47 protein-coding genes and 1 pseudogene (1 of these 48 cut by a window edge) are annotated in these 50,733 nt (G+C 40.8%); 21 read left to right on the top strand and 27 right to left on the bottom strand.

Translation table 11 applies throughout. The annotated features are described in order from the left end of the window. Window positions 1–673: 673 nt before the first annotated feature. Window positions 674–1,606: a 23S rRNA pseudouridine(2605) synthase RluB gene (gene rluB / locus EAE91_RS07840; RefSeq protein ID WP_214087989.1), complete on the top strand. Its 933-nt coding sequence runs from the start codon at window positions 674–676 to the stop codon at window positions 1,604–1,606. Between the two features lie 35 nt (window positions 1,607–1,641). On the opposite strand, the gene cobO is transcribed toward rluB, so the two are convergent. Beyond that, window positions 1,642–2,238 carry a cob(I)yrinic acid a,c-diamide adenosyltransferase gene (cobO, locus tag EAE91_RS07835; RefSeq protein WP_244868725.1) on the bottom strand — a complete coding sequence of 199 codons (597 nt, stop codon included), beginning with the start codon at window positions 2,236–2,238 and terminating at the stop codon, window positions 1,642–1,644. Then, entirely contained in the window at window positions 2,238–3,002 is a 765-nt protein-coding gene (locus EAE91_RS07830) for a YciK family oxidoreductase (protein ID WP_214087988.1), read from the bottom strand. Before EAE91_RS07830 ends, cobO begins: the two co-directional genes overlap by 1 nt. Window positions 3,003–3,368: 366 nt before the next feature. Between EAE91_RS07830 and catA the strand changes: the two genes are divergently transcribed. The 4 genes from catA to sohB all read left to right on the top strand — a co-directional run bounded on the left by catA (window position 3,369) and on the right by sohB (window position 6,960). Next, window positions 3,369–4,007 (top strand): type A chloramphenicol O-acetyltransferase, encoded by a 639-nt coding sequence (catA, locus tag EAE91_RS07825; protein ID WP_214087987.1) that lies wholly within the window; start codon window positions 3,369–3,371, stop codon window positions 4,005–4,007. 355 nt (window positions 4,008–4,362) lie between these two features. Continuing rightward, entirely contained in the window at window positions 4,363–4,713 is a 351-nt protein-coding gene (locus EAE91_RS07820) for a hypothetical protein (protein ID WP_214087986.1), read from the top strand. Window positions 4,714–4,724: 11 nt separating this feature from the next. After that, window positions 4,725–5,450, top strand: a complete 726-nt coding sequence (locus tag EAE91_RS07815) for a hypothetical protein (protein WP_214087985.1) — start codon at window positions 4,725–4,727, stop codon at window positions 5,448–5,450. A gap of 463 nt (window positions 5,451–5,913) precedes the next feature. Beyond that, the gene (gene sohB, locus EAE91_RS07810) at window positions 5,914–6,960 is read left to right on the top strand and encodes a protease SohB (RefSeq protein WP_214087984.1); all 1,047 of its coding nucleotides are present in this window, start codon (window positions 5,914–5,916) and stop codon (window positions 6,958–6,960) included. 165 nt (window positions 6,961–7,125) lie between these two features. Here sohB and EAE91_RS07805 read toward each other — a convergent pair whose 3' ends face one another. Continuing rightward, window positions 7,126–7,305: a hypothetical protein gene (locus tag EAE91_RS07805; RefSeq protein WP_214087983.1), complete on the bottom strand. Its 180-nt coding sequence runs from the start codon at window positions 7,303–7,305 to the stop codon at window positions 7,126–7,128. Between the two features lie 58 nt (window positions 7,306–7,363). Here EAE91_RS07805 and EAE91_RS07800 point away from each other — a divergent pair, with 58 nt between their 5' ends. Beyond that, the gene (locus tag EAE91_RS07800; RefSeq protein ID WP_214087982.1) at window positions 7,364–8,194 is read left to right on the top strand and encodes an alpha/beta fold hydrolase; all 831 of its coding nucleotides are present in this window, start codon (window positions 7,364–7,366) and stop codon (window positions 8,192–8,194) included. Between the two features lie 105 nt (window positions 8,195–8,299). On the opposite strand, the gene EAE91_RS24730 is transcribed toward EAE91_RS07800, so the two are convergent. Continuing rightward, window positions 8,300–8,419, bottom strand: a complete 120-nt coding sequence (locus EAE91_RS24730; RefSeq protein WP_339918525.1) for a DUF2498 family protein — start codon at window positions 8,417–8,419, stop codon at window positions 8,300–8,302. A gap of 432 nt (window positions 8,420–8,851) precedes the next feature. On the opposite strand from EAE91_RS24730, the gene topA reads away from it, so the two are divergent. Further along, window positions 8,852–11,452: a type I DNA topoisomerase gene (topA, locus tag EAE91_RS07790; RefSeq protein WP_214087981.1), complete on the top strand. Its 2,601-nt coding sequence runs from the start codon at window positions 8,852–8,854 to the stop codon at window positions 11,450–11,452. A 304-nt stretch (window positions 11,453–11,756) separates the two neighbouring features. After that, the gene (cysB, locus tag EAE91_RS07785) at window positions 11,757–12,731 is read left to right on the top strand and encodes an HTH-type transcriptional regulator CysB (protein WP_214087980.1); all 975 of its coding nucleotides are present in this window, start codon (window positions 11,757–11,759) and stop codon (window positions 12,729–12,731) included. Window positions 12,732–12,780: 49 nt separating this feature from the next. Here the strand turns inward: cysB and EAE91_RS07780 are convergent, their stop codons facing one another. Then, the gene (locus tag EAE91_RS07780; protein WP_214087979.1) at window positions 12,781–13,608 is read right to left on the bottom strand and encodes a hypothetical protein; all 828 of its coding nucleotides are present in this window, start codon (window positions 13,606–13,608) and stop codon (window positions 12,781–12,783) included. A 253-nt stretch (window positions 13,609–13,861) separates the two neighbouring features. On the opposite strand from EAE91_RS07780, the gene acnA reads away from it, so the two are divergent. Next, entirely contained in the window at window positions 13,862–16,537 is a 2,676-nt protein-coding gene (acnA, locus tag EAE91_RS07775; protein ID WP_214087978.1) for an aconitate hydratase AcnA, read from the top strand. Window positions 16,538–16,606: 69 nt separating this feature from the next. Here the strand turns inward: acnA and ribA are convergent, their stop codons facing one another. Beyond that, on the bottom strand, window positions 16,607–17,203 hold the full coding sequence (gene ribA / locus EAE91_RS07770; protein WP_214088000.1) for a GTP cyclohydrolase II: 597 nt from the start codon (window positions 17,201–17,203) through the stop codon (window positions 16,607–16,609). A 379-nt stretch (window positions 17,204–17,582) separates the two neighbouring features. On the opposite strand from ribA, the gene pgpB reads away from it, so the two are divergent. The 7 genes from pgpB (at window position 17,583) to EAE91_RS07735 (ending at window position 22,565) form a co-directional block, all read left to right on the top strand. Continuing rightward, window positions 17,583–18,317, top strand: a complete 735-nt coding sequence (gene pgpB / locus EAE91_RS07765; RefSeq protein WP_214087977.1) for a phosphatidylglycerophosphatase B — start codon at window positions 17,583–17,585, stop codon at window positions 18,315–18,317. A gap of 160 nt (window positions 18,318–18,477) precedes the next feature. After that, on the top strand, window positions 18,478–18,789 hold the full coding sequence (locus EAE91_RS07760; RefSeq protein ID WP_214087976.1) for a LapA family protein: 312 nt from the start codon (window positions 18,478–18,480) through the stop codon (window positions 18,787–18,789). 6 nt (window positions 18,790–18,795) lie between these two features. Then, window positions 18,796–19,965: a lipopolysaccharide assembly protein LapB gene (lapB, locus tag EAE91_RS07755; RefSeq protein WP_214087975.1), complete on the top strand. Its 1,170-nt coding sequence runs from the start codon at window positions 18,796–18,798 to the stop codon at window positions 19,963–19,965. Window positions 19,966–20,012: 47 nt separating this feature from the next. Then, window positions 20,013–20,759 carry an orotidine-5'-phosphate decarboxylase gene (pyrF, locus tag EAE91_RS07750; RefSeq protein ID WP_214087974.1) on the top strand — a complete coding sequence of 249 codons (747 nt, stop codon included), beginning with the start codon at window positions 20,013–20,015 and terminating at the stop codon, window positions 20,757–20,759. Then, the gene (yciH, locus tag EAE91_RS07745) at window positions 20,749–21,075 is read left to right on the top strand and encodes a stress response translation initiation inhibitor YciH (RefSeq protein WP_214087973.1); all 327 of its coding nucleotides are present in this window, start codon (window positions 20,749–20,751) and stop codon (window positions 21,073–21,075) included. Before pyrF ends, yciH begins: the two co-directional genes overlap by 11 nt. Window positions 21,076–21,455: 380 nt before the next feature. After that, complete coding sequence (locus tag EAE91_RS07740) at window positions 21,456–22,061, top strand: TetR/AcrR family transcriptional regulator (protein ID WP_214087972.1); 606 nt, start codon at window positions 21,456–21,458, stop codon at window positions 22,059–22,061. Window positions 22,062–22,085: 24 nt separating this feature from the next. Continuing rightward, window positions 22,086–22,565 (top strand): nuclear transport factor 2 family protein, encoded by a 480-nt coding sequence (locus EAE91_RS07735; RefSeq protein ID WP_214087971.1) that lies wholly within the window; start codon window positions 22,086–22,088, stop codon window positions 22,563–22,565. A gap of 98 nt (window positions 22,566–22,663) precedes the next feature. Here EAE91_RS07735 and EAE91_RS07730 read toward each other — a convergent pair whose 3' ends face one another. Both EAE91_RS07730 and EAE91_RS24135 read right to left on the bottom strand, forming a co-directional pair. Continuing rightward, window positions 22,664–23,944 carry a type II toxin-antitoxin system HipA family toxin gene (locus tag EAE91_RS07730; RefSeq protein ID WP_214087970.1) on the bottom strand — a complete coding sequence of 427 codons (1,281 nt, stop codon included), beginning with the start codon at window positions 23,942–23,944 and terminating at the stop codon, window positions 22,664–22,666. Continuing rightward, window positions 23,941–24,129 carry a hypothetical protein gene (locus EAE91_RS24135; protein ID WP_244868724.1) on the bottom strand — a complete coding sequence of 63 codons (189 nt, stop codon included), beginning with the start codon at window positions 24,127–24,129 and terminating at the stop codon, window positions 23,941–23,943. The genes EAE91_RS07730 and EAE91_RS24135 overlap by 4 nt, the downstream gene beginning before the upstream one ends. Before the next feature lie 441 nt (window positions 24,130–24,570). On the opposite strand from EAE91_RS24135, the gene EAE91_RS07720 reads away from it, so the two are divergent. Then, window positions 24,571–25,920: a Fic family protein gene (locus tag EAE91_RS07720; RefSeq protein ID WP_214087968.1), complete on the top strand. Its 1,350-nt coding sequence runs from the start codon at window positions 24,571–24,573 to the stop codon at window positions 25,918–25,920. Between the two features lie 136 nt (window positions 25,921–26,056). Here EAE91_RS07720 and EAE91_RS07715 read toward each other — a convergent pair whose 3' ends face one another. The 13 genes and pseudogenes from EAE91_RS07715 to EAE91_RS07655 form a co-directional block, all read right to left on the bottom strand. After that, window positions 26,057–30,973 carry a putative adhesin gene (locus EAE91_RS07715; protein ID WP_214087967.1) on the bottom strand — a complete coding sequence of 1,639 codons (4,917 nt, stop codon included), beginning with the start codon at window positions 30,971–30,973 and terminating at the stop codon, window positions 26,057–26,059. Between the two features lie 383 nt (window positions 30,974–31,356). Beyond that, window positions 31,357–31,518 (bottom strand): hypothetical protein, encoded by a 162-nt coding sequence (locus EAE91_RS07710; RefSeq protein ID WP_214087966.1) that lies wholly within the window; start codon window positions 31,516–31,518, stop codon window positions 31,357–31,359. A 172-nt stretch (window positions 31,519–31,690) separates the two neighbouring features. After that, window positions 31,691–32,716, bottom strand: a complete 1,026-nt coding sequence (locus EAE91_RS07705; RefSeq protein WP_214087965.1) for a PI-PLC domain-containing protein — start codon at window positions 32,714–32,716, stop codon at window positions 31,691–31,693. 138 nt (window positions 32,717–32,854) lie between these two features. Continuing rightward, window positions 32,855–33,007: pseudogene (locus EAE91_RS07700) on the bottom strand (IS1595 family transposase); the annotation flags it as partial. A gap of 482 nt (window positions 33,008–33,489) precedes the next feature. Continuing rightward, window positions 33,490–35,433, bottom strand: a complete 1,944-nt coding sequence (locus tag EAE91_RS07695) for an exoribonuclease II (protein ID WP_214087964.1) — start codon at window positions 35,431–35,433, stop codon at window positions 33,490–33,492. Window positions 35,434–35,573: 140 nt separating this feature from the next. Continuing rightward, on the bottom strand, window positions 35,574–36,212 hold the full coding sequence (gene nth, locus EAE91_RS07690; RefSeq protein ID WP_214087963.1) for an endonuclease III: 639 nt from the start codon (window positions 36,210–36,212) through the stop codon (window positions 35,574–35,576). Window position 36,213: 1 nt separating this feature from the next. Next, entirely contained in the window at window positions 36,214–36,912 is a 699-nt protein-coding gene (locus EAE91_RS07685; RefSeq protein ID WP_214087962.1) for an electron transport complex subunit E, read from the bottom strand. Continuing rightward, the gene (gene rsxG / locus EAE91_RS07680) at window positions 36,909–37,538 is read right to left on the bottom strand and encodes an electron transport complex subunit RsxG (RefSeq protein WP_214087961.1); all 630 of its coding nucleotides are present in this window, start codon (window positions 37,536–37,538) and stop codon (window positions 36,909–36,911) included. The genes EAE91_RS07685 and rsxG overlap by 4 nt, the downstream gene beginning before the upstream one ends. Window positions 37,539–37,547: 9 nt before the next feature. After that, complete coding sequence (gene rsxD / locus EAE91_RS07675) at window positions 37,548–38,627, bottom strand: electron transport complex subunit RsxD (protein WP_214087960.1); 1,080 nt, start codon at window positions 38,625–38,627, stop codon at window positions 37,548–37,550. Between the two features lie 12 nt (window positions 38,628–38,639). Continuing rightward, window positions 38,640–41,087: an electron transport complex subunit RsxC gene (gene rsxC / locus EAE91_RS07670; protein WP_214087959.1), complete on the bottom strand. Its 2,448-nt coding sequence runs from the start codon at window positions 41,085–41,087 to the stop codon at window positions 38,640–38,642. Continuing rightward, on the bottom strand, window positions 41,080–41,712 hold the full coding sequence (gene rsxB / locus EAE91_RS07665) for an electron transport complex subunit RsxB (protein ID WP_214087958.1): 633 nt from the start codon (window positions 41,710–41,712) through the stop codon (window positions 41,080–41,082). Before rsxB ends, rsxC begins: the two co-directional genes overlap by 8 nt. After that, window positions 41,712–42,293 carry an electron transport complex subunit RsxA gene (rsxA, locus tag EAE91_RS07660; protein WP_214087957.1) on the bottom strand — a complete coding sequence of 194 codons (582 nt, stop codon included), beginning with the start codon at window positions 42,291–42,293 and terminating at the stop codon, window positions 41,712–41,714. Before rsxA ends, rsxB begins: the two co-directional genes overlap by 1 nt. A gap of 126 nt (window positions 42,294–42,419) precedes the next feature. Further along, window positions 42,420–42,860, bottom strand: coding sequence for a DUF2569 domain-containing protein (locus EAE91_RS07655; RefSeq protein ID WP_214087956.1), 441 nt, complete (start codon window positions 42,858–42,860; stop codon window positions 42,420–42,422). Between the two features lie 197 nt (window positions 42,861–43,057). On the opposite strand from EAE91_RS07655, the gene EAE91_RS07650 reads away from it, so the two are divergent. Next, window positions 43,058–44,095, top strand: a complete 1,038-nt coding sequence (locus EAE91_RS07650) for an oxidoreductase (RefSeq protein WP_214087955.1) — start codon at window positions 43,058–43,060, stop codon at window positions 44,093–44,095. A gap of 82 nt (window positions 44,096–44,177) precedes the next feature. Beyond that, window positions 44,178–45,155: a bile acid:sodium symporter family protein gene (locus EAE91_RS07645; RefSeq protein ID WP_214087954.1), complete on the top strand. Its 978-nt coding sequence runs from the start codon at window positions 44,178–44,180 to the stop codon at window positions 45,153–45,155. Between the two features lie 97 nt (window positions 45,156–45,252). Here the strand turns inward: EAE91_RS07645 and EAE91_RS07640 are convergent, their stop codons facing one another. Both EAE91_RS07640 and EAE91_RS07635 read right to left on the bottom strand, forming a co-directional pair. Then, window positions 45,253–45,654: a hypothetical protein gene (locus EAE91_RS07640; RefSeq protein ID WP_036776159.1), complete on the bottom strand. Its 402-nt coding sequence runs from the start codon at window positions 45,652–45,654 to the stop codon at window positions 45,253–45,255. Window positions 45,655–45,732: 78 nt separating this feature from the next. After that, window positions 45,733–46,017, bottom strand: coding sequence for a colicin Z C-terminal domain-related protein (locus tag EAE91_RS07635; RefSeq protein ID WP_036776158.1), 285 nt, complete (start codon window positions 46,015–46,017; stop codon window positions 45,733–45,735). Between the two features lie 229 nt (window positions 46,018–46,246). On the opposite strand from EAE91_RS07635, the gene EAE91_RS07630 reads away from it, so the two are divergent. Beyond that, on the top strand, window positions 46,247–46,441 hold the full coding sequence (locus EAE91_RS07630) for a type II toxin-antitoxin system Phd/YefM family antitoxin (protein ID WP_051560642.1): 195 nt from the start codon (window positions 46,247–46,249) through the stop codon (window positions 46,439–46,441). A gap of 75 nt (window positions 46,442–46,516) precedes the next feature. After that, window positions 46,517–47,374: a glycosyltransferase gene (locus tag EAE91_RS07625; protein WP_214087953.1), complete on the top strand. Its 858-nt coding sequence runs from the start codon at window positions 46,517–46,519 to the stop codon at window positions 47,372–47,374. A 59-nt stretch (window positions 47,375–47,433) separates the two neighbouring features. On the opposite strand, the gene EAE91_RS07620 is transcribed toward EAE91_RS07625, so the two are convergent. The 4 genes from EAE91_RS07620 to manA all read right to left on the bottom strand — a co-directional run. Continuing rightward, window positions 47,434–47,667, bottom strand: coding sequence for a hypothetical protein (locus tag EAE91_RS07620; protein ID WP_214087952.1), 234 nt, complete (start codon window positions 47,665–47,667; stop codon window positions 47,434–47,436). A gap of 217 nt (window positions 47,668–47,884) precedes the next feature. Beyond that, window positions 47,885–48,886: an adenosine deaminase gene (gene add, locus EAE91_RS07615; protein WP_214087951.1), complete on the bottom strand. Its 1,002-nt coding sequence runs from the start codon at window positions 48,884–48,886 to the stop codon at window positions 47,885–47,887. A gap of 77 nt (window positions 48,887–48,963) precedes the next feature. Beyond that, a complete protein-coding gene (locus EAE91_RS07610; RefSeq protein WP_214087950.1) occupies window positions 48,964–50,517 on the bottom strand; it encodes a YdgA family protein in 1,554 nt (517 codons plus the stop codon). Between the two features lie 139 nt (window positions 50,518–50,656). Then, a protein-coding gene (manA, locus tag EAE91_RS07605; protein WP_214087949.1) for a mannose-6-phosphate isomerase crosses the window boundary here: on the bottom strand, window positions 50,657–50,733 show its final stretch. Its footprint extends 1,096 nt past the window's final position; 77 of the gene's 1,173 nt are visible here — the last part of the coding sequence; its start codon lies off the right edge, out of view — the gene reads right to left on this strand; the stop codon is at window positions 50,657–50,659.

The raw sequence follows: 50,733 nt of genomic DNA, 5'->3' as shown, positions 1-50,733 counted from the left end.
ATTGACAACCGGGACATTGCCCTGATTTTGTACCTGCGTATGGTTATTGTCCGGTGTGATCCCCGCAGCAATCGCCGGGTGTAGCGGCTGAATTGCCGTCAGGTAAATTAAAAGATAACTCGTGCCTCTCGCCACCGAGTTGTTGCGTTTACTCATCGTACTATCCCTTTTGTTTAATTTAAGTGTTAAAAAGTCAGTGATGCTAACCAATAAGTGACCTGAGCATCTGCGGTCAGGCTTCGGGTATAAAATGACCATTTACCACAGAGAATATTGATTATTTAATAGTTACATTATTGAACCATTTTAATGCGTAACTAATTGATCGTCAGAATGGGTAGTATGAAATGTGATCGGTGCTGGGTTTTTTAATTCTGATAATGGGGAATCCGTCATATTAAATGTCGGTAAATCGCGATAAGGATGGAGATGTTGTTCCCTTACGCCAGCCATGATGTTTTCAGTTTTAGCGTGATGGGAATTGCTGGATTAGAATCATTGTGTCTGAAATTAGTGTAGAATGCTCGGCCACGGATTAGAATGTATGAGCTATTTTCTAGCATTCTACGCTATAAAATGTATTAAAATCAGTTTGTTATGATTGAATTCCACTATTAACGTATTGATTGATATATAACACGACGCCTGTGAAGGCGACAACAGAGGTTGCTCAATGAGCGGTAAGACACAGAAATCTGAAAAGTTACAGAAAATTCTCGCGCGTTCCGGTCACGGTTCCCGCCGCGAAATAGAAGGTTATATTCAACAAGGGCGCGTCAGTGTTGACGGTAAGATTGCGACTTTAGGTGATCGCCTTGAAGTTCAGCCCGCCACGAAAATCCGTCTCGATGGTCGGATATTAAATATCAAAGAATCACAAAAAGCGGTTTGCCGTGTTCTGGCTTATTACAAACCAGAGGGTGAGCTTTGTACTCGTCATGATCCAGAAGGGCGGCCAACGGTTTTTGATCGTCTGCCTAAATTGTTAGGTTCCCGCTGGATAGCGGTTGGGCGTCTGGATGTAAATACCTGTGGTTTGTTGCTATTTACCACGGATGGTGAGCTAGCTAATCGCTTGATGCACCCAAGCCGTGAAGTTGAACGCGAATATGCTGTTCGTGTCTTTGGTGAAGTTGATGATGCTAAATTGAAACAACTGGCTAAGGGCATTCAACTGGAAGATGGTCCCGCCTCATTCCGCACTATCGCGTTTAAAGGCGGTGAGGGAATGAATCAGTGGTATAACGTCACACTGACAGAAGGACGTAACCGTGAAGTTCGTCGTCTTTGGGAAGCAGTTGGTGTACAGGTGAGCCGTCTTATTCGTGTGCGTTATGGTGATATTGGTTTGCCAAAAGGCTTACCACGCGGGGGATGGACAGAACTGGGTCTGGAGCAGACTAACTATTTACGCCAATTAGTGGATTTGAATGAAGAGACGGTTTCCAAAGTGGCAGTGGGACCTGATCAACGTCGCCTTAAAGCTAACCAAATCCGCCGAGCGGTTAAACGCCATGCTCAAGTCGCATCGCGTCCATCGGCAGGAAAACGTCCGGGCAGTTCACGCCAGAAAGCGGGGCGAACAACCGCACCAAAAGGCCGTTAAGTTTTCTGGGTCTCGTGTCATAACGGGACCTTTTTTTACCAATCGATCCCTTTTTGTGCCTTAATACCGGCGTCGAAGGCATGTTTTATCGGACGCATCTCTGTGACGGTATCTGCCATTTCCAATAATTCACGATGACAACCGCGACCGGTGATAATAACGGATTGGTGTTCCGGTCGGTGGTTGAGCGCAGTAATAACTTCTTCCAGAGGAAGATAGCCATAACTCACCATATAAGTCAGTTCATCCAGGACAACTAGATCTAAATCGGGATCAGATAACATCTCTAACGCATGACGCCATACTTGACGGCAGGCTACAGTATCGGTTTCCCGACTTTGAGTTTCCCAAGTAAAACCTGTCGCCATAACATGGAAATTCACTCCATGTTGTTCTAGTAGATTTTTTTCGCCATTCTCCCATGTACCTTTAATAAACTGGATCACACCGGCACGAAATCCATGACCTATCGCACGGGTCACGGTACCAAATGCAGCGGTGGTTTTGCCTTTACCATTGCCGGTAAAAACAATGAGAATACCTCGTTCTAATTGGGCGGCTTCAATACGGGAATCCACTCTTTCTTTTAGGCGTTGTTGCCTTTTTTGATGTTGGCTGTCATTGATTGTCATTATTCGGCTGGCCCTGCTTTGCGTCCGGGTTGTGCATCAAAACTGATGCCTGTTTTATGCAGACTATCTCTGCCCATAAGATAAAGATACAGCGGCATAATATCTGCCGGTGTTTTCAGTTTAGCAGAATTTTCGTTAGGGAATGCGCGGGCGCGCATATTTGTGCGTGTACCGCCGGGATTAATGCAGTTAACGCGCAGAGAAGTGTGTTTATATTCTTCTGCTAAAACTTGCATCATGCTTTCGGTTGCAAATTTAGAGGCAGAATAGGCTCCCCAACCACAGCGACCTTCGCGACCAACGCTCGAACTGGTAAAGATTAATGAGCCGTCGGGTGACTGCAATAATAGCGGCAATAAGGCTTGGGTTAACATAAAGGTCGCATTGACGTTGATTTGCATAACGTCATGCCATAATTGGACGGGTTGCTCTGCCATCGGTGCGACAACTCCCAATAAACCGGCATTATGCAATACGCCATCCAGACGCGGATAATGTTGTGCTAAATCGTTAGCGAATGTCTGACACTCTTCGGCTGTGACGGTAAGCAGATCCATTGTGTAAACAGTTGCGGGAGCACCACCTACTTGTTCAATCTCTTTTTGAACAGCTTCCAGTTTGTACGTTGTTCTGCCAAGTAAGATCACTTGTGCGCCATAACGGGCGTAAGTTAAAGCCGCTTCACGGCCAATACCCTCTCCAGCGCCTGTCACTAAAATAATGCGTTGTTGTAGAAGGTCATGTTTTGGTTGGTAATGTAACATTTGAAGATTTCCTGTTATTGACGGCGCGATTTATTACCGTCGGAGGCCGTTCGGGCTATCAAAACAGAAAGTTATATATTGAGTCAAATTTGCCAAGGTTGATTGCTCAGGAGATAAACGGAGAAACATGGCAGGTTATAGCGGTTTGCGTAAGTTTTTATGGTGCGGAGTTTCTTGTTGTCTGATTTGTAAAGATAATGCTGTGTTGGTAGTTATTTGTTTTTAGCTAATGTATAATTTTTCTTCATCAGAGATTGAGTATTTAATCTAATTTCGTACCGGAGTGATTATGATCCCAATACAAACAGAGAGAACAGCCCTTCTAATTTAATTGATTTGTTAAATCTTACATTAGAAGGGGAAAACATGAATTACTCAAAGGTTGATATAGAACTCTGGGATAGGAAAGAGCATTTCTTGCATTACCGTAATGTCGTGCAATGCGGATTTAGTCTAACAACTAAAATTGATATTACCCATTTGTTATCTACGTTGGTAGAAAAACGATATCAATTCTACCCAACCATGATTTATTTAATATCTAAAGTTGTGAACTCTTACTCTGAATTCAGAATGGCTATAAAAGATGAAGAATTAATTGTATGGGATGATGTAAATCCTGCGTATACAATCTTTCATAAGGAAACCGAAACATTCTCGGCGATTTGGACTGAGTTCAATTCTGATTTGGCAGAGTTTATGAAAAATTATTCTGCTGATTATGAAACCTATAAAGATGATTTTTGCTTTTTTTCTAAACCAGAACTACCTGAAAACCACTTTCACATATCATCAGTGCCGTGGGTAAGTTTTGATGGATTTAACTTGAACATGGCGAGTTTTACGGATTATTTTCCGCCTATATTTACAATGGGAAAGTTTTACCAAAATGGAAATCAAACTCAGTTGCCTTTGGCAATTCAGGTGCATCATGCTGCTTGTGATGGTTTCCATGTGGGACGTGTTATTAATAGCTTACAAGAGCTATGTAACGATTTTATTTAGTTGAAGCCAACCTGAATTATGCTAATAGCCATCAGTTAACACTGGTGGTTTTTACGATGAGAGAAGCATTTAAGGTACTGGCACATTAGCATAACTCTGACGAAATCGAAGCAGAGTTATTTTTACCAGTATAGAAGTAAGCCTTACATGAGATTTTCTGTTCAATGTCGTAATGGCAACTTAAGTAGCGGAAGTTGGTCGGGATCATGATTATGACTGGGCTATTGCTGTACAAGCGGCGGGTTGTTAAATTTGTTGAACTAGAGGTTCAATGCGACTATTATCATGTTAGGTGATATAAATTTGTATCATGCTAAGCGCTATTCACCTCAATTTCATAATGTTAGGGGGCTATATGAGAACTGAACATACTAGGTCTATACAGACCATTAGCCACTCAACGGAAGTTATCAATTCTTTTTTTGATGAGCCATCACAGAGGATGTTTTCTGTTAGACGCTTAAGCTGTAGAGTTGATATTAAGCGTCAATTGTTTATCGTTACTGTTGAAAACATAGACAACTCAAGCAAGTTCAAGGTGATCCCATATGCTGAACTTACTGTTTGTAAAGACAAGATAAGATATCTTGTAAATCCGGCATATCAGTATCCTGAATTGGAAGATAGATTGTCTTCAATAAATATCAATATTGAAAAAACTGTTTGTGATTTTATTCAGAAATATAACCCTGTTGCTAGTGTATAGTTGAGATAAAGATGGCCCCTGATCTGAACGATTCATATATTAAAGATTTAAGTAGAAAACCTGACTGTATAAAAGAAGAGATTGTAGAGAAGTTCTATCACTTATCAAAAGATGGTGATTTATTAGAGGTAATTGAATACCTCTTAAGTGGTGGCGAGTATCATTACTACATAGGGATCATTCGATTAGGATGCTTCACTGAAGATTACTATAAGTCTCAGTCTCTTGAGATGCTTGATAGTGGTTACGATGAACAAGAAATTATTCAGTATCTAATAGATCTTGACATGAACAATCCTGATGAGGATGAGTTAATAGGTCGCATTGCATACAATGATTTTAATTTCTATGACGATGGTATAAAAAAGACAGGCAAGCAGATAAAGGGGGCATTTATTTCGCCAGATTATCAGGCAGCAGGTCTGGGGCGTTCAATATACAGAAGGCTAGTCTTAAAGCACAATCATATTATTTGCGATAATATTCAAAGTGTTGCTGGTGGTACATTGTGGGCGAGCGGAATAATAGCATTAGCTGATGTTAGGGTGTATGACACCATGCGGCATAAATTTATCGATGTGCTGACAGAGGGTGGAATTGGGATTAATGGTGTTAAGCCTTGGAGTGTTACACATCTTTCTATGAGTGAACTTTCTCGGTGGGAACCGAACTCGATGTCTCATGATTGTTGTCATCATATCGTTAATATTATAAGCAAAGACAAATTATACAACTAAATCCATTTCGGTGAGTTTTTTCATATATGCCGCTTAATTGCGGTTTTTTTGTATCTAAAATAACCGTAGGTGGTGACATATCATTGATTAAGGGCAGCATAATGATGGGGGTTATTTACCCCTTATTCTTTACTCACAGTGATAGCAGTTTACTTTTCCATTGTTCAATAATTTCTCTCTTTTCTTTCAGATAGTCGTAGCGATCAGGTAGTTGTAACAGTCATAGTGCTTGGTTGAAACACCGGTTTTTTTGTGATTCTGCAATCTATTCTTCATTTTTGAACTGGTCCCCCATTTCTCCATCTAATGGTGTAGAATTAGCTACCGAGATCGATATACTGAACGTTCTTATTTTGTACATATTCGTTTTTATTGAATACTAATTAATTATAATATATTGTTTTTAAATGAAAAAATTAAATGTATTTATTGTAAATTCATAGTCTAAAAAAAGGTGGATTTTGTGGAGTACTTATCTCTTTACGGGTTGTTTTTAGCCAAAGTAGTTACGCTGGTGTTGGCGGTTATTGCTCTGGCAATATTCGGTATCGGCATAGGAATGCGGAAATCTTCGCTAAAAGGAGAATTGAAACTCGTCGATCTCGGTGAGTCATATCGGGATAAACAGCGTCAAATGCAGCGGGCGCGCATGACAGAAGCGGAAGGGAAAATCTGGCAGAAAGAGTTTAATAAGCAACAAAAGCTCGAATCTAAGCAGAAGAAAAGTGATGCTAAGGCCGGTCATAAAGGGTTACAGAAACCTTGTCTTTATGTACTGGATTTTAAAGGGAGTATGGATGCACATGAAGTCGATTCATTACGTGAAGAGATTAGCGCAATTCTAGCCGTGGCAGATGCAAAAGATGAAGTGTTGCTACGTCTGGAAAGTCCTGGAGGTATGGTGCATGGTTATGGATTGGCGGCCTCTCAACTTGCCCGTTTGCGTCAGAAAGGTATTCGCTTGACTATCGTCGTAGATAAAGTTGCTGCCAGTGGAGGCTATATGATGGCTTGTGTTGCTGATCGTGTAGTTGCTGCACCTTTTGCTATTATTGGTTCTATTGGCGTGGTCGCTCAGATTCCGAACATTCATAAACTATTGAAGAAAAATGATATCGATGTAGAACTCCATACGGCTGGTGAATATAAACGCACACTGACTGTGTTAGGAGAAAATACAGAGCAGGGACGGAAAAAATTTCAGGAAGATCTGAATCAGACTCACGAACTATTCAAAGCGTTTATCCATACACATCGCCCATCACTTGACGTGGAAAGTGTGGCGACAGGCGAATATTGGTACGGCTCACAGGCGAAAGAGAAGGGATTAATTGACGAAATTGGTGTCAGCGATGATCTGTTGATTGCTCAAATAGATAATTGTGAAGTTATTGGTGTCAGTTATACACGCCGTAAACGCATGGTAGAGCGTTTCACCGGCAGTGCAATGGAAAGTATTGATAAACTGTTATTGCGCTGGTGGCAAAGAGGGGAGAAGCCTCTGCTTTAATTAAATCTGCTATTTTGGATCAATTATCTTGGCGTATCCTAAGGCGTTCTATTTCGACGTTCAGGGACGCCTCGATATATTGCTTAATTGTAATGTGCTAATTGAACAGAACGACGCTTATTCTCATGATGTTATTCCACTGAAAAACCAGCTATTTTGGCCCTGTTAAAATATTACAGGTGTTACATAATTTGCTTTACATCCCCCTTCCTGCTTGTGATGAGCAGCAGGCTTTTCTACACCAATAGTTGATACTCTGGCTTTGCGTTTATCTGTTTTGCCTGGCTGATCTTCAAGCAAGTACAAGTCATTTTTGTACAGCGCTATTGGCATCTTTAAACGCACTATGCAAATCCTCGAAGAATGGCAACTTATAATAATATTCATAAGGAAATAAAGTATTATGGCTACTTCACAATACGATATTCATACCAGTCATGCTGTCATCTCTGTTGCTGATACGGGAGGTGATGGGTTACCGGTCCTCCTTATACATGGTAATTCAAGTTGTAAAGAGGTTTTTCGCCATCAAATTAACTGTTTTGGTGACGAATACCGGATTTTAGCTATTGATTTACCCGGGCACGGTGCTTCATCAAATGCAGTGGACCCTCGCCGGACCTATTCGATACCTGGCTATGCCCTTTGCATCATTGAAGTACTGGAAAAATTAGGCATCGATAAAGTTGCTGTTTTCGGATGGTCACTGGGAGGACATATCGGTTTGGAGCTGATTTCGCGATTCCCAGGGATTGTTGGGCTAATGATTTGTGGCACGCCGCCGGTTAGCCCAGGTGCAGAGAATGTTAGTCTTGGATTTAAACCAAGCCGGTTTATGGCAATATCTGGTAAGGCTTCGCTGACAGAAGAGGAGATTACAGATTATACCTTGGCGTTGTATGGAAAAGACGCACTTTGTGAGCCATTTTTAAGAGCCGCAGTAGCGCGGACCGATGGTTTGGCTCGGCAGTATATGTCTGAAGCGTCGGTTTCACCGGACGTTATGGATCAACGGTTATTGGTTGAAACAAACCCAACACCACTGGCTATCGTTAATGGTGCAGAAGATTTATTTGTTAATATTGATTACATTAACGGGATAACCTACAAAAATCTTTGGACTGGTCGGGTGTATAACTTGCTCAACTTAGGGCATGGGCCATTCTGGGAAGCACCAGAGCTGTTTAATCGTTTGGTGGCGGGTTTTTTCTCTGATCTCACCTTAGAAGTGTAATTAATACCTGTAGTTTGTCATCAGCGGTGTTTTATATACCCGGCAGATATATTTTTATATCGTTTTCATATATCTGCCTATTCATTGCTCAATAAATTTTTGTCATTAATTTTCGAGATAATATTGTTTCGATAGGATATGCGTCAGGTGTTTGAACATATTGAAAATGGCAGTACTTTTGACTGTGGGTAAACCATTTTCGCTTAGAAAAGATTCACCATCAATACTTATACATCTCCTTCTTGTTCTACGCTATTTATATACATTCTATGAATAAAATTTTCACGTTGGTGGATAATATCGCTGGCTTTTTTTAGTCCATTGTTTCCCTTTAATCGGTGTTGTTCTGTTTCTACCTTTTTCTGTCCTTATCAAAAATAATTTGTTGCGCATCATTTTTTATCAGGTAGAGTGTGAACTTTTCATCATGCAGATGGAAGATTTTGTTTACGGTGATCACTTCATTCATTTGCATAGCTCATGGGCGGTATCTAAAATACCTTAGATAATTCAGTATGTTTCGAGTTCGGGGGAATCAACTGAATAAAAATAAGTTGATATATTGAGAATCTATCGCAATATAAAAAGAGGTTTTAAATACCGTGATATGGCGCAGTGAATTCCACCATCTGAAAAGATAATTAGGTAAAGATAACTATGGGTAAAGCTCTTGTAATAGTGGAGTCCCCGGCAAAGGCCAAAACAATCAACAAATATTTGGGGAGTGACTACGTGGTGAAATCCAGCGTTGGTCATATCCGTGATTTGCCGACCAGTGGCTCAGCCAGCCAAAAGAGTTCGAGCTCATCTACCGATAAGTCTAAGAAGAAGGTTAAAAAAGATGAGAAAGCTGCATTAGTCAACCGTATGGGGGTTGATCCATACCGTGGTTGGGAAGCGAATTATCAGATTTTGCCGGGCAAAGAGAAGGTCGTGGCAGAGCTAAAATCACTGGCTGAAAAAGTTGATCATGTTTATCTCGCAACGGATCTTGACCGCGAGGGAGAAGCCATTGCATGGCACTTGCGGGAAGTGATTGGCGGTGATAGTGGCCGTTTTAGTCGGGTTGTTTTTAATGAAATTACTAAAAATGCCATCAAGCAGGCATTTGATAATCCGGGTGAATTGAATATTCACCGAATAAATGCTCAACAAGCTCGCCGTTTCATGGATCGAGTCGTGGGTTATATGGTTTCTCCGCTACTGTGGAAGAAGGTCGCCAGAGGGCTCTCCGCCGGTCGTGTGCAATCGGTGGCGGTACGCCTTGTGGTAGAAAGAGAGCGTGAAATTAAAGCGTTTGTGCCGGTGGAATATTGGCAATTACATGCTGATTTGCTGGCGAAAGGTGAAATTTCACTGCATATGGAAGTGACCCACCAGCAGGGTAAGCCGTTTAAGCCGGTTAATAGTGAACAAACCCAAGCCGCTGTTTCTTTGCTGGAAAAAGCCCGTTACAAGGTGATCGATCGTGAAGATCGCCCAACATCCAGTAAACCGGGTGCGCCGTTTATCACATCTACATTGCAGCAGGCAGCCAGCACGCGTTTAGGGTTTGGTGTTAAAAAGACCATGATGATGGCTCAGCGTTTGTATGAGGCCGGATATATTACTTATATGCGTACTGATTCAACTAACTTGAGTCAGGATGCGCTGGATATGGTTCGTGGTTATATCAGTGATAATTTTGGCGATAAATACCTGCCAAAAGCAGCCAATACTTACAGCAGTAAAGAGAATTCACAGGAAGCGCATGAAGCGATTCGTCCTTCCAGTGTTGATATCATGGCAGAACAACTGAAAGATATGGATGCGGATGCACAGAAGCTGTATCAGCTAATTTGGCGTCAGTTTGTGGCTTGTCAAATGACTCCGGCGAAATACGACTCCACAACATTGACTGTACAAGCGGGTGATTTTGAATTGCGAGCCAAAGGTCGTACATTGCGTTTTGATGGCTGGACAAAAGTGATGCCTGTATTGCGCAAAGGTGATGAAGACCACACGTTGCCAGTTGTTGAAATTGGTACAGAACTTGATTTGCAACAACTGATCCCAAGCCAGCACTTCACCAAACCACCGGCACGTTACAGTGAGGCATCCTTGGTGAAAGAGCTGGAGAAACGTAGTATTGGTCGGCCATCCACTTATGCTTCCATTATCTCTACAATTCAGGAGCGTGGTTATGTTCGCGTAGAGAGTCGCCGTTTCTACTCAGAGAAAATGGGGGAGATTGTTACTGATCGTCTGGAAGAGAATTTCAACGAGCTGATGAGTTATGATTTTACTGCGCGAATGGAAGATCAGCTTGATCAGGTTGCAAGTAATAAAGCCGAATGGAAAGGGATTCTGGATGAGTTTTTCACTGATTTTAGTGAACAGCTAGACGTCGCCAATAAAGAGCCGGAAGAGGGGGGTATGCGGCCCAATCCGATGGTAATTACCTCTATTGAGTGCCCGACATGTCAGCGCTCTATGGGCATTCGAACAGCAACTACTGGCGTTTTCCTGGGATGTTCTGGCTATGCGTTATCACCAAAAGAGCGTTGTAAACAGACGATAAACCTTATCCCTGAGAATGAAATTCTTAATATCTTGGAAGGGGATGAGGCGGAAACAAACGCATTGCGCGCCCGTCGTCGCTGTAAAAAATGTGGTACGGCGATGGACAGCTACCTTATTGATAACCAACGGAAATTACATGTTTGCGGTAATAACCCTGCTTGTGATGGTTATGAAGTGGAAGAGGGCGAATTTCGCATTAAGGGATATGACGGTCCTGTTATCGAATGTGATAAATGTGGCGCTGAAATGCACCTGAAAATGGGGCGTTTTGGTAAATACATGGGCTGTACCGATGAAACTTGTAAAAATACTCGCAAGATATTGCGTAGTGGGGAAGTCGCGCCGCCAAAAGAGGACCCGGTTCCGTTACCAGAGCTTCCTTGTGAAAAATCTGACGCCTATTTTGTATTGCGCGATGGTGCCGCTGGCGTATTTTTAGCGGCGAATACTTTCCCTAAATCTAGAGAGACCAGAGCGCCACTGGTAGAAGAGCTAGCGCGTTTTAAAGAGCGTCTGCCGGAGAAATTGCGTTATTTGGCTGATGCTCCTGTGGCGGATGCGGAAGGCAATAAAACAGTTATCCGTTTTAGCCGTAAAACTAAACAGCAATATGCTTCTTCGGAGAAAAATGGCAAGGCAACGGGTTGGAGTGTGTTTTATGTTGATGGAAAATGGGTTGAGAAAGATAAAAAGTAGCAATTTTTGACAGAATCAACACTCTCTTTTTCTTAGAAAAGGGATTATTTTCTTCTATTAAGCCAACCTTATAGGTTGGCTTTTTTCGTCTATAGGCAGTATCTTAAAATGTATGAATTAGAATCGCGCTAAACATTCATTATGAATTTTAGATTATTCGTTATATAAATATATAATCGTGTTATAGTGGTTATATGCGATAACAATATTATTTCTATTCGTTATAATAAATAGCAAACAGCAATATCAGTCCAGGTTTCTAAGTCATAATTGTTCACAGCGTTTATTTTGGGATGGTGTTTATATGAAATTGCAACAGCTTCGTTACATCGTGGAGGTGGTAAACCACAACCTTAATGTTTCATCTACGGCAGAAGGATTGTATACATCTCAACCAGGGATAAGTAAGCAAGTCAGAATGCTTGAAGATGAATTAGGTATTCAGATTTTTTCCCGTAGTGGTAAACACCTGACGCATGTTACTCCCGCAGGTGAAGAGGTTGTCCGAATTTCTCGTGAAGTATTATCTAAGATTGATGCAATACGGTCAGTTGCTAGTGAACATACTTATCCGAATCGTGGTTCGCTATATATTGCTACTACCCACACACAGGCCCGTTATGCATTACCTCCTGTGATTAAAGGCTTTATTGAACGTTATCCGCAGGTTTCTTTACACATGCATCAGGGGTCGCCAACGCAAATTGCTGAAGCTGTGAGTAAAGGTAATGCTGATTTTGCTATTGCAACTGAGGCCCTGCATTTATATGAAGATTTGGTCATGTTGCCTTGTTACCATTGGAACAGGACATTGGTGGTGACGTCGGATCACCCGCTGGCAGGTAAAGAGAGCGTTTCAATTGAAGAATTAGCTGAATATCAACTGGTCACTTATACATTTGGCTTTACTGGTCGTTCTGAGTTAGATATTGCATTCGATAAAGTGGGTTTAAAACCTAAAATTGTTTTCACTGCGACGGATGCTGATGTTATTAAAACTTATGTCCGGTTAGGGTTAGGTGTGGGAGTTATTGCCAACATGGCGGTTGATCCGGTACAGGATAAAGATCTGGTTTGCATTGATATGCGTGATAAATTCGGCTATAGCACAACTAAGATTGGTTTTCGTCGCAGTAGTTTCTTACGCAGCTACATGTATGACTTTATGTGGCGTTTCGCGCCTCATTTGACGCGTGATGTTATTGATCAAGCAGTTGCTTTACGCTCAAATGAAGATATCGAAGCTATGTTCAAAGATATCAAATTACCAATCGTATAATGAAATAATTAGGGAGTTAATATTGCTATTAGCTCCCTAAATTTACTTATCAGATGGGTTCAAACTCACCGCTGAAGAAGTCATCGGACTCTTCTATTGATGTTTTTCTTTGTTTGTTAATGAAACTATCAAAACTGGCTTTAATCTCAGGATCTTCGAGTGCTTCATAGTCTAGGACCGATATTAAGGATGAATACTCAAAATCAACGTTGACATTTTCATTGGAAGCACAACTTGATAAAAAGTTTGAATTAGTGCTATCAAAATTAACCCGATAGAGTTTTAGTTTCGGAATATATACGGTCTTATCTCCTACAATCAAGGTATCGATCGCAATCGTCAGTGTTACAGTAGAATAGAAGCCTTTATTTTTCCGTATACCTAAACGAATCGTTTCCCCTTGTTTAGTAAGGAACTTAGCGAAATCTGGCAGCATATCTGTATTTTCGAATACAACCACATTCATAATGAAATTAAGGAAACTTTTTGAGATGCTTAAACCATTTAATGAATCGGTGTAATTTTTCGATTCAACTTTGCTGGTGCCCATTAGAGGTAACTTGTTAACCACTTTACTCCAAAAGTCCATATCTGTTTTATATTGCTCTCCATATTTTTCCGCGTATTTATTGACATAATTGGTTGCGATGGAGGAGAGTGCAATTAATGTTTTACTTAAACTATTAGTTTTCTCTATAATTTCTGGGTTATCAGATAATTGTTTGGCTATAATGAACTGAACTAAACCATCTTTTTCGTTATATTTATTGGTATTTTCTATATTAAAATAAGTGTCGTCGATGTGAAAGAATGTATTAGCTTCATTGATTTTTGCGATATGTTCCTGGTTATGTGTAATTGCGTTTTTTATATCCATTATTTTGTCCTTGTTTTTTTAATTGATAAATTGAATCCAATTGAATTGTTAGCGAGCTAATTCTATCTGATTATCATTCGATTGTTTACCCGACTAAATTATCAAAATTTATTACTGAAATTCTGATGGATACTCTGAATTGACCCATTGTGCGGTAATAAAAAACAAATATTTGCTTATATGTTATGTTTAATGTGTGCCATTATCGTTAAGGTGGTTTTGAGTTATGCCAATATAAGAAGAAGGAGGAGTTATGTCGTTTGATTTGAAAAAGGTTTGTGTTTCAACACTTTCCGCTGCAAGTAAACAATATGATTATTACAGCTTACCACTGGTTGCTAAACATTTGGGGGATATTTCCCGTTTACCCAAATCCATGAAAGTTCTGCTGGAAAATCTTCTTCGCAATATTGATGGCAATTCTGTTGTTGATGATGATTTGAAAGCAATTGTTGATTGGCAGAATACTGGTCATGCAGACAGAGAAATTGCTTACCGGCCAGCGCGTGTATTGATGCAGGATTTCACCGGTGTTCCTGCCGTTGTTGATTTAGCGGCTATGAGAGAAGCGGTTCAGCGTCTTGGTGGTGATGTTGAACAAGTTAATCCACTATCACCCGTTGATTTGGTTATTGACCATTCAGTTATGGTGGATAAATTCGGCACGGAAAAAGCCTTTGAACAAAATGTTCAATTAGAAATGGAACGGAACTATGAACGTTATCTCTTTCTGCGTTGGGGGCAAAAAGCATTTAACCGTTTTCGTGTTGTTCCGCCAGGAACTGGGATTTGCCATCAGGTAAATTTGGAATACTTGGGAAAAACAGTTTGGCATGAAACGCATAATGGGCGGGAGCTGGCTTATCCTGATACCTTGGTTGGTACCGATTCTCATACCACTATGATCAATGGCCTCGGTGTTTTAGGATGGGGTGTAGGCGGTATTGAAGCTGAAGCGGCTATGTTAGGGCAACCTGTTTCCATGCTTATTCCTGATGTAGTGGGTTTTAAACTTACCGGCAAGTTACGCGAAGGGATTACCGCAACAGATCTTGTACTGACAGTAACTCAGATGCTGCGTAAGCATGGCGTGGTCGGGAAATTTGTTGAATTTTATGGGGATGGGTTAGCTGATTTGCCGCTGGCAGACAGGGCAACCATTGCCAATATGTCGCCAGAATATGGTGCAACTTGTGGTTTCTTCCCGGTAGATGATATTACCCTGAGCTACATGCGGTTGACAGGGCGTACAGAACAGCAGATTGCGCTGGTGGAAGCCTATTGTAAAGTTCAGGGATTATGGCGAAATCTTGGTGATGAACCGGTATTTACCAGCAGTCTTGAACTGGATATGTCAACAGTGGAAGCGAGCCTCGCTGGACCGAAACGTCCACAAGATAGAGTGGCTTTAGCGCGAGTACCTCAAGTATTTCAATCAGCCGTTGATCTGGAAATGAATAAATCCCAGGGGAAAGCCGTTTCAGCGCCAGTTAATCAGGATAACCAGAAGTACGAGTTAGCAGAGGGAGCTGTCGTCATTGCCGCGATAACTTCCTGTACCAACACATCTAATCCCAGTGTACTGATGGCTGCGGGTTTATTGGCGAAGAAAGCGGTTGAGAGGGGGCTTAAACGCCAACCGTGGGTGAAAACCTCACTGGCACCCGGCTCGAAAGTGGTGACGGATTACCTTGAACTGGCGGGTTTGATGCCATATCTGGAGAAACTGGGCTTCAATCTAGTTGGCTACGGTTGCACAACTTGCATTGGTAATTCTGGGCCTTTGCCTGAATCTATTGAAACGGCGATTAAGCAAGCTGATCTTACCGTCGGTGCCGTCCTTTCTGGCAACCGAAACTTTGAAGGTCGTATCCATCCTCTGATAAAAACTAACTGGCTAGCGTCGCCGCCGCTAGTTGTGGCATATGCTTTATCCGGCAGCATGAAAAAGGATTTGACTAAAGATCCTCTTGGTCAAGATCAACAAGGCAATGATATCTATTTGAAGGATATATGGCCTGATAGCAAAGAAATTGCTAAAGCCGTTGATCAAATTAAGGCTGATATGTTTCACAAAGAGTATGCGGAAGTCTTTGACGGTGATGAAATATGGCAATCGCTGGATGTTGCTAGCTCGGCAACTTATCACTTCCAGCCTGATTCTACTTATATTCGCCATCCGCCATTCTTTAGTGAGATGACAGCAGAGCCAGAAACGATAACAGATATTCACGGTGCGAATATATTGGCTATTCTTGGGGATTCTGTCACCACGGACCATATTTCTCCGGCGGGGAATATCAAAGCTGACAGCCCGGCAGGGCGTTATCTTCAAGAACATGGCGTTGAACCTAAAGATTTTAACTCCTACGGATCAAGGCGCGGTAATCATGAAGTCATGATGCGTGGAACGTTTGCCAATATCCGTATCCGTAATGAGATGATTTCTGGTGTAGAAGGAGGATATACCCGCCATATTCCGTCGCAGACACAATTAGCGATTTATGATGCGGCTATGCGTTATCAGGAAGAAAAAACACCATTAGCTATTATTGCGGGCAAAGAATATGGTTCCGGTTCGAGCCGCGACTGGGCAGCGAAAGGGACTCGATTATTGGGAGTTAGAGTGGTAATTGCTGAATCATTTGAACGTATTCACCGTTCGAACCTGATTGGTATGGGCGTATTACCATTGGAATTTCCTCAGGGCGTAAATCGTAAGACGCTAAATCTGCAAGGTGATGAGACAATTGATATTGAAGGGATGAATAACCTTAAGCCGGGACAGATTGTGCCGGTGAAAGTGACTTATATGGATGGGCGTAAGGAAATCATTAATGCTCAATGTCGTATTGATACCAGAACTGAATTAGATTATTTCCACCACGGTGGTATCCTGCATTATGTCATTCGCCACATGTTGAAATAATTTTTACACCATACTAAAGACGGCACTGATTATTTAAGTGCCGTCTTTTCCGGCTATCTTACTGAAAAACTAATTTTGCTCAGGTAACAAATGACCCATTTTTTTGGCTTTTGTGTCCAAATAATAAGCATTATTAGGATTCCGGCCGGTTATTAATGGAACACGTTCTACAATATTAATACCTGCTTCGGTCATAATTTCCACTTTTTTAGGGTTATTTGTCAGCAGACGAATAGCTTGAACGCCGAGTAATTTATACATATCTGCACATAGGGTGAAATCACGTTCGTCGGCGGCAAAACCTAACTGATGGTTAGCTTCTACAGTATCGATACCGTTATCTTGTAATGCGTAAGCCCGAATCTTGTTGATTAAGCCGATATTACGACCTTCTTGCCGATGGTAAAGTAGAACCCCTCGTCCTTCTTTAGCAATCTGGGCAAGGGCGGCTTCAAGTTGAAATCCGCAATCACAACGTAAACTAAACAGGGCGTCACCGGTCAGGCATTCCGAATGGATCCTAGAAAGAACAGGCTCATTGCCAGAAATAGAACCGTATACTAATGCGACATGATCTTGGCCTGTGGCGATTTCTTCAAAGCCGACCATCAAAAAATCGCCCCAGGGAGTAGGTAACTTGGCCTCAGCGACTCGTTTTAATTGCATTTTATTGTTCATATGTTGATTCAGACTCGTTACAAGACATATACCCGTCATCTTTCAAATTGCCTCTTTGTTGGCTGCGCTCACTCACCCCGGTCACATAGTTATCTATGCTCCCGGGGATTCGTTCCCTTGCCGTCGCGATGCATCTTGAAATCCATAAGGTATAGATGTGGAAAACAATATCGGTCTGGGAAATCAGCGGACACTGCGTAAAAGATTTTCTCTGATTGATTATAGTGCGGCGTATTCTGCCATATTTACCGCAAATTATCTGTTAAAAACTTTCAAATAATCATATATAAATGGCAGCTATGGCACTAACATGTTAACGCTGAACAGGTTTTTAAAATGTGTATAAAAATAGTCTCTGGTGTTAGATATGAATCAATTTACCAAACCCATTATTATCGCAACTCTGATTTTATTACTACCACCTGTAGCAGTATTGATGGTGGGTTGGCAATGGCAACCTATGGGCGAATATTTATGGCTTGAAATCCTGTATTGGATTACTAATACTTCTGGTAAGCCGTGGTGTTATCTGGTTTTTCTGTTCTTTATTTTAGGGCTGCTACTGTTGTTCGCTACTTCGGCCAGACAGGGGGTAATATTGGTCGCTATTGTTATGATGCTCCTTTTAACGGGGCAAGGCATAAAGGTTTTGGTAAAAAATACCACTAAAGAGCCTCGCCCCTATGTTGTTTGGTTAGAAAAAAGCTATCGGGTGCCAACAGGTGAGTTTTATCAGCACCAGCGAAAACAGCGGGCCGAGGTGTTGCAACGCTATTTAAAAGCTGATGACCGTATTCCACAATGGCAACTTACTCATTGGAAAAGAGAGACCGGATATGCTTTTCCTTCTGGGCATACCTTGTTTGCTGCAAGTTTGTCACTACTTTTAGTGGGATTTTTATGGCCACGTCGTCGCTATATTTTATCTATAATTGTGACGGTATGGGCAATGGGTGTTTTGATTAGCAGGATGGCATTAGGTATGCATTGGCCGCAGGATATTATCACATCAACGTTAATTAGTGCGGTATTAGTGATGGTTATTTGTTATCTCACAGAAAAATGGCGGGTGATTGACGATAAAAAGGATTTGGCGGTGTAATTGCTTCTTATTTACACTTAATCGACGGGAAGATAGCGTAAAATAGCTGAAAGGCGCATTTATCATGATAAATTGCTTCCTTTATCCAGACTGGAAATGCTAATTTAATGAGCCGTTATCCAGCATAATGTCCAAGCAACAATAGATAACAGGAAAAAATGTGAAATATTTTCTGATTTTATTACTGGTATTGGTGGTCTTTGTCATCTCGGTGACTCTGGGATCAAATAACGATCAAATTGTTACATTTAACTATCTGATTGCTAAAGGGAATTACTCTGTATCTACACTTTTGGCTGTATTGTTTGCCAGTGGTTTCGTGTTAGGCTGGGTTATTTGTGGATTATTTTATTTTCGTGCTCGTTTGTCATTAGGAAGAGCTGAACGAAAGATTAAGCGACTCGAAGCGCAACTGGAGCAACCTGCTGAGTCTTCGGTTGCTCATTCATCGCTTGCACTTAGCAAGGAATAAACTCCTATGTTAGAGCTGTTGTTTCTGTTGCTTCCTGTGGCCGCTGCTTATGGCTGGTATATGGGGCGCAGGAGTGCTCAACAGGATAAGCAACAAAATGCTGATCGCTTATCACGGGAATATGTTGACGGAGTTAACTTTCTCCTTTCAAACCAGCAAGATAAAGCCGTGGATCTGTTTCTTGAAATGCTTAAAGAAGATAGTTCCGCTTTTGAAGCTCATTTGACTTTGGGGAATCTATTCCGTTCCAGAGGGGAAGTAGAGCGGGCTATCCGCATTCATCAATCTCTCATGGAAAGCGCTTCTCTGACATTTGATCAGCGTCTGCTTGCGACGCAACAATTGGGCCGCGATTATATGTCTGCGGGTTTGTATGATCGTGCTGAAAATATGTTCGCTCAGTTGGTGAATGAAAAAGATTTTCGGGAAAATGCGTTTCAATCACTTCTGACTATTTATCAATCAACCAGTGATTGGAAAAAGGCCATTGATATCGCTGAGAAATTAGTTAAATCTGGCAAACATGATTTACGGGAAAAAATTGCCCATTTTTATTGTGAACTCGCTTTACAGGAGATGAGCGGTGATGATCTTGATGAGGCGATCGGTTATCTCAGTAAAGCGGTTCAGGCAGATAAAAACTGCGCCAGAGTTTCTATCATGTTGGGTCGCTTGTTTATGGCCCGACAAGAGTACATGAAAGCAGCGGATGCTTTAAAATCTGTTCTTGAGCAAGATAAAAAGTTGGTTAGTGAGGTGTTGCCTATTCTCCAGGAGTGTCACCAGCATCTGAATCAGATTGATGAATGGGAAGATTTCCTGAGACGTTGTGTAGAGGAAGATTGTGGGGCCACGGCGGAACTTTTGCTGGCTGATATTATCGAGCAGCAAAAAGGGCATGAAGTCGCGCAAGTTTATATCAACCATCGATTAAAGCGTCATCCGACCATGCGCCTATTTTATCGCCTTATGGATTACCATTTGGCTGAGGCAGAAGAGGGGCGAGCGAAAGAAAGTATTATCTTGTTAAGGGACATGGTTGGTGAGCAAATTCGTACTAAACCCAATTATCGCTGCCATAAATGCGGCTTTACTTCTCATTCACTTTATTGGCACTGTCCATCATGTCGTTCGTGGGACTCAATTAAACCGATCCGTGGATTAGATGGTCAGTGACATAGCGTCATCATAATATTGCTTTGTTAGTCAAAAAGGTTAAAAAAATGACATCTCATACCTTAACATCGTTCGGTAGACAGATTAGCTCGCCTGTCATTGTTGCTTTAGATTACGATAATCAGGATGCGGCGCTGGCTTTTGCCGACAAAATTGATCCACAGGATTGCCGTCTGAAAGTAGGTAAAGAGATGTTTACCCTTCATGGTCCGCAGTTTGTTAAATTGCTGCACCAACGTGGTTTTGAAGTATTTTTGGATTTGAAATTCCATGATATTCCTAATACTACCGCCAGAGCGGTAGCTGCTGCTGCTGAGATGGGGGTTTGGATGGTAAACGTACATGCTAGTGGTGGTGCCAGAATGATGACAGCGGCGAAAGAGGCGTTGTTACCTTATGGTTATGATGCGCCATTGTTAATTGCTGTCACGGTATTAACCAGCATGGAACAATCGGATCTACAAGGTGTTGGTATTGATATGACACCAGCACAACAGGCAGAAAGGTTGGCAAAACTGACTCAGGCATGTGGGCTAGATGGTGTGGTTTGTTCTGCGCATGAAGCTCAGCAACTGAAAAAGGTTTGTGGTCAGAGTTTTCAATTAGTTACTCCCGGTATTCGACCGATGGGCAGTGATGCGGGCGATCAGCGCCGTATCATGACGCCAGAACAGGCGGTATTGGCTGGGGTTGATTATATGGTCATTGGGCGTCCGATTACCCGTGCCGCCGATCCTGCGGCAGCATTGCGTCAGATTAATCAATCTATTGTGGGAGTTGTTAATGCAAGATAATAATTCGCGTCTAGTCTATTCCACAGAAAAAGGCCGCATTCAGGAAGAAACGGTTAAACCTCAGCGTCCAAAAGGGGATGGTATTGTTCGTATTCAGCGTCAAACCAGTGGCCGTAAAGGAAAAGGGGTTTGTGTAATTACCGGAATTGATGCTGATGATCAGGCATTAGTTAAGCTGGCGGCTGAATTGAAGAAAAAATGTGGCTGTGGTGGTTCAGTAAAGGATGGTGAAATAGAAATTCAGGGTGATAAAAGGGATTTATTGAAACAGTTACTTGAAGCCAAAGGTATGACAGTTAAATTAGCTGGTGGTTGACAGAAGGGCGGTATTCGCCCTTCATTTTATTTTTTCCTAATTATCAGTGGTGTTTTTATATATTAATTAATAATATTCCTAATTATTTTAATTAAAATTAATTTACAATAAATAGGCGAAATAGATTATTAAAATAATTTAATGATATTGTTTATTTCCTCTTAAAAATAAATTTCTATTTTTTAATTAATATAATAATCAAGATAAGGATAGCAGAAAATTTAATATTATCTCTTCATGTCTCTGATAAGATCATTATTAAAAGGCGTTTTCATATGGTAATGAGCACCTTTGATGGTAAAGGCGGTGAATATTAATAATTGTTTTTAAAATCATAGGGATAACAATTTAAATCTATTTTTTTAGTAAAGAGGTTGACTATGGAGAATGATCGTTCTACCATGAAAAACATGGAAGGTGAGCAGGTGCCCAACATCAGGGAAAACATGTTGGATGTTGTAGAGGAGTTGATTTACACAAGGGGGATTGCGGCGACAGGTATTGATCTGATAACGCGTACGACAGGTTCTTCACGTAAGACAATTTATCGTTATTTTGGTACGAAAGAGGGGCTGATTGAAGAAGTTCTTCGTCGGCGAGATGAACGATGGATGCGGTGGTTTACCACATCAATAGCCGAATATAAAACGCCTAAAGAAAAATTGCTGAATATTTTTCTGGTATTACAAAGATGGTTCGCAAGTGATGATTTTAGAGGATGTGCATTTATCAATACATCCGGTGAACGCCCTAATCCTGATGATCCGGTAAGAAGAATTGCTAAGGAACATAAAGGGAAAGTTTTTACTTACATACTTTCTATTTGTGAAGAAATATCACTAGATTCATCGGTGGATTTAGCGAGGAAGCTTCTACTCTTAATAGAAGGCGCTATTACAACTGCGCATATGATGAATGATACACACTATGCTTTAGAGGCGATGAATATTGCCGGGGCATTGCTGAATAAATACGATGTGAGTTAATGGAAAATTTAATTAGGAGACAATATGTCTAATACAAAAGAAATTCGCCAACCGGTACCGCCGTTTACCCGAGAAACTGCTATTCAAAAAGTCCGTTTAGCGGAAGATGGATGGAATAGCCGTGACCCTGAAAAAGTTTCATTGGCCTATTCATTGGATACCCATTGGCGTAATCGTGCTGAATTTGTGGATAGCCGAAAAGAAGCTCAGGATTTATTAACCAGAAAATGGGCGAAAGAGCATGAATATCGCTTAATTAAAGAACTTTGGGCGTTTACTGAGAATAGAATAGCGGTTCGTTATGCTTATGAATGGCATGACGATTCCGGTAACTGGTTTCGCTCATATGGTAATGAGAATTGGGAATTTAACGAAGATGGCTTGATGTATAACCGCTATGCTTGCATTAATGATCTTCCGATAAAAGAATCTGAACGCAAATTCCATTGGCCTTTAGGTCGCCGTCCTGATGATCATCCTGGATTATCTGAGTTAGGGTTGTAATCCTTTTCAGGCGACGGTCAAGACGCGGTTGATGTGCAGTACCTCCCGCCGGGGCCTTCTGATTAACAGAAGAATTCAGAAGGCTCGTACTTTGATATTTATCGTTTGAGGCAGGACAGATTTCGGTTAATGCAGTTTGTGACCTGACGGAGTTCGTCAGTGGGAATATCATCAGTGACATCCCGTGCAGTATGAGAGAAGTTGGCGGCGACATCCGCTACTTCATCAATGATATTGTTCATTCTGGCCGGCGCGATGCCTGCATCTTTGGCAACTTTCAACAACATGGTGCGGGTGATATCGGTTCCGTAGCCGGTCACCGAGGTTTGATGTTGTCCGCCGGGTCCGTCCGCAAAGGTCAGATCATAGGCGGGAGACACTACCCACTCATTGTTTTCATTCAAAATGAAGGAAAAATTCTTCACATGATCATCACGATTATGCATCAACACGTTGAACACCATACGCCGGGCCTGAATTTCTCGCGCAACAACAGTGCGCGTGATGGAGCCCGTCGCCCGTAAGATATCTATGTAATCCATACAGGGTAATCGGAAGTCGGCATGTAGGGCGCCGGCCATACTCAGTACCGGCACCCGCATTCCATTCTCACGATCGAAACGCTGGACACCGAAAGCAGCAAGCTCCCCTCCAAGGCGGAAATAGCGACTTGTGGGGAAATCAATGCCCGCTATTCTGGCAGTACAGGCATATGCTTCTTCAAGGGCACAGACCCAAGGATTCTCCTCTGCTGCGGGGAATTTGACCAACCAAGGTTCACTTTCTGGGAATGCAGTTGTTTTCATCTGGCCGGTGGATGGATTGTATTCTACCTGTGCTTTGGGTCTGGCTCCGTGAGGCGAGCCGCCAAGCAGGAAAAGTTCACGCAGTGCCTCCGAATCCTGACCGGTGACTTCCTGACGGATCTGTTGAGCCAGCCCGGTCAAGTTTAGAATACTATATTTGTCTTCTTGGTCGTCCGGTAAAGGCAGAGCAGGTTGGTAGGTCAGAGCCCCCATTGTGTTATCGCTCAGCAATGCCAGGCGTTCCAGGACGGAAATCCGGCCGGGATCGACATGATTACGGCGCAGGAACCGATCCATAAGCAGCCGTCCCCAGCCATCCGGCAGGGAATCTGCGATGAAGCCAGGGAGCCAGTCCTGAAAGTGCTCAAAATTCGCGTAAGTCTCTGTAGAAAGTGGCAGTTGTAGGGGCGAGAATTCGATGCCACTATCAAGAGCTTCATGGGTGTACTCAAATAAATAGCGGCCACGTACAGTACTTTCGGCCAGATGGCCCAACACCCACTGTTCCCCACGACCGCGGTAGATCACTTGTAGTCGATCCAGTGACCGGTATTGAAAGTTTCGCGTCGTCATTTTTTTGCGTCTCCTGATTGATGAGCGCGGCCATTGCCGGAGGGTTTCCGAGATGAACGTTGGGTTTGCCGGGCGCGCTGGCGAACTGGTGCTTTCATGGCTTCAAGCTGTGCAATGCTAGTCGGTTGTAGCATAAACAGGGACTTAATTGCGTTCTCCAGCCGCAGAGCAAAGACGACCTTCATGAAATTCTCAAGCGTGCCCCGCCCGCTGCCTTCAAGTTTTTTGAGCGCAGAGACGGAAATACCGCTCCTGAGCGCTAGCTCTGTTTGGAGCATGTTACGCCGTAACCGGTGCTCACGGAGGCGGTGCCCAAGTTCTGCTAGCAATTCCGATTCGGTATAAAGTATTAGAGCCACAAACACACCTATTAAGTTTAAATTTTATAGTTAAGAGTCTTTATTATACCTCTTATTTTACCAAAATCTGATATGAAAGTATAAGAGTTTAAGAGTGCTATTTGAAGCTTATAATGGTATTTAAGATACTTTAAAGTTTTATATAAGTCTTTTATAAAATAAATCTTCCGTTTCAAACAGTTCATGAATCTGGTTTATTCGTGTTGGTTTCTTTAAGGATTTACTGTCATACTTACCTATACATCAAATTTTAAAATGTGAGGTAACATGGCAAAACATCCGGTAGAACAATCACCTAAACTTGATTTCTCAAATTTAGATTTTGTTAAATTCGGGGAATACCTCAGTGAATATAATATTGTTGATAAACAAGGAAGATACCTTCATTGGAGTCAGCTTAAGTGGCGAGTTCCTGGTAAAGAAGCTGAACACATCTGGTATGCGGTAAAGTTCTGTAGAGATCAGGTAAAAAAAAGTACGGGCTTATTTGATAAAAGCGGGAATGAGTTTAGTTTTTGTATACATGATTCACTAGAACCAAAGTTGCACAAAATTGTACAACTTGGTGCAGGTAAAGTCGCCGCAATTGCAGGATCTCAAGCATCAGGTAACGTTCAACAGAATTATTTAGTATCATCTTTACTGATGGAAGAAGCCATCACCAGCGCTCAATTGGAAGGTGCAGCAACTACCCGAGCTGACGCAAAAAAAATGCTAGAGGAAGAATTAGCGCCCAGCACTCCTGATGAGAGAATGATTCTGAATAATTATATGCTGTTAAAGCTAGCGGATAAAAGAAAACAAGAACCCCTTACAAGGGATCTGATGCTTGAATTTCACAGAATAGCGACTAATGGTGTATCTGAAAACGAAAATATACCGGGTGAATTTAGATGCAGTAATGATATCTACATTGGAAATGATGACAATCCATTATTCTACCCGCCAAACTATAAGGAGTTAGAAAATAGGTTAGAAGAATTATGCGCTTTTGCTAACGCAAATCATAATGGCGAGGATGGCAGGAGGTTTATACCACCAGTAATAAAAGCGATTATTCTTCATTTTATGATGGGGTATGAACACGCATTTAGAGACGGGAATGGCAGAACGGCAAGGGCGATATTTTACTGGTATATGCTAAAGAATGGATATGATATCTTTGAATATATTTCAATAAGCAAGGTTATCAAGGAGTACGCTAAAGACTATGGTATGTCATATCTTTATGTTCAAAAGGATTATGGAGATTTAACTTATTTTATCGATTTTAATGTTAATATTATTCTAAACGCATTTGATGAATTACAAGAGTGTTTAAAAGTAAAAACAAAAGAATTCTATGAAATTGTCGATGTGTTGGAAAATGCAAAGTATAAAAGTAAGCTAAACTTCATTCAGAAAGATTTAATCAAAAAAGGTGTAAAAGAACCCGGAAGATTGTTTAAAGTGAAATCGGTTAAAAATATATATGATGTTAGTGAAAATACAGCCAGAAAATTACTTAGAGAGCTTGAGGCAATGAATATATTTCTTCCTATAAAAATAAGACGAACAACTCATTATATTGCTCCCGCAGATCTACGTAGTAGGCTAAATAAGATATCAAAATCGTAGGATGCTTTTTCTTACTCCTCACGGTGCGAGGAGTAAGGCTGGATTCCCATACCAAGTGCAAAGATTTGTCAGTATCCTGAGGCGAGAAAACATCTCTCGCCTCAATTTAGTGTTTCAAGTAATACAAAAAGACCTTTTAATTATCCATAAACAGGAAAGGGGCGATACCAATGATTTTTTCTGTTACGAAATTATGATGCAGATTTACTGCAATAACTGAATAAATTATTGCTCCATCGGGAGTGAGAGTCGCCGAACGTTTTGAACGAGAAAGAATCACCGTTGGTTGTAGTTTAGGTTCATAACCACCGCCAAGGCCGGTATCGTGTACTGATTTCATATTTATTCTGTTCAATTCTTCACGACAGGAAACAAAGGTTATTTCATCATATTTTGCCATCCTCTCGTCGGTTCTCAGCAGGGTAAAAATATCGGACAATTTTTTACGATTTCCAGCTTCCGGGCTGACCAATAGTGCGTCATATTTATTGATATTCGTACTGTCTGCTCTATTTTTCCATACTGCGGCCTTAACTTCCTCATCAGGCATTTTCTCATAATATTTAATACCGTAATTTCTTACCTTGCCATGATTGATTGTATTGGCTTCTACTCCAGTGGCTAGTAGATAATTTTCAATATCATCGGCAGCCATATTTTTAATATCATTCACAGTAAACGTTTTATCACCTATTTTCACACTAGCCGAACCAGCTTTATTACCTGATTCTATCGTTGCATAAGGTTGTATCGTCAAGCCACTATTACCCAATGTGACATCAAAAGGGGAGTTTAATGGATTTTCTGGTGCTTCCAATAATGTCTGACCGTGAGGACCGAGAAACTGGATTGTTTTCCCAGCGGGGACTTGCGTCGCTGCACTATCAGAGAAGAAATATCCATGAGAACTCAGCATTAATCTATTCGCCGGTTCGTTAGGTACTGTCCATAATTCGAATGCACCACCAAGCTCAATTTTTTGCGGTTCAAACTGAGGATATTCTTTTTGTAAAAACCCAATTCTGGATTGAGCTTTTGTTTTTCTAATATCACCTGATCCAATATCTATATCCATCCCTGGTTTTTTATTAACTTTTCGCCATTCCTTCACTCTGTTACGGTAATCAGTAGCTGATTCACCGGGCATTTTTTCAGGTTTTCCACTACCTACACCCATAACATTGCGAGGTGATTCATTTATATTTATTCTGATGCTTGTCAATGGAATTTGACTATCGCCTTTACCATAATAAGGTTGAATAACGTACTCTCTTTCACCTTTGAATATGGCATATTCTGCTCTGAATCTATTTTCTGTCAATAAGGCTGAGTTATTTTCCAATAAATAGTCGGAATTACTGAAATCAAATAATGTATTTTTATCGTTGGCGTAATATTTTGTTCCTACAATACGTGATTCTTCTAGCAAAGATAAACCCCCACTGACTTTTTGATCAATTATTTTATTATCGATAGAAGTAAACCATGTTGGGTAACGATTATAATAGACATGTAGCATCTCGTGATATAAAGCGACTGCCGGTTCACGGGAACGCCAGGGCTCCTCGATAAGTTTCTCTTCTGTGCCAATCAAGTGATTCTCTGGATCAAAGGCAATACTGTTACCGGTGCTATTATGAGCATAAAATTGACCATCTTTTTCGCGTACAATGGCATCCATCATCGGTGGTTGGATATTTAAACCCTGTTTTTCAAGTTCCTGAATAACGATATTTCCGGATGGGATTTCACTTATTTCATCTAGTACGTGAGTGACTTGATTAATAAATAGATCATTACCTGTTATTGTTATCCCGACAGGAGGAATATCTACACGGTTACCCTCTACCGATGTGTATTGTATTGTTTTTTGGATATTACCAGAAGAATACTTTGGCATCGGTGTGTTAGGTATTTCTTCAATGGCAAAGGCAATTTTATTGATTGCTGATGCATTAGGTAATTGATTTCCGATGGGATAGATTTCCCTTAATAAATCAGGCAGTTCGGTTTTGATAGCATTAATTTTTTCAGCCGAAATACTTAGGTTGTTTTGTAATAGATTGTTTTGTAATGGTAACGTGACTTCACGTATCCAAGCTTGTTGGATATTCACTATCTCTGTATTGAGTAGGGCTTCTTTATTGCCAAATTTTAGGGATTTTTCCAAGAAATGGCTTAATGTGTCAGTAATGTTTGATAGTTTATCGATATCATATTTTTCATAATTTTTGAATGCGGTATTGATATGAATAAATGCATCCAATATTTTATCGTTATTAATATTATTGTGTGCTGCTTCAAGTTCCTGATCTATTTTTTTACTTTGTTCCAGGATAAGAAATTTATTGGATATATCGGTATGAGTAACCCAATGTCCATTTTTATCTAATTTCACCGCAGGCCAATAGCTAAATTGTTCCGGATAAGCCGGATTAGCTACGCGCCAAGTATGGTTTGCTTCATCCCATTTGACTTGATAATTAGCACCATATTCCTTGATATAGTAGTTTTGTTTAATTGCTGTTTCCATATTAGCGGGGCGTATTGAATAAATCCCTTTATATATTCCCTCATTTGTATGAGGTACCATCTCATCGAGTGAAATATTACTGACTTTCCATTCATTTTTAAGTTTGCCAAGCCCTTTGGTACTCTTGCTAAAAATATCAGCGAAACTTTTCTCAAGTTTAATGCTATTTTTTATCGCACCTACTGCGCTGACGACTCCTCGGTAAGTTAAGGTCAGTGTTGATCTAATGGGTAAAGGTTCGATTAAATCAATTAATCCGCCGAGCAGAATGCTGGAAGATTGGCGTAAAGTGATTATGCCATGCTCTGGTAATGTTCTGATAACCGCTGTAATTAAAGCTCTTCCGGTCAGACCGGCTTGTCTGAGGCGTAATGTGGTCTGTGTGACTTTTGCCGCCATTGATTCAGTCAATGACATACCTAAGGTAGCAATAACTAACAGCACATTTGCTGTATCAAAGACAATTGAGCCAATATCTTCTCCAGTTAATTCATATTCACTATCAGTTGTTGCTTTATAGATAACATTATAGAAAGGAATAAGGATAGTTGCTGCTATATGCCACCCGGAAGTAATATCTAGCGCTTGTTTACTTTTTATTGCAATATCGTTTAAACCTTGCTGTATTATCTTTGTGGTAACAGAAAGTAAGTTCTCTTCTTTATAAAAATTAAATTTAGGGGAATCTGTGAAGCTAATTCCTACATTCATTCCTGAAGTTATGCCGTAATAATCATTCCAAAATGCGTCGTAAGAATATTTATATCTGCTTGTTTCTGAGAAACCACTCAAGGTTTTGGCTCGTTCATAACCAATCGGAAACAGCCTTTTTCCTGTATTGACTATCTGATTTTCCATAAATATTCCGATGCCTATCATAATTTTTCGCTCAATTAAAAATAGTGCATTGGGTCTGGACATAGCACGTAAAGTGGGTTGGCTATCAACTTGCTGTTGGGAATATTTTCTTGCTTTCACTCCGCCTTGTATTGTTGAGACCACCAACCAATTACCCTGATACATTTTTATCATGGCGACATTTCCCATACCCTGTTCGACTGAATAGAGAAAAGCTTCTTCTGGTGGATTAACAATCTCTTCGGCAGTTAATTGCGCCGCCGGAGATGAAAGTATTAATTTACTAAGTAAAATGGATTCATAATGACTGTATTTGTTTTTATAAACATTAAATTGCTCATTAAAATTATATTGTGAATCAAATTTATCTCTCTTTTTGAAATCGATAAAAGAAAAATATCCGGCTGGCTTTATGTTGCTTTTATTGAAAGGATTAAGTTTTTGTTTGTCATTTTCAAATAATTTTATTGTTTCTAATGTAGAATACTTAAATGCTTGCTCCACATTAGCATTCTCTTTTCTCATTCGATAAATGATCGCTGCGGTTAAAATAATACAGCCTTCCATTTCAATATGTTTTGATTCTTGGGAAAGCACATGATCAGTATCATAGTGAATATTATGTTTTTTAAATAATAATTCAGCCTGATCTTGGGCAAAAAGGATATCGCGATAATCACCATAACCTTGAGTCATTTTTCCGACTTTAGGGACAACCTGATATAATATGGTTCCTAATGAAGATAAGACCAATAAATGATACTTAGCAGCTTGTAAAGCTTGCAGTTCAAAAATATCTTTTTGGCTATACTCGGTACGATGTTGTTTTTTTAATGCTATCTCTTCTTTGGCTAGTAGAGATAATAGTATGTCATCTCCAATACTGATACTTTGATTTGTTTCTGGATGAATAACCGGAATGCCTGGATGAATATTATTAGCGGAAATAAAATCATTCACCTTTTCAATGCCTTTTTTATAGGATTTGAAAAGATCTTCTTTATCTTTGATTCGTTGGTTATAATCTGACTTTTCTTTATCACTTAGCGATACATTGTCATCTGATATAAAAGTTAGCAATGCATCTGAATAGACCTCATCATCTATCTCCCCGGTAGAGAATGCCTGACGATATATTTTCAGTAAAGGTTCTTCGGCATTAATACCCAGTTCCTGCCATATATCGACTTTAGTTTGATTTAAATCGGCTTTATCCTTATTTATGTTTCTTATTTTTTCATGAATTTCTATTTTTGATATTAAGATATTGATTGCTGTATCGATATCAGCGCTATTGTAATTTTTTATAAAGAAAAGGTTGAATATATTATTAATGTTATTCAGTAACTCAGAATATTTTATTTCTGAATATTCATTGAAAACGGCATTCACAGCTTGTTTCAAAGTTTGTTGTAATTTAGTTGAGTATTTATTATAAGAAAATAAATTTTCTATGATATATAGACTCACTTCTTTAATATCAGAGGTTATCAAGGTTGGATAGTCTTGATTGCCTTTTAATAGGGAAACAAAGGTCTTATCACTAGTTTTGTCATCTTCGGATTTATATTTCCACCGTTCTCCATTAACTACAATATATTCATTTTCTATTGATTGATAGGCATCGTTTTTATCTACGATATCATATTCAAAATGTGACATATAATCCTCCAGGTTGATTAAATTTATTATTTACTTAGCTATATAGCTACCGCATCCATCTGATTTACAGAAATGACTGTTCATATAAAAATATTATTTTCTGATTTTAAAGTCACAATTGTAAGGCAGGGTGATTATAGTTGATCTGGGTTAATATCAAATATCAATTAATAACATAATAAAATTATTTATTAATATAACTATATATAAATATTTATTTATAGTTTTTTATAAAATGGTTAAATATAAACCAGATTCTCTGTTGCGAAATAGGCTAAAAGACTTCTGTAGCTAATACGGGATGTTTATTAAAGTTACTCTATGATGAGTAGTAAACAGTAGGAATAGTAAATATTTGTAAAGAAGTAGAAAGGGAAATGTTATCACCATGAAAGGATGATGCTAATTAAACGTATTGATTGGCATGCAGCCGTGTATTTGGAAAAATTACTATTATCACTATTATCGTCACGGTTGATCGTAGTGACTTGTTGCAATTCACCTCGCTGGTTCCAGTGCAAGCTTTGTCCCGTTGGTAGTGACATCTGATGCCCACCGGCATCAAGTTGCCGAGGAGTTATGTTGGATTTGCGTCAAGTCGCCGCGATGCATCTTGAAATCCATAGGGTATATATCCCGCTCTGCAAGCCTCTAATTAGAGAGCGGGGAAAGAGATATATCAGGCTGTTTTTTTCATACTCAATTTTCTTACCTTAATTAGTCTGTCTTCATTAGGCGTCGATTATGTGATTCAATCGTCTCTATAAATCCTGAGGTTGCACTATGAGTGTCACCGATATAATCCGCACTGATTATTCCCGCATGAGGGATTTTCTCAACAGCATCGGCTAAAACGGCATTATTTCTAGATAGGTAACTTTTTACCCCTGAAGTAAATTGTCTACGTCCAATAGAAGCCACTGGGATGTTTGTCTGCATAACATTAAGTTTACCTTCAGGTGCGGGATTTGCATGAAACTCACTAAGGAACTTGGCTGTACCCTCTGCGTTCGCTCGATTAGCCCACTTTGTGTGAACTTGTTCTTTGTAGGCCCAATGTGACTCAACTCCGTCATAACCATGTACCATAATCCCGATGTTCTTTCCTTTGCTCAATAAATCAACCGTTGCTTCGCTTAAACTCGGTGTATCACTACGGGTAATAAGATTATTACGGTGATCTTCGAGTACACGTTCTAAAAATATATCTGAATCCGACGTTCCAGAAGCGGTATTCTTTTTCTTACCTTCTCCTTTAAATACAAATTTAATGAGATAAAAATTATTGATATCTCCTGCTGCGTGACTTAATAATTCCTTAACATCGGTAATAGCATCCCCGGCCGCAACACTAGGGCCGTGAAAAAAGCTGAATGAGCCATCTTTGTTCCGCGCTACGCGAATATCGAAGTATTTTGTCCCCGCTTCTGCCTGCTCTCTCAAACTCTTATTTTGGGTTTTAAATGCAGAGGGAAATAGCGCTCCTAAACTACTGAACATTCCATTTCTTTTTCTACTATAAGCATAGGTACCTGCATCATGGCTACCCAACATTGCTATCTGAGATAGCTGAGTGTCAGCAGGTAATTCATTATGATTTACGGAAGTACGCCCATTCATGATATGACCTGAGCGCCTGTTTTTTGGCGCTGCATTTAATTCTAATGAATCGCTTTCATGATGAGTCGCATTCTTTGACTGTGATGAGCGTCTTTTTTGCTTTTCTTTATATTCATGTTCCATATTATCACCTACCTATTAGTTAGTTTTAAGTAAGAAATACTTTTGAAATAAATAGCATACTGAGTGACTATATCTAATGCAATAATTTTCCCCTACGGCATAATTATATATATTTTAAAGGGTTATCCTAGATAACGATTAGATTTTTTCTTTAACTATTTGTTTCAAAATGTGTAATTGGTTTTCTATTCCTAGTGTGCTAAATCTCCACTCATATTCTCTGAGAAAGAACTCAAAATGCTCCTTGGGTATTTCATTAAATTTACGCATATGACGTTCGGTTTGGTTCCATCATAGACTCATTTAGCATATCAAACTCATATGACAGTTTTATTTCCTCTTTGGTGAAACCTTTAAATCTATTAGTTTTCTTTCTATATGAGTTTCATCATATTCAGTAGAGTGGTTTTATTTTATTGAGGAATTTTTTCGCTGGAATACAAATTTTTAATTGCTTTTTCATGAATGTCATTTTTAAGCATTTATAAACCTCTCGTTATGGCTGCATTTTCTATTTAATTGGAATCATTATTTTAATGATTTTATATTCCACCAAGGATATATAATTGATTAAATAGCAATGCTAGATTCAATTAATTTATCAGCGCTTTCTCCAACAATTATAATACCTATACCGTTAATCTTAATCACGGCACTCTGACTGTCTTTCCACGTTGAGAGAATATTCTTAATTTTTCTAATAGCTAATTTTTTAAATACAAACTACAGCTTAATCGCTGTAGTTTGACGCAGGGAAGGTGTTATGAGAAAAGTCAGGCCACAGGGCGGGCGACAATATTACGGGTTTCCATTCTGACTTCCTCAATACGAACATCAATAATGTCGTTCAATTGGTAAGCGGTTTCACCTTTGATAATCACTGTGCCGGTCTCTTGGCTACATTGTAGTTCATCACGCACGGCATGCAGGAATGGTGCCGGTATAAAGGCCACTGCACCGTTATCTACCAGACGAACACGTAAACCGCCACGGGTAATATCAATAATTTCCGCGGTAAATCGTTGTTCTGTTCCTGCATGTGATTGCAGGAAGCGGGCATATAGCCAATCTCCTACATCACGTTCGGCCATACGATTCAGTCTGCGACGTTCAGCCAGTTGCAAACAGGTTTCTTCTGAGGGTTGTTTCACATCCGTTTTTTGAATAATTGCTTTCAGTAAGCGATGGTTAATCATGTCGCTATATTTACGGATCGGTGATGTCCAGGTGGCGTAAGCATCAAAACCGAGACCAAAATGAGGACCTGGTTCAGGTTTAATTTCTGCGAAAGTTTGAAAACGACGAATGCGGCTATCAAGGAATTGTGTTGGCTGTTTATCCAATTCACGGCGTAATTTGCAGAAGCCGTTTAAGGTCAACAACTCTTCTGTATTGGCATCGATACCATTTTCTTTCAGTAATTCAACCACTTGCTCAATTTGCAGTGGCTCAAAACCCATATGAACATTGTAAATACCAAAACCTAATTTATCGCGCAGGATTTTTGCAGCGCATAGGTTGGAAGTAATCATTGCTTCTTCAACAATACGGTTGGCTGTACGGCGTTGTTCTACCACGATATCCAGTACGTAACCGTTATCATCGAGAATGAAGCGGTAATCAGGACGATCTTTGAAAATAAGCGCGTTTTGATGACGCCATTGATTGCGGCGTTCACTCATTTCTTTCAGGAGAGTGATTTGAGTCTTAATCGCTTCAGAAGCAGGTTCCCAAGTCCCTGTTTCTTCCAGCCAGTCAGAAACTTCGTCGTAAACCAATTTAGCTTTTGATTCAACCCAGGTAGAGAAAAACGCAATATCATCACCCAGTTGACCATCTTCCAGAATCGAAACTTGACAAACTAATGCCGGGCGGCGGGCGTTAGGGCGCAGAGAGCATAAATTCTCTGACAGGTCGCGCGGCAACATGGGGATATTAAAACCCGGCAGGTAGTTAGTGAAAGCACGTTGATGGGCGATTTGGTCCAGTTCGCTGTTAGCTGCAATATAAGCTGTTGGATCAGCGATAGCGATACTGAGTTTCAGGCTGCCATCATCTTGCTTAGCGATATGTAACGCATCGTCCATATCTTCCGTGGTTGCACTGTCGATAGTGACAAAATCCAGCGATGTTAAGTCAATGCGCTCAAGATCGCCATCGTTCATCTGGCAATCGGCAGTCATAGCGGGAGCATCACGTTCCAGATTATGGCGAGTTAGCGTTACCCACCAAGGGGCGTAGTGATCGCTACTCTCAGTAATATAGCCGGTAATTTCCGCATGAAAACCACGACTGCCTTTCAGTGGATGATGGCGCATTTCAGCGACAGCCCAATCACCATGCTGAAATGGATGAGTGACTTGATTGGCCGGTCGGCAAGGGATAGCATCTTTTAGCAGTGGGTGATCAGGAATGATCCATAAACGATTATCATTTTCTTTTTTCTGGATACGGCCAACGAAGCGATTTAGAAACGGTTCGACTAATGTTTCTGGTTCGGCAATCTCTCTTTCTTTGTCAGTATGAATAGCGGCAGTCACTCGATCGCCATGCATAACTTTTTTCATGTGTGGGGGAGGAATGAAATAGCTTTTTTGCCCATCGACTTCTAAGAATCCGAATCCTTTTTCGGTACCTTTGACCAAACCTTCTACTCGAAGTGTTTGGGAGTGAAGTTGCTGTTTTAGCTGTGCAAGCAGCGGGTTGTTTTGAAACATAATATCCGCGGAGAAAGTTAGAGGGTTATTATCAGATAGTTTTTTGGAATAATAGTTTTACGCGAATTGGCGGTGTCGAGCAAGCAACATCTGCAAAATAGCGTAAAACAGTGTGGAAATTGCAATGAAAATTACAATAGTTACTCAGGGTAAATTTTTTCTTTAAATTCGCATAGATCTTCAATAATACAGGAACCACAACGAGGTTTACGGGCTATGCAGGTATAACGACCGTGTAAAATAAGCCAATGATGACAATCAACTTTAAATTCGGCCGGGACGACTTGCAGTAATTTATTTTCGACTTCATCGACATTTTTACCGGGCGCGAATTGAGTACGGTTACAAACGCGAAAAATATGGGTATCGACCGCAATAGTTGGCCAGCCGAAAGCGGTGTTTAATACCACATTGGCCGTCTTGCGGCCAACACCCGGCAATGCTTCCAATGCAGCACGATCTTCGGGAACTTCGCCAGCATGTTTTTCTAGCAATATTCGGCAGGTTTTAATTGTGTTTTCTGCTTTGGTGTTATAGAGACCGATTGTTTTTATATACTCTTTCAACCCATCTACACCCAGATTCAGAATTGTCTGAGGGGTATTTGCCACTGGATAGAGTTTTGCCGTGGCTTTATTAACACTCACATCTGTCGCTTGCGCTGAAAGCAATACTGAAATAAGTAACTCAAATGGTGTTGTGAAAACTAATTCAGTTGTTGGCTTTGGGTTGTTATCCCGTAAGCGCGTTAAAATTTCGATACGTTTCTGTTTGTTCATATCAAATAGAACTCTCCGATCCTTGCGACATGGTTATTGCACTGCTTTTTTCTTTTATTGCTCTGGTTTTCATTTTTTCATCAATAAGATATTTCGCTGCCAGCATTAATCCCAAACCGATAAAAGCACCAGGTGGTAAAATCGCTAACAGGAAAGGGGAATCCATATGAACGATTTCTATTCGTAATACCTTAGCCCAATTACCCAAAAGTAAATCAGCACCATCAAATAGGGTTCCATTGCCGAGAACTTCTCTAATAGCACCGAGAACAAACAGCGCAAAAGTGGCTCCTAATCCCATAGCTAAGCCATCAATCGCAGAAGGCATGATTGGGTTTTTCGCGGCGTAGGCTTCAGCACGACCGATGACAATACAGTTAGTTACAATCAGTGGAATGAAAATCCCTAATGATTCATACAGGCCAAAAGCATAGGCGTTAATCAACATCTGGACAGTACTTACAACCGAAGCGATGATCATAACATAAATTGGAATACGAATCTCATTGGGTACCCAACGACGCAAGCTGGAAACCGCAATGTTGGTACAGACTAGAACCAGTGTCGTTGCCAACCCTAAGCCGAGCGCATTGGTTGCAGTGGAAGAGACGGCTAACAGTGGGCACAATCCTAGCAGTTGTACTAACGCGGAGTTATTTTTCCATAGCCCTTGGATAAATAAGTTTTTGGTTTCACTCATGATTTTTCTCCACAGGATTCTAGAGACGAGAGATGTTCAGGTATAGTCTGTAAATAAAGTGCGGTCCGTTTGACGGAGTTTACCACGGCGCGTGGGGTAATAGTGGCACCGGTAAATTGATCAAACTCACCGCCATCTTTTTTCACCGCCCAGTGCCGGTCATGATTTGATGTGATGGTTTTCCCTGAGAATACATTAATCCAGTCTGAAATCCGGGTTTCAATTTTATCCCCCAGTCCTGGGGTTTCATGATGTTCTGTAACCCGTACACCAAGCACTTTTCCTGAGAAATTAGCGCCAATCAGTAATTGAATAGCACCGGAATAACCATCCGGTGCAGTACTTTCCAGTGCGGCTGCTACAGGCTGACCATTTTTACGCGCCAAATAGAGACGATGAGGTAAGTTATTACCCAGAGCATCCGCATTGACTAGATAGCATTCGTTTTGTATGTCGTTGTCGTACAGGGCTGGTGGAATAACCTGATCAAGCAGCGATTTGTGCTGTAATGCGGCCTGTTCTGCGATAGTACTTTTGGTGAGTGAATTCACGATAGCCGTCAGCCCTGTGGTAATTGCAGCAAAAATGGCGAGTGTGATGCCGTGACGTCGCATGGTTTCTAACATAACGGCTCCTTATTTATGCCCGTAAACGCGGGGTTGGGTGTAATGGTCAATGAGTGGCACGGTGATATTCGCCAATAGGACCGCAAACGCTATTGCATCAGGATAACCACCATAAACACGGATAACCCAGACTAACAGGCCAATCATGGCACCAAAAATCAAACGACCTTTAGGTGTTGTGGAAGCACTGACGGGATCGGTTGCAATAAAGAATGCGCCTAGCATGGTAGCACCGGAAAACAGTTGTAATAATGGCGGCGAATAACGGGTTGGATCAATCAGCCAGCTTGTAAGCGCACATAAGCCTAATACCAGGATAAATGCCACCGGAATTTGCCAGGTTATCACTTTTCTATTCAGTAGAATCAGCCCACCAACAAGATAAGCGATGTTGACCCACTGCCAGCCAATACCCGCCAGAGATCCTTGTAGTATAGGTTGGCGAAGAACGTCATCAATATTGTGAGTCAATAAACCGGTTTTGAAACTATCCAGCGGTGTGGCTTGGCTAATCCCATCGAAACCTTGTTGCAACTGCTGTAATGTTGTTCCATCGGGGGTATGGCCGGTGAAGATCACCATCAGGCAGTCTAGTGGTGTAATTTGTGTTGCCAGTAAATCCATAGGAGGCAACCAACTGGTCATTTGCACTGGGAATGATATGAGCAGTACGACATAACCGACCATTGCCGGGTTGAATGGATTTTGACCAAGACCGCCATATAAATGTTTGGCAATAACTACTGCAAAAACAGTTCCCAATACAATTAGCCACCAAGGAGCCAATGGTGGAAGACTTATCCCTAAAAGTAAACCGGTCAGTAATGCAGAATTGTCCTGCAAACGAGGCATAATTGCCTGTTTACGTAAAGACAGAGCAAATGATTCCGCAAGCAGGGCGGTAATCACCGCAAGCAGGAGCTGGAACAAGGTACCGTAACTAAAGAAGTAAGTTTGTACCGTAATACCGGGTATTGCTGCCAGCACAACCCACAGCATAATGCGGCTGGTACTTTGCTGATTGTGTGTAAAAGGTGAACTTGCGACCTTTAACATTTTGTTGTCAGTCTGAACGGGTCTGAATTTCATTTATAACAATCACTATTCTATTGAAATTTTCTGTTGTTCCTGAGCGCCTTTTTTGGCCTTAACCCTGGCTATAGCAGCAGCGATCGCCGCTTTACGTGGATCAGTTTCTTCCGCAGGCGGTATTTCTGCCTGAGTTTCAGTTAATTGCTGAGCCTGAACTTTCTTGGCTTTAACACGGGCAATCGCGGCCGCGACGGCGACTTTATGCGGATCAGTTTCTTCCGCAGGCGGTGTCTCTGCCTGATTTTCAGTTAATTGCTGAGTCTGGGCTTTCTTAGCTTTAACACGGGCAATTGCGGCCGCGACGGCGACTTTATGCGGATCAGTTTCTTCCGCAGGCGGTATTTCTGCCTGATTTTCAGTTAATTGCTGAGTCTGGGCTTTCTTAGCTTTAACACGAGCAATCGCAGCCGCGACGGCGGCTTTACGTGGATCAGTTTCTTCCGCAGGCGGTGTCTCTGCCTGATTTTCAGTTAATTGCTGAGCCTGAATTTTCTTGGCTTTAACACGGGCAATAGCAGCCGCGACGGCGGCTTTACGCGGATCAGTTTCCTCCGCAGGCGGTGTCTCTGCCTGATTTTCAGTTAATTGCTGAGTCTGAACTTTTTTAGCTTTAACACGGGCAATAGCAGCCGCGACGGCATCTTTACGAGTGTCTTGTTTTTCACTAGCGGTGGTTTCTGGTTCTTTCGCTTCCAGTGATGGTACTACTTCTTGACTTTGAGCTGCTTTCTTCGCCTTAGCTCTGGCAATCGCTGCTGCTAATGCGGCTTTGCGTGGATCTTCTGCATTTGTTGGTTCAGATGGAGCAATATTAATATTTTCAGCGGCTTGTTTCTCCGCTTGACGAGCGCGAAGCTGTTCTTTTCTTGCCTGACGAGCCGCTATTACTGCGGAATTATCAGGCATTTGCCCCGGTTCTATAGCAACAACTTTACCTGCATCAGCCTGTTTTTCCTTCACGCGGGAAAGCGCATCTTGTACGGTACTTTTATCTTTACTATCAACTTGAACGGCCGATTTTTTGTGTCGTTCTTCACGGGCCAGTTTTTCTCGTTCCATACGGGCTTGCTTAGCTTCGAAACGAATTTTGGCTTCCGTCGAACGGCGGTTTTCCTGATCCAAGGCCCGAATTTCAGCTTTCTCCTGGCGATAATATTGCACCAGAGGAATATTGCTTGGGCAGACATAAGCACAGGCACCGCACTCAATACAGTCGAATAGATTGTGATCTCTAGCCTTTTCGTGCTCTTGTCCACGACTGAACCAGTAGAGTTGTTGCGGTAATAAACGGGCAGGGCAGGCTTCCACACATAATCCACAACGAATACAAGCCTCTTCCACTGTATTTGAATCTATTTCCTGATGGGATGGTGCCAGAATACAGTTACTGATCTTAACGATAGGTACGTTGAGGTCAGGTAGAGTGAATCCCATTAAAGGGCCGCCCATAATGACCATTTGTTCTGATTGTGGTTCAAACCCGGCTAACTGGAGAAGAAATTGTACCGGAGTACCGAGTCGAGCCCAAAAGTTACCCGGTGAGGTGACTGCTTCGCCAGTAAGCGTAACGACTCGCTCAATCAAAGGTTCTCCATCGATAATGGCACGCTTGATTGCAACCACTGTGCCGACGTTCTGCATCAGCACTCCGATAGCAGAGGAACGGCCACCGGATGGAACCTCTTTACCTGTTAGGATCTTGGTCAGTTGTTTAGCGCCGCCAGAAGGATATTTGGTCGGGATAACCCGGACGATAATCGATTTATCACCTTTTAGGGCGGTTTTAAGTTCTTTTATTGCTTCTGGCTTATTATCTTCGATACCAATCAGGATCTGCGCTGGTTTAAGCAGATGTTCCAGAATACGAATGCCCTCGATAAGTTCGTCGGCATGTTCCTGCATCAGGCGGTCATCAGCGGTGATATAAGGCTCGCATTCTGCTGCGTTAATGATCAGTGTCTTAAGGCCATGACGGCCATTTTGTAGTTTGGCTGCGGTCGGAAAGCCAGCTCCACCTAAACCTGCGATACCTGCTTGATGGATTCGGTTCAGTATCGTCTCTGTATCCAATGATTGATAATCAGGTGTCTGAATACGTGTACACCATTGATCGGCACCGTCAGGGCATAAACGAACACATAACTCTTTCAACCCGGATGGGTGCGCTGTAATACATGGTTCAATGGCAATGATGGTGCCGGAAGTTGATGCATGAACCGGTACAGTACGACCAGTGCCAAATGTCAAAGGTTGGCCTTTAAGCACCTTATCACCCACTTTAACCAGCAACTCGCCTTCCGTCCCCAAATGTTGTTGCAATGGGATGATTAACTCTTCCGGCAGTGGCGCAATGCGCAAAGGAGCCTGGCTGGATTGCAGCTTCATTTCAGGTGGATGAATTCCACCAGTAAAATCCCAGATTTTGTTTTTATTGAGTAAATTCAGTAAATTAAACATGATGTTCAGCCTCAATATTTTTAACCGGGATACTGTTGGCGGAAGTGGCGTACGATGGCTGAACAGTAATATTTCTAACCGGGATGGTTTTTAAATCCCATTTCCAGTTAGCAGTGGTGGTGGCTACAGGGATCATCGTAATACAGTCGGTTGGGCAAGGCGCAACGCACAGATCACAACCGGTACATAAATCTTCAACAACGGTATGCATGGCACGCGTAGCACCGACAATAGCGTCTACCGGACAGGCTTGAATACATTTGGTGCAGCCAATGCAATTCTCTTCATCAATAAATGCGATTTTGCGAGCGGGGTTTTGTATGCTTGCATCACCATCCAATGGTTGTGGATCAACACCGAGCAGCTCTGAAATTTTCAGCATGGCTTGTTCGCCACCGGGTGCACATTTGTTAATCATCTCACCATTATTTGCTATGGCCTCAGCATAAGGGCGACAGCCAGGGTAACCACATTGCCCACACTGGCTTTGCGGCAAAATATCATCAATATTTTCAACAATGGGGTCCTCTTCCACCTGAAAACGGCGGGCAGCAAACCCCAGAATTAACCCAAAAATTAACCCTAGTGCACTGAGTGCACCAATAGCAATCCATAATGATGTCATCAGAACTTCACCAAACCACTAAAACCCATAAAAGCCAAGGACATTAAACCCGCAGTGACAAGACCAATAGATGACCCTTTGAAAGGGGCGGGTACATCGGCAACAGCCAGACGTTCACGAATCGCGGCAAACAGTACCATAACGAGAGAGAAACCCGCGGCAGCACCGAAACCATAAATAGCGGATTGTAAAAAATCGTGTGATTGATTGATATTCAGCAACGCCACACCAAGTACAGCACAATTAGTCGTAATCAACGGCAGGAAAATACCCAATAACCGGTATAACGTCGGGCTGGTTTTGCGTACAACAAGCTCTGTGAATTGCACCACAACCGCAATGACAAGAATAAAGCTCAGGGTACGCAAATAGATTAAGTCCAGTGGTAACAAAATAAAGGTATTCACCAGCCATGAACATACAGAGGCCAGTGTCATAACGAATGTTGTTGCAAATCCCATCCCGATGGCAGTTTCCAGCTTTTTAGATACGCCCATAAAAGGGCATAAGCCGAGGAATTTCACCAAGACGAAATTGTTAACCAATACGGTTCCAACAAATAAAAGAAAATAGTCAGTCATTGCTGTGCCTGAAAATGAGTTTGTTTACTTTTTATTAAATTGTTTACTTTTTATTAAATTATCAGTATGCCCTCGTCTTACCAAGGGCAATCTATTGTTAATGATAACAACCAAAGAAAGTTGAGGTTATCGATCTTGTGTGAAAGTCATTTTGACTCGATGAGAGCGTTTAATGTAGGGGACGAAAATAGCGGTTGCCAATAGTGGCCATGCTAATGCACGTAAAGCCATTTGATCAGGAATAGGGGAGAAAGCGAAAGTTTTCAATGCAATTAATACGGTAACAATAAGCCAAATAATAAAAATTTGAGGGAATCTTTTTGATCGAATGAAAAGCAGTTTCAATACCCATAGAGTGTAACACCACATTACCGCAGTAATGGCAACAGAAAGAAACCACATTAAAGTAAAGTGATTATGCCCGGCACTCAATGCATTGTTTTGACTAAAAAATGCCACAATATATAAGGCAAGCATTATGCTGGCACTGAAAAAGGTCATAATCAGATAAGCCGCCGGAGCCAGAATCCAACCATTAATTCGGTGGTAATCATTGGTTTGATACATAAATCATTCCACTTGAAGCTATACGAAAAAAGAATAATAGGCGATTATGATGATTGAGGAAATAGGTTGTAGGAATAGATTGGTTGAAAGATCTTCAAGAGTAGATTCAGAGATAATTTGCTCAACGGTCATCACCGATGATATTTTTTACCGATGTTGAATTGCTGCATATTATTAATGAGTTTGAGGGGGCTGTTATGCGTGAGCTGTTAAAGGTTGGGTTGGTGGGGTATGGTTATGCGAGTAAAACGTTCCATGCACCATTAATTGCGGGTACTACTGGTGTTAAATTAGCCGCCATTTCCAGTAGTGATGCTGAAAAAGTGAAATCAGATTGGCCAAATATTCCGGTGGTATCCTGCTATGAGGATCTTTTTAATGATCCCGACATTGACTTAATCGTTATTCCGACACCTAATGATACGCATTATCCTCTGGCACAGAAGGCATTGGCTGCGGGTAAGCATGTTGTGGTGGATAAACCATTTACCATCACAGTTGAACAAGCTGAATCTTTAAAAGAGCAGGCAGAAAAGGCGGATTTATTACTTTCTGTATTTCATAACCGCCGTTGGGATTCCGGTTTTCTGACGATAAAATCGTTAATTCAAGAGAATCGCTTGGGCAAATTAAAATATTTTGCAGCCCATTTTGATCGCTATCGCCCGGTTATACGTCAAAGATGGCGTGAAGCGGCGGGGCAAGGAAGTGGTATTTGGTATGATTTAGGTCCTCACTTACTCGATCAAGCGGTTCAACTATTTGGTAAACCGCAATCTATTACGGCTGATTTGGGGATGATTCGCCCACAAGCGGAAGCGGTAGATTATTTCCACGTGTTGTTGAATTATCCGGATATCAAAGTGGTTCTTCATGCAACAACCGTGGCGGCGGCTGAATCTGCTGTTTATACGCTGCATGGTATGGAAGGCAGTTACGTAAAATATGGTCTTGATCCTCAGGAAGAGCGATTGAAAGCAGGGGAAAAGCCTCCGCATGCTGAGTGGGGATATGATATTCGTGATGGTATTGTGACGCTGTCACGTGGAGAAGAGTTAGTGACTGAACATGTACCGACTTTGCCTGGTAATTATTCTGCTTATTATGCTGCTATCCGTGATGCGATTACGCTAGGTAAACCTAATCCAGTCACGGCAAGTGAAGCAATCCAAATCATGAAATTAATTGAAGCCGGTATTCAGTCGGCAGAACAACAACGTACAGTGGCAATTTAAGCCTATATTTTGTTGAGACATTCTATTTACTGCTTAGCCTGATTTACCGGGCTTATTATTTGCGAAGCAAGGAAAATGATAAATGACTTGGTGGCAAAGATTAAAAATAGATCCTTTTTTGATGGTATTAGTGACGGTAGTTGTTATTGCGACATTTTTTCCTTGCGAAGGTGAAATAAAAGTAGGATTTCAACGGCTAACCACAGCGGCTATTGCTCTGCTGTTTTTTATGCATGGAGCAAAATTATCTCGTCAAGCTATTATTGCCGGCATAGGACATTGGCGGCTTCATTTGGTGGTCTTTCTCAGTACTTTTGTCTTATTCCCAATTATCGGATTAGGCTTGAATTTGCTAGTACCCGAAATCATGACACCAACGGTTTATTGGGGATTCCTTTATCTTTGTGCATTACCGGCTACGGTTCAGTCAGCTATTGCTTTTACCTCAGTTGCTGGTGGTAATGTTGCCGCAGCTATTTGCAGTGCTTCAGCATCCAGTATTCTGGGCGTGTTTTTATCGCCAATATTAGTCGGATTGATGATCCATATCCAGGGCGAGGGCAGTCCCGATACGCTGGAAGCAATAAAATCCATAATTCTGCAATTGATGGTTCCTTTTATTATTGGGCATCTGTCACGGCCATTAATTGCCGGTTGGGTGGAAAAACACAAAAAGCTGGTCAATATGACTGACCGGTCATCAATTCTTTTGGTGGTTTATGTGGCTTTTAGTGAGGCGGTGGTAGAAGGTATTTGGCATAAGATTGATGGTTATTCGCTACTGATGATTGGGATTATTTGCTGCATTATGCTGGCAATTGTATTGATGATTAATACTTATACCGCTCGTTGGTTGGGCTTTAATAAAGAAGACGAAATTACGATTGTTTTTTGTGGTTCGAAAAAGAGTCTGGCTAATGGTGTACCAATGGCAAATGTTTTATTCCCTGCTGCGACGGTTGGCGTAATGTTGTTGCCGTTGATGATTTTTCATCAAATTCAGTTGATGGTGTGTGCAGTATTGGCGCAACGTTATGCGCGGAGGTTAAGACGGAAATAGATATGTAAATAGCTGGCAAAGCACTTTCATCAGATCGTAAAAATTGGGTTGAGTTCCCTGTGCTCTACTATTTTGAAAACTACTTATGGCAACCCATCTAATTTTTTAGTGTGTTCACAATACCAATGGCTTGTCTTTTATCATTTGCCCCCATTCTAAACGAAGGAGATAAAGAGGTTTGAATAGTCGTTGTGAACATAGGAATACCGTTAAATGATACTGTCATTTTGGTCCCAATGTTTTTATTGATTAGAGCATTAAATCGAGGAAAACATGGCTTATCTTTTTTCACTACTAATGATAACTCATTATTCATTCCGTCATGTGATCCTAAATAATTAATTTGATCTGTACACTCTTGGGTTAAGATAAATTTTTCACCGGATAGAAATTCAAATTTTAACCCTTCTTTCGTTTGAATTAGCCTATTTAGATTGTTTTTATCGGAACATCCAGTTATTGCGGATAGGAACATCATAATAACAAATATATTTTTCATAATTTCGAACCTGTCATATTTAAGAACCACATATAGCCCACTTAAAAATTAAGTAAGGCTATTAGTAGTATATTGTTACTAATCCCAAGTAACAATAACATTTTGTCCTGTAGAAAAGCTTTTACATCTTATTCTGTCTATTCCCGCTCCTCCTCCATGTATCATGCAATCACCTGGGCCTGTAGCGTGTATAGTTTTTGGCCCCGGCTGATCTACATATTGTATCTCAACAGAAAAAGCGGATGGCATCTGTGATTCTGTTACAAAAGTATATCTAATATTATGAGTAGTACTAGACCATCCTTGTAAATCAACCCAAGGTCCCCAAAAACCAGGTGGGGCGTAAGCTTGTGCTGCTGGCATATTCATCTCCTTAAACAAACGTAAATAATCAGTTATGTTGATAGGAAAATAATAGTTCTAGAACTCTATATATTATAGATGAGAATCTTGTTTATTATAAATAAGATTTATGTTTGTGTGATTTTTGTGAGTAATATCTTATTTTTAAATAAAATAAATTAGTCTAACCAAATTGACTAGACCAATAAAAATGGTTATGTTTAAAATATGTACAAAAAGAGGTCATTTTATGGAAAAGGTTAACATCTACGATGCGAAAATTAACCTGTCCAGAATTATCCAGGAAGTCGTTCGCACTGATGAGCCTGTAGTGATCGCCAAGAATGGTCATGAATTGGTTAAAGTCATCTCATATAGAGAAGATAAACCTAAGCGCAAGCTTGGTTTCCTCAAAGGCAAAGGTAGTCCTATAACCTATCAATAGTAAACATGCGCTTGAAATAAGAGATAGAAACCAAGATTCTTGAAATAAAAATTAAGATTAAGGAATAATGAATTTATGACTCTAAGTATAATCATCCCTTCTTATAACAAAAAAGAAAGCCTAATGTCTTTGCTCTCTTTATTAAACAAGCAAAGCGCGGACTTTAGTGACTTCGAAGTAATAGTTGTAGATGATGGTTCTAGTGATGAAACTTGTCTTGCTGTTACTAAACGAGTTTATAACTATAAACTCAAGTATATATATGTACCTGACGAAGGTTTCCGTGTAGCCCGAGCGAGAAATATTGGAGCTAAGAATGCAAAAGGGGAGCTGTTAGCTTTTATTGACGCTGACGTACTTTTGCCAAGCTATTTCGTTAAGAGTGTGATCAAGTTCCATAACTCTAACCCACAATCAGTTTCGATTGGAAATGTATACGGTCTATACTCTGAAAATAAGTGGGATCTAAAAGTTGACCTAGATGATGTAGACAGTACAATTAAAAGGATGAAAGAATTAGGTGTTGGCAAAGATATTCGCCAAAGCTCGTATGCGAGATTCAATTATAAATTATTCTCCATGCCTGCACCCTGGGTTTTTTTATGGGGAACAATATTTAGTGTAGAAAAAAAACTATTTGAAAAAGTGGGCTGTTTTGATGAAAACTTTAAATCATGGGGTGGTGAAGATATTGATCTTGGTTTCCGGCTTCATAAAGCTAATTCTCAATTTCATTTGTTTGAGGGGATAGAAGGTGTACATCTGTCTCATCCAGAAAATGATGATGTAAACTATAAAACCAATTTAGAAAATAAAAATTATATTTCTGAGAAGTATAGTAACGAAATGACAGATTGGCTTATAAAAGAAGAGAATATATTTAAATTAAATGATGTAATAATTTCAAAAAACACTAACGAAAAGGATCGTTAATATGATTAACGTTGCTATCGCAGGTGTTGAAAATTGCTGTTCGTCTTTCTATCAAATTACTAAAAATAAAAAATTTCCCTGTATTTTAGTAATGCAGTAATTGGCGCAATTAAAAAAAACAACGCTAATCCAGCACATAAAAATTTAATTTTTACTGTTTTAGCCGTTTTAACTGTCATGAATACAAAAAATAAGCCTAACGGAACAGAGAAATACCAGAAATAACTGAAATACAATACGTAAATCATAAACAGCCAAATTATTACTGCTGTCGCTCCATCCAATACGGACATATTCCAGAACTCCTAACGTGTTTTGATAGATAAAGCATAAGGTCAAAATTACCAAAAAATCTACTAAAATCGACTAGAACCTATCATGTAGCTATTACCGCGTTTATATTGCGGTGACGTCCATATTCAGCACTATACGAACTACATATTTGTACATTATATTTCAAATATTAACCATAATCAGGAATGGGAGACTCCATTCCTGAGCTATTTATATTTAGCGACTTGCTGCTTTCATGCGTAATATCTGTTTTTCTGCATCACTGATAAAAGCAGTTTCCAGCCCATTTATCTGAGCCTGGCGAATTTGCGCGATAGATAAACCTGCGGCAGGTGCGGCAATTTCATATTCGTGTCGGATGTCGATGCCTTCAACTGCTGGATCATCGGTATTAATGGAAGCAAGAACACCTTTTTCCAGGAATCGTTTGAGTGGGTGGTCCAATAAAGAATTGACGGTGCTGGTTTGAAGGTTTGAGGTTAAACAGGATTCAATACCAATACGGTTTTCAATCAAGTAATCCATCAATACGGGGTCGGTAATGGCTTTTACCCCATGACCAATACGAGTGGCCCCTAATTCTCTAATTGCTTGCCAAATACTTTCAGCGCCAGCGGCTTCGCCGGCATGGATGGTTATGTGCCAGCCAGCATCACGGGCTTTGGTAAAATGAGATTGAAAAAGATGGCCGGGAAAACCTAATTCGTCACCTGCGAGATCTAATGCAGTAATATGTTGGCGATGGGCTAGCAGGGCAGCTAATTCCTGCGTACAGGCTTGTTCACCAAAAGTTCTACTTAAAATTCCAATAAGACGAATGTCGATGTCGTTATTTTGACGGGCAGAATGGATACCATCAATAATCGCCTCAACGACCCCTTCAACCGGCAATTTGTGGTTCATCGCCATGTAATAAGGGGAAAAACGTAATTCAGCATAGTCGAGTCCAGTATTGATGGCATCTTCAACATTTTCAATTGCAACACGACGGCAAGCGTCCAAATCAGCCAGTACCGCCACCCCCCAATCAAGTTTTTGCAAAAAGCTTACCAAGCTTGGTTCATTTTCAATAATTTGTACGTGAGGGCGTAGTGATTCCAGATCGTTTGCTGGAAGCTGAATATTATGTTGGTTGGCAAGATCTAAGATAGTCTCCGGCCGAATATTTCCATCAAGGTGGCGGTGTAAATCTGTCAGTGGGAGTTTTGTGTCAATCATATTCCAGTCCTTTTTTATATAAAAATGCCAGTCACATGCGTTGACTGGCAATTTAACAAAACGTTTATGGGCGCGTTTTACTGCGCAGGTTGCACAGTACCTTCTGCTTTTACTTTTCCACTGTCGTGGGTGTCGTCTTCTGGCATTGTTTGCTCTGGTGCTTCGTCGTCATCAGAAGAGTCGTCGGATAAATAGTATTCAGACAGGAACTGATGTAAGGGCATTTTCTTACCGTTCATTTCTACATTACCGTCTGCATAGTTAAACTTAATGCTGATAGCATCTTTATCAACCGTGGTAATTTTAAACAGTTGTCCTAATTGTTCAAACTGATTTATCTGTTGTTCAGCATTCTGTTCAGCCTTTGTTTTATCCATGCCATTCATTATCATTGACTGAGTGGAAAACTCAATCATCATAGGTCTTGGTAATGTGACATTCAGAGACATGTTCTGAATTAAAGTGCGGATAGCTTCTTCTGTTTTCATTGAATACAAGCTACTTTTATCTTTCGGTAAGCTCTTCAAACTCACGTGGTAATTAATGGTGCTTTCACCTTTGGCATTTTTCCAGGTTAATGGTTCGATACCAAATTGTGGATTGTTTTTCAGCAAAATAGGCAGGTTAGACAATACTGCGTCAATAATAGCGGTATCTGCCGCATCAGAAGAGAGATCACCAGAAGAGAGTGATTTGGCGGCTGCATCATTGTAAGCTTGAGTAAACTTACGCACGGCTTCACCATCCAGACGATCCGCGGTAATTGCAAACTTACCAGAACCAAAATCAATATTTTTCAGTTTGAGAGCATCTAAACTGTAAGTGATTTTCCCTTTCAGATTAGTTTCATCTTCACCGATATTTGAATCTATTTTAATACCGGAAAGCATCATATCTTCATTGCCGATGCCTTTTAGGCTGATTTCCTGAATTTTAATGCTTTGATCGCCAACGTAGATATCAAATTTGCCTTTTTTATTGGACAGATTTAAATCAATGCCTTTGACAAGGAAATTTTCGTCATTTTTATTGATGGCTAACTGGTCACTCTTGATTGCCAGTGATATCTCTTTCAGATCACGGCTAAGATCGGAAGTCAGTTTGGCACCAGAAAAATTAAACTTAGCGCCATTTTTTTCAAGATCGACAGGGATGATATCAACATCAGAAATAACAGAACCACTATAACTGACACGTGAGTCAGAAGTAAGCAGCGATTTTCCTTTAGTGATTTCAAACAGTGGTTTTAAAGCTCCATTATTCTCCAGTTCGGAATGAACGGAAGCCAGACTAGGAATTAAGGTTAATTTTTTCACTTGTGCAAGTGGGAAAGGGCCGTGATCAATCACAGACTTAATTGAAATCTCTTCACCTGGTTTAATTTCTGCGTTTCCAACGCCATCTTTAACTGTCAAAATGAGGCGGACGTCAGAACTGAACACGCCACGGTGGAAATCTTTACTCTGTAACATCAGACCTGTTTCAGGGAAAGCTTTTTTCATTTCAGCATTAGCGCGGGAAATAGATTGATCTATACGTTGTTCAATCTGCTTGCCTGTATACCATGAAGCCCCAGTCCAAGCTGCTCCTAAAGCAACAATAATGCCTACGGCCACTAACGATTTTTTCATAATGGAAATCCATCCTTTTAGCACATACTTTGTAGTAAGTAATATGTGCCCTCTAGTATAAAAACGGCCGTTAGCATCACTTGGAATTTAAGCAGTGCTTAACGGCCTGTGAATAAGTTTCAGGCCCAGATTGGCATTATTAATTAAAAACCTGGGCGGTAAAACCATCACCCTGAATAATCACAGCCTTTTCGGCAGCAGATATAAATACTGACT

This window comes from Photorhabdus noenieputensis, from assembly GCF_018448935.1.
Taxonomy (GTDB): domain Bacteria; phylum Pseudomonadota; class Gammaproteobacteria; order Enterobacterales; family Enterobacteriaceae; genus Photorhabdus; species Photorhabdus noenieputensis.
This window is presented reverse-complemented; position numbering and strand designations above follow the sequence as displayed.

Bases quoted from the DNA above. Each gene is read 5' to 3' on its own strand.
- rluB (WP_214087989.1), top strand. From the start codon at position 674: ATGAGCGGTAAGACACAGAAATCTGAAAAGTTACAGAAAATTCTCGCG.
- cobO (WP_244868725.1), bottom strand. From the start codon at position 2,238: ATGACAATCAATGACAGCCAACATCAAAAAAGGCAACAACGCCTAAAA.
- EAE91_RS07830 (WP_214087988.1), bottom strand. From the start codon at position 3,002: ATGTTACATTACCAACCAAAACATGACCTTCTACAACAACGCATTATT.
- catA (WP_214087987.1), top strand. From the start codon at position 3,369: ATGAATTACTCAAAGGTTGATATAGAACTCTGGGATAGGAAAGAGCAT.
- EAE91_RS07820 (WP_214087986.1), top strand. From the start codon at position 4,363: ATGAGAACTGAACATACTAGGTCTATACAGACCATTAGCCACTCAACG.
- EAE91_RS07815 (WP_214087985.1), top strand. From the start codon at position 4,725: ATGGCCCCTGATCTGAACGATTCATATATTAAAGATTTAAGTAGAAAA.
- EAE91_RS07800 (WP_214087982.1), top strand. From the start codon at position 7,364: ATGGCTACTTCACAATACGATATTCATACCAGTCATGCTGTCATCTCT.
- topA (WP_214087981.1), top strand. From the start codon at position 8,852: ATGGGTAAAGCTCTTGTAATAGTGGAGTCCCCGGCAAAGGCCAAAACA.
- cysB (WP_214087980.1), top strand. From the start codon at position 11,757: ATGAAATTGCAACAGCTTCGTTACATCGTGGAGGTGGTAAACCACAAC.
- EAE91_RS07780 (WP_214087979.1), bottom strand. From the start codon at position 13,608: ATGGATATAAAAAACGCAATTACACATAACCAGGAACATATCGCAAAA.
- acnA (WP_214087978.1), top strand. From the start codon at position 13,862: ATGTCGTTTGATTTGAAAAAGGTTTGTGTTTCAACACTTTCCGCTGCA.
- ribA (WP_214088000.1), bottom strand. From the start codon at position 17,203: ATGCAATTAAAACGAGTCGCTGAGGCCAAGTTACCTACTCCCTGGGGC.
- pgpB (WP_214087977.1), top strand. From the start codon at position 17,583: ATGAATCAATTTACCAAACCCATTATTATCGCAACTCTGATTTTATTA.
- lapB (WP_214087975.1), top strand. From the start codon at position 18,796: ATGTTAGAGCTGTTGTTTCTGTTGCTTCCTGTGGCCGCTGCTTATGGC.
- pyrF (WP_214087974.1), top strand. From the start codon at position 20,013: ATGACATCTCATACCTTAACATCGTTCGGTAGACAGATTAGCTCGCCT.
- yciH (WP_214087973.1), top strand. From the start codon at position 20,749: ATGCAAGATAATAATTCGCGTCTAGTCTATTCCACAGAAAAAGGCCGC.
- EAE91_RS07740 (WP_214087972.1), top strand. From the start codon at position 21,456: ATGGAGAATGATCGTTCTACCATGAAAAACATGGAAGGTGAGCAGGTG.
- EAE91_RS07735 (WP_214087971.1), top strand. From the start codon at position 22,086: ATGTCTAATACAAAAGAAATTCGCCAACCGGTACCGCCGTTTACCCGA.
- EAE91_RS07730 (WP_214087970.1), bottom strand. From the start codon at position 23,944: ATGACGACGCGAAACTTTCAATACCGGTCACTGGATCGACTACAAGTG.
- EAE91_RS24135 (WP_244868724.1), bottom strand. From the start codon at position 24,129: ATGAAGGTCGTCTTTGCTCTGCGGCTGGAGAACGCAATTAAGTCCCTG.
- EAE91_RS07720 (WP_214087968.1), top strand. From the start codon at position 24,571: ATGGCAAAACATCCGGTAGAACAATCACCTAAACTTGATTTCTCAAAT.
- EAE91_RS07715 (WP_214087967.1), bottom strand. From the start codon at position 30,973: ATGTCACATTTTGAATATGATATCGTAGATAAAAACGATGCCTATCAA.
- EAE91_RS07710 (WP_214087966.1), bottom strand. From the start codon at position 31,518: ATGTCACTACCAACGGGACAAAGCTTGCACTGGAACCAGCGAGGTGAA.
- EAE91_RS07705 (WP_214087965.1), bottom strand. From the start codon at position 32,716: ATGGAACATGAATATAAAGAAAAGCAAAAAAGACGCTCATCACAGTCA.
- EAE91_RS07695 (WP_214087964.1), bottom strand. From the start codon at position 35,433: ATGTTTCAAAACAACCCGCTGCTTGCACAGCTAAAACAGCAACTTCAC.
- nth (WP_214087963.1), bottom strand. From the start codon at position 36,212: ATGAACAAACAGAAACGTATCGAAATTTTAACGCGCTTACGGGATAAC.
- EAE91_RS07685 (WP_214087962.1), bottom strand. From the start codon at position 36,912: ATGAGTGAAACCAAAAACTTATTTATCCAAGGGCTATGGAAAAATAAC.
- rsxG (WP_214087961.1), bottom strand. From the start codon at position 37,538: ATGTTAGAAACCATGCGACGTCACGGCATCACACTCGCCATTTTTGCT.
- rsxD (WP_214087960.1), bottom strand. From the start codon at position 38,627: ATGAAATTCAGACCCGTTCAGACTGACAACAAAATGTTAAAGGTCGCA.
- rsxC (WP_214087959.1), bottom strand. From the start codon at position 41,087: ATGTTTAATTTACTGAATTTACTCAATAAAAACAAAATCTGGGATTTT.
- rsxB (WP_214087958.1), bottom strand. From the start codon at position 41,712: ATGACATCATTATGGATTGCTATTGGTGCACTCAGTGCACTAGGGTTA.
- rsxA (WP_214087957.1), bottom strand. From the start codon at position 42,293: ATGACTGACTATTTTCTTTTATTTGTTGGAACCGTATTGGTTAACAAT.
- EAE91_RS07655 (WP_214087956.1), bottom strand. From the start codon at position 42,860: ATGTATCAAACCAATGATTACCACCGAATTAATGGTTGGATTCTGGCT.
- EAE91_RS07650 (WP_214087955.1), top strand. From the start codon at position 43,058: ATGCGTGAGCTGTTAAAGGTTGGGTTGGTGGGGTATGGTTATGCGAGT.
- EAE91_RS07645 (WP_214087954.1), top strand. From the start codon at position 44,178: ATGACTTGGTGGCAAAGATTAAAAATAGATCCTTTTTTGATGGTATTA.
- EAE91_RS07640 (WP_036776159.1), bottom strand. From the start codon at position 45,654: ATGAAAAATATATTTGTTATTATGATGTTCCTATCCGCAATAACTGGA.
- EAE91_RS07635 (WP_036776158.1), bottom strand. From the start codon at position 46,017: ATGCCAGCAGCACAAGCTTACGCCCCACCTGGTTTTTGGGGACCTTGG.
- EAE91_RS07630 (WP_051560642.1), top strand. From the start codon at position 46,247: ATGGAAAAGGTTAACATCTACGATGCGAAAATTAACCTGTCCAGAATT.
- EAE91_RS07625 (WP_214087953.1), top strand. From the start codon at position 46,517: ATGACTCTAAGTATAATCATCCCTTCTTATAACAAAAAAGAAAGCCTA.
- EAE91_RS07620 (WP_214087952.1), bottom strand. From the start codon at position 47,667: ATGTCCGTATTGGATGGAGCGACAGCAGTAATAATTTGGCTGTTTATG.
- add (WP_214087951.1), bottom strand. From the start codon at position 48,886: ATGATTGACACAAAACTCCCACTGACAGATTTACACCGCCACCTTGAT.
- EAE91_RS07610 (WP_214087950.1), bottom strand. From the start codon at position 50,517: ATGAAAAAATCGTTAGTGGCCGTAGGCATTATTGTTGCTTTAGGAGCA.